Source organism: Polynucleobacter sphagniphilus (assembly GCF_029892205.1).
GTDB classification, from domain to species: domain Bacteria; phylum Pseudomonadota; class Gammaproteobacteria; order Burkholderiales; family Burkholderiaceae; genus Polynucleobacter; species Polynucleobacter sphagniphilus.
Window position 1 is genome coordinate 1 of sequence record NZ_JARXVX010000006.1, and the last position, 57671, is coordinate 57671.

General features: G+C 45.7%; 56 protein-coding genes and 3 tRNA genes (1 of these 59 running past the window's edge). 44 read left to right on the forward strand and 15 right to left on the reverse strand.

Annotated elements, in window-relative coordinates; genetic code table 11:
- The 4 genes from M2125_RS09945 to M2125_RS09960 form a co-directional block, all read left to right on the forward strand.
- A partial coding sequence (locus M2125_RS09945; protein WP_280742910.1) for a beta strand repeat-containing protein occupies positions 1–4001 on the forward strand: 4001 nt, incomplete at its 5' end.
- A gap of 8 nt (positions 4002–4009) precedes the next feature.
- The gene (locus M2125_RS09950) at positions 4010–4828 is read left to right on the forward strand and encodes a peptidylprolyl isomerase (protein WP_280742083.1); all 819 of its coding nucleotides are present in this window, start codon (positions 4010–4012) and stop codon (positions 4826–4828) included.
- Entirely contained in the window at positions 4825–5424 is a 600-nt protein-coding gene (locus tag M2125_RS09955; protein ID WP_280742911.1) for a hypothetical protein, read from the forward strand. The genes M2125_RS09950 and M2125_RS09955 overlap by 4 nt, the downstream gene beginning before the upstream one ends.
- Before the next feature lie 137 nt (positions 5425–5561).
- Positions 5562–5858, forward strand: coding sequence for a hypothetical protein (locus M2125_RS09960; protein WP_280742912.1), 297 nt, complete (start codon positions 5562–5564; stop codon positions 5856–5858).
- Positions 5859–5863: 5 nt separating this feature from the next.
- Here M2125_RS09960 and M2125_RS09965 read toward each other — a convergent pair whose 3' ends face one another.
- The 4 genes from M2125_RS09965 to pgi form a co-directional block, all read right to left on the reverse strand.
- Positions 5864–7249: a phosphomannomutase/phosphoglucomutase gene (locus M2125_RS09965; RefSeq protein WP_280742080.1), complete on the reverse strand. Its 1386-nt coding sequence runs from the start codon at positions 7247–7249 to the stop codon at positions 5864–5866.
- Positions 7250–7269: 20 nt separating this feature from the next.
- A complete protein-coding gene (locus M2125_RS09970) occupies positions 7270–7638 on the reverse strand; it encodes a type II toxin-antitoxin system PemK/MazF family toxin (RefSeq protein ID WP_342394174.1) in 369 nt (122 codons plus the stop codon).
- Entirely contained in the window at positions 7638–7901 is a 264-nt protein-coding gene (locus tag M2125_RS09975; protein WP_155763317.1) for an AbrB/MazE/SpoVT family DNA-binding domain-containing protein, read from the reverse strand. The genes M2125_RS09970 and M2125_RS09975 overlap by 1 nt, the downstream gene beginning before the upstream one ends.
- 86 nt (positions 7902–7987) lie before the next feature.
- Positions 7988–9514, reverse strand: coding sequence for a glucose-6-phosphate isomerase (pgi, locus tag M2125_RS09980; RefSeq protein ID WP_280742913.1), 1527 nt, complete (start codon positions 9512–9514; stop codon positions 7988–7990).
- A gap of 131 nt (positions 9515–9645) precedes the next feature.
- Between pgi and M2125_RS09985 the strand changes: the two genes are divergently transcribed.
- Positions 9646–10779 (forward strand): NAD(P)/FAD-dependent oxidoreductase, encoded by a 1134-nt coding sequence (locus M2125_RS09985; protein ID WP_280742914.1) that lies wholly within the window; start codon positions 9646–9648, stop codon positions 10777–10779.
- A gap of 11 nt (positions 10780–10790) precedes the next feature.
- On the opposite strand, the gene M2125_RS09990 is transcribed toward M2125_RS09985, so the two are convergent.
- Both M2125_RS09990 and M2125_RS09995 read right to left on the reverse strand, forming a co-directional pair.
- The gene (locus M2125_RS09990) at positions 10791–11195 is read right to left on the reverse strand and encodes a type II toxin-antitoxin system VapC family toxin (protein ID WP_280742076.1); all 405 of its coding nucleotides are present in this window, start codon (positions 11193–11195) and stop codon (positions 10791–10793) included.
- 8 nt (positions 11196–11203) lie between these two features.
- Positions 11204–11461, reverse strand: coding sequence for a type II toxin-antitoxin system Phd/YefM family antitoxin (locus M2125_RS09995; RefSeq protein ID WP_072582527.1), 258 nt, complete (start codon positions 11459–11461; stop codon positions 11204–11206).
- A 168-nt stretch (positions 11462–11629) separates the two neighbouring features.
- Between M2125_RS09995 and M2125_RS10000 the strand changes: the two genes are divergently transcribed.
- A tRNA-Ser gene (locus M2125_RS10000) sits at positions 11630–11719 on the forward strand.
- A 17-nt stretch (positions 11720–11736) separates the two neighbouring features.
- Here M2125_RS10000 and M2125_RS10005 read toward each other — a convergent pair.
- Positions 11737–12291, reverse strand: a complete 555-nt coding sequence (locus tag M2125_RS10005; protein ID WP_280742915.1) for a lipid-binding SYLF domain-containing protein — start codon at positions 12289–12291, stop codon at positions 11737–11739.
- Positions 12292–12377: 86 nt separating this feature from the next.
- Between M2125_RS10005 and M2125_RS10010 the strand changes: the two genes are divergently transcribed.
- Positions 12378–14477, forward strand: coding sequence for an alkyl/aryl-sulfatase (locus tag M2125_RS10010; protein WP_280742916.1), 2100 nt, complete (start codon positions 12378–12380; stop codon positions 14475–14477).
- 4 nt (positions 14478–14481) lie between these two features.
- Here the strand turns inward: M2125_RS10010 and hemW are convergent, their stop codons facing one another.
- Genes hemW through rph form a run of 3 tightly spaced genes read right to left on the reverse strand, consistent with a single transcriptional unit; the run spans position 14482 to position 17062 of the window.
- Complete coding sequence (hemW, locus tag M2125_RS10015) at positions 14482–15696, reverse strand: radical SAM family heme chaperone HemW (protein WP_280742917.1); 1215 nt, start codon at positions 15694–15696, stop codon at positions 14482–14484.
- A complete protein-coding gene (gene rdgB / locus M2125_RS10020; RefSeq protein ID WP_076024144.1) occupies positions 15689–16291 on the reverse strand; it encodes an RdgB/HAM1 family non-canonical purine NTP pyrophosphatase in 603 nt (200 codons plus the stop codon). The genes hemW and rdgB overlap by 8 nt, the downstream gene beginning before the upstream one ends.
- Positions 16292–16315: 24 nt before the next feature.
- Positions 16316–17062: a ribonuclease PH gene (gene rph, locus M2125_RS10025; RefSeq protein WP_076024143.1), complete on the reverse strand. Its 747-nt coding sequence runs from the start codon at positions 17060–17062 to the stop codon at positions 16316–16318.
- A gap of 43 nt (positions 17063–17105) precedes the next feature.
- Here rph and M2125_RS10030 point away from each other — a divergent pair, with 43 nt between their 5' ends.
- Genes M2125_RS10030 through M2125_RS10045 form a run of 4 tightly spaced genes read left to right on the forward strand, consistent with a single transcriptional unit; the run spans position 17106 to position 21348 of the window.
- Positions 17106–18035 (forward strand): YicC/YloC family endoribonuclease, encoded by a 930-nt coding sequence (locus M2125_RS10030; protein WP_076024142.1) that lies wholly within the window; start codon positions 17106–17108, stop codon positions 18033–18035.
- A 14-nt stretch (positions 18036–18049) separates the two neighbouring features.
- Complete coding sequence (gmk, locus tag M2125_RS10035) at positions 18050–18688, forward strand: guanylate kinase (protein WP_076024141.1); 639 nt, start codon at positions 18050–18052, stop codon at positions 18686–18688.
- A gap of 44 nt (positions 18689–18732) precedes the next feature.
- The gene (gene rpoZ / locus M2125_RS10040; RefSeq protein WP_011902918.1) at positions 18733–18936 is read left to right on the forward strand and encodes a DNA-directed RNA polymerase subunit omega; all 204 of its coding nucleotides are present in this window, start codon (positions 18733–18735) and stop codon (positions 18934–18936) included.
- A gap of 15 nt (positions 18937–18951) precedes the next feature.
- On the forward strand, positions 18952–21348 hold the full coding sequence (locus M2125_RS10045) for a RelA/SpoT family protein (protein WP_425334205.1): 2397 nt from the start codon (positions 18952–18954) through the stop codon (positions 21346–21348).
- Positions 21349–21355: 7 nt separating this feature from the next.
- Here the strand turns inward: M2125_RS10045 and greB are convergent, their stop codons facing one another.
- Complete coding sequence (gene greB / locus M2125_RS10050) at positions 21356–21856, reverse strand: transcription elongation factor GreB (protein ID WP_076024140.1); 501 nt, start codon at positions 21854–21856, stop codon at positions 21356–21358.
- Between the two features lie 18 nt (positions 21857–21874).
- Here greB and M2125_RS10055 point away from each other — a divergent pair.
- The 6 genes from M2125_RS10055 (at position 21875) to M2125_RS10080 (ending at position 28114) form a co-directional block, all read left to right on the forward strand.
- A tRNA-Arg gene (locus M2125_RS10055) sits at positions 21875–21951 on the forward strand.
- A gap of 88 nt (positions 21952–22039) precedes the next feature.
- Positions 22040–23227 (forward strand): ABC transporter permease, encoded by a 1188-nt coding sequence (locus M2125_RS10060; RefSeq protein ID WP_280741586.1) that lies wholly within the window; start codon positions 22040–22042, stop codon positions 23225–23227.
- Complete coding sequence (locus tag M2125_RS10065; RefSeq protein WP_280742918.1) at positions 23227–24000, forward strand: ABC transporter ATP-binding protein; 774 nt, start codon at positions 23227–23229, stop codon at positions 23998–24000. The genes M2125_RS10060 and M2125_RS10065 overlap by 1 nt, the downstream gene beginning before the upstream one ends.
- Positions 23997–24929: an MlaD family protein gene (locus tag M2125_RS10070; RefSeq protein WP_277541249.1), complete on the forward strand. Its 933-nt coding sequence runs from the start codon at positions 23997–23999 to the stop codon at positions 24927–24929. The genes M2125_RS10065 and M2125_RS10070 overlap by 4 nt, the downstream gene beginning before the upstream one ends.
- Complete coding sequence (locus M2125_RS10075) at positions 24926–25582, forward strand: PqiC family protein (RefSeq protein WP_143742166.1); 657 nt, start codon at positions 24926–24928, stop codon at positions 25580–25582. The genes M2125_RS10070 and M2125_RS10075 overlap by 4 nt, the downstream gene beginning before the upstream one ends.
- 30 nt (positions 25583–25612) lie before the next feature.
- Positions 25613–28114 carry an ABC transporter permease gene (locus M2125_RS10080; RefSeq protein WP_342394175.1) on the forward strand — a complete coding sequence of 834 codons (2502 nt, stop codon included), beginning with the start codon at positions 25613–25615 and terminating at the stop codon, positions 28112–28114.
- Between the two features lie 12 nt (positions 28115–28126).
- Here M2125_RS10080 and M2125_RS10085 read toward each other — a convergent pair whose 3' ends face one another.
- From M2125_RS10085 to M2125_RS10100, 4 genes are read right to left on the reverse strand one after another with little or no spacing between them, the layout of a single operon-like run.
- Positions 28127–28654: an RDD family protein gene (locus tag M2125_RS10085; RefSeq protein WP_280741583.1), complete on the reverse strand. Its 528-nt coding sequence runs from the start codon at positions 28652–28654 to the stop codon at positions 28127–28129.
- Positions 28654–29277: a DUF3106 domain-containing protein gene (locus M2125_RS10090; RefSeq protein WP_076024135.1), complete on the reverse strand. Its 624-nt coding sequence runs from the start codon at positions 29275–29277 to the stop codon at positions 28654–28656. The genes M2125_RS10085 and M2125_RS10090 overlap by 1 nt, the downstream gene beginning before the upstream one ends.
- Before the next feature lie 17 nt (positions 29278–29294).
- Positions 29295–29759: a DUF3619 family protein gene (locus M2125_RS10095; protein ID WP_076024134.1), complete on the reverse strand. Its 465-nt coding sequence runs from the start codon at positions 29757–29759 to the stop codon at positions 29295–29297.
- Positions 29756–30325: an RNA polymerase sigma factor gene (locus tag M2125_RS10100; protein WP_076024133.1), complete on the reverse strand. Its 570-nt coding sequence runs from the start codon at positions 30323–30325 to the stop codon at positions 29756–29758. Before M2125_RS10100 ends, M2125_RS10095 begins: the two co-directional genes overlap by 4 nt.
- A 193-nt stretch (positions 30326–30518) precedes the next feature.
- Here M2125_RS10100 and M2125_RS10105 point away from each other — a divergent pair, with 193 nt between their 5' ends.
- The 27 genes from M2125_RS10105 to M2125_RS10235 form a co-directional block, all read left to right on the forward strand.
- Complete coding sequence (locus M2125_RS10105; protein WP_076024132.1) at positions 30519–32303, forward strand: acetolactate synthase 3 catalytic subunit; 1785 nt, start codon at positions 30519–30521, stop codon at positions 32301–32303.
- Positions 32303–32794, forward strand: a complete 492-nt coding sequence (ilvN, locus tag M2125_RS10110) for an acetolactate synthase small subunit (protein ID WP_076024131.1) — start codon at positions 32303–32305, stop codon at positions 32792–32794. The genes M2125_RS10105 and ilvN overlap by 1 nt, the downstream gene beginning before the upstream one ends.
- 50 nt (positions 32795–32844) lie before the next feature.
- Positions 32845–33861 carry a ketol-acid reductoisomerase gene (ilvC, locus tag M2125_RS10115; RefSeq protein WP_076024130.1) on the forward strand — a complete coding sequence of 339 codons (1017 nt, stop codon included), beginning with the start codon at positions 32845–32847 and terminating at the stop codon, positions 33859–33861.
- A gap of 51 nt (positions 33862–33912) precedes the next feature.
- Positions 33913–34560, forward strand: coding sequence for a phosphatidylserine decarboxylase (locus tag M2125_RS10120; protein WP_277541234.1), 648 nt, complete (start codon positions 33913–33915; stop codon positions 34558–34560).
- Positions 34561–34643: 83 nt separating this feature from the next.
- Positions 34644–35450, forward strand: a complete 807-nt coding sequence (gene pssA, locus M2125_RS10125; RefSeq protein ID WP_420875835.1) for a CDP-diacylglycerol--serine O-phosphatidyltransferase — start codon at positions 34644–34646, stop codon at positions 35448–35450.
- Between the two features lie 231 nt (positions 35451–35681).
- Positions 35682–37229, forward strand: a complete 1548-nt coding sequence (locus tag M2125_RS10130; protein ID WP_280741582.1) for a 2-isopropylmalate synthase — start codon at positions 35682–35684, stop codon at positions 37227–37229.
- A 209-nt stretch (positions 37230–37438) separates the two neighbouring features.
- On the forward strand, positions 37439–37708 hold the full coding sequence (rpsO, locus tag M2125_RS10135; RefSeq protein WP_011902897.1) for a 30S ribosomal protein S15: 270 nt from the start codon (positions 37439–37441) through the stop codon (positions 37706–37708).
- A 271-nt stretch (positions 37709–37979) separates the two neighbouring features.
- Complete coding sequence (pnp, locus tag M2125_RS10140; protein WP_076024127.1) at positions 37980–40148, forward strand: polyribonucleotide nucleotidyltransferase; 2169 nt, start codon at positions 37980–37982, stop codon at positions 40146–40148.
- A 32-nt stretch (positions 40149–40180) separates the two neighbouring features.
- On the forward strand, positions 40181–41179 hold the full coding sequence (locus M2125_RS10145) for an NAD(P)H-quinone oxidoreductase (RefSeq protein WP_076024126.1): 999 nt from the start codon (positions 40181–40183) through the stop codon (positions 41177–41179).
- 9 nt (positions 41180–41188) lie between these two features.
- Positions 41189–41947, forward strand: coding sequence for a triose-phosphate isomerase (gene tpiA, locus M2125_RS10150; protein ID WP_280741580.1), 759 nt, complete (start codon positions 41189–41191; stop codon positions 41945–41947).
- A gap of 23 nt (positions 41948–41970) precedes the next feature.
- Positions 41971–42318, forward strand: a complete 348-nt coding sequence (gene secG / locus M2125_RS10155) for a preprotein translocase subunit SecG (protein WP_076024124.1) — start codon at positions 41971–41973, stop codon at positions 42316–42318.
- Positions 42319–42407: 89 nt separating this feature from the next.
- Positions 42408–42492 (forward strand) — tRNA-Leu (locus tag M2125_RS10160).
- 100 nt (positions 42493–42592) lie between these two features.
- Positions 42593–42952 (forward strand): NADH-quinone oxidoreductase subunit A, encoded by a 360-nt coding sequence (locus tag M2125_RS10165; protein WP_076024123.1) that lies wholly within the window; start codon positions 42593–42595, stop codon positions 42950–42952.
- A 5-nt stretch (positions 42953–42957) separates the two neighbouring features.
- The gene (locus tag M2125_RS10170; RefSeq protein WP_076024122.1) at positions 42958–43440 is read left to right on the forward strand and encodes a NuoB/complex I 20 kDa subunit family protein; all 483 of its coding nucleotides are present in this window, start codon (positions 42958–42960) and stop codon (positions 43438–43440) included.
- A gap of 1 nt (position 43441) precedes the next feature.
- A complete protein-coding gene (locus M2125_RS10175; RefSeq protein WP_076024121.1) occupies positions 43442–44041 on the forward strand; it encodes an NADH-quinone oxidoreductase subunit C in 600 nt (199 codons plus the stop codon).
- Between the two features lie 3 nt (positions 44042–44044).
- Positions 44045–45298, forward strand: coding sequence for an NADH-quinone oxidoreductase subunit D (locus M2125_RS10180; RefSeq protein WP_076024120.1), 1254 nt, complete (start codon positions 44045–44047; stop codon positions 45296–45298).
- Positions 45299–45321: 23 nt separating this feature from the next.
- Positions 45322–45828 carry an NADH-quinone oxidoreductase subunit NuoE gene (gene nuoE, locus M2125_RS10185; protein ID WP_277541219.1) on the forward strand — a complete coding sequence of 169 codons (507 nt, stop codon included), beginning with the start codon at positions 45322–45324 and terminating at the stop codon, positions 45826–45828.
- Complete coding sequence (nuoF, locus tag M2125_RS10190) at positions 45825–47123, forward strand: NADH-quinone oxidoreductase subunit NuoF (protein ID WP_076024118.1); 1299 nt, start codon at positions 45825–45827, stop codon at positions 47121–47123. Before nuoE ends, nuoF begins: the two co-directional genes overlap by 4 nt.
- Positions 47124–47156: 33 nt before the next feature.
- A complete protein-coding gene (gene nuoG / locus M2125_RS10195; RefSeq protein WP_280742920.1) occupies positions 47157–49475 on the forward strand; it encodes an NADH-quinone oxidoreductase subunit NuoG in 2319 nt (772 codons plus the stop codon).
- 8 nt (positions 49476–49483) lie between these two features.
- Positions 49484–50557, forward strand: coding sequence for an NADH-quinone oxidoreductase subunit NuoH (gene nuoH, locus M2125_RS10200; RefSeq protein ID WP_076024116.1), 1074 nt, complete (start codon positions 49484–49486; stop codon positions 50555–50557).
- A gap of 11 nt (positions 50558–50568) precedes the next feature.
- Positions 50569–51060: an NADH-quinone oxidoreductase subunit NuoI gene (gene nuoI / locus M2125_RS10205; protein ID WP_280742921.1), complete on the forward strand. Its 492-nt coding sequence runs from the start codon at positions 50569–50571 to the stop codon at positions 51058–51060.
- 21 nt (positions 51061–51081) lie between these two features.
- Positions 51082–51729: an NADH-quinone oxidoreductase subunit J gene (locus tag M2125_RS10210; RefSeq protein ID WP_076024114.1), complete on the forward strand. Its 648-nt coding sequence runs from the start codon at positions 51082–51084 to the stop codon at positions 51727–51729.
- Positions 51726–52034 carry an NADH-quinone oxidoreductase subunit NuoK gene (gene nuoK / locus M2125_RS10215; protein ID WP_076024113.1) on the forward strand — a complete coding sequence of 103 codons (309 nt, stop codon included), beginning with the start codon at positions 51726–51728 and terminating at the stop codon, positions 52032–52034. The genes M2125_RS10210 and nuoK overlap by 4 nt, the downstream gene beginning before the upstream one ends.
- Positions 52035–52036: 2 nt before the next feature.
- Positions 52037–54094 carry an NADH-quinone oxidoreductase subunit L gene (gene nuoL / locus M2125_RS10220; RefSeq protein WP_280742922.1) on the forward strand — a complete coding sequence of 686 codons (2058 nt, stop codon included), beginning with the start codon at positions 52037–52039 and terminating at the stop codon, positions 54092–54094.
- Positions 54095–54118: 24 nt separating this feature from the next.
- On the forward strand, positions 54119–55585 hold the full coding sequence (locus tag M2125_RS10225; RefSeq protein WP_277541215.1) for an NADH-quinone oxidoreductase subunit M: 1467 nt from the start codon (positions 54119–54121) through the stop codon (positions 55583–55585).
- Positions 55586–55595: 10 nt separating this feature from the next.
- A complete protein-coding gene (gene nuoN / locus M2125_RS10230; RefSeq protein ID WP_280742923.1) occupies positions 55596–57095 on the forward strand; it encodes an NADH-quinone oxidoreductase subunit NuoN in 1500 nt (499 codons plus the stop codon).
- A 107-nt stretch (positions 57096–57202) separates the two neighbouring features.
- Positions 57203–57671, forward strand: partial view of an NUDIX domain-containing protein gene (locus tag M2125_RS10235; RefSeq protein WP_280741572.1) — the 5' portion only. The gene runs 131 nt beyond the window's last position; 469 of the gene's 600 nt are visible here — the first part of the coding sequence; the start codon lies at positions 57203–57205; its stop codon lies beyond the right edge, outside the window.

Below are 57671 nucleotides of genomic sequence, written 5' to 3' on the forward strand. Positions count from 1 at the left end.
ATACCATCGGGCAGGGTAGTATTGTTGCTAGCAGCAATAATTACAACGTGGTGTACACCAGCGCCAACTTCGCTATTACCGCTCGCCCCATCACCATCACCGCCGATAGCAACCAAACCAAGATCTACGGTAACCTGGATCCAACCCTGACTTACACAGTTCAGGCTAATGCCATTAATAGTGGCTTAGTGGGCAGTGACACCTTTGCCGGCACCTTATCTAGAACCGCCGGTGAAAACGTCGGTAACTACGCAATTAACCAAGGTAACTTGGCCAATAGCAACTACAACATTACCTTTGTGCCAAGCAACTTCGCTATTACCGCTCGCCCCATCACCTTAACTGCTAGCGCTGCCACTAAGGTCTATGGTGAAGTAGACCCAAGCTTAGCCGTCACCATTGCTGCTGGCTCTTTAGCAAGCGCTGCGGTAACTGACTCCTTAGCAAACGTAACAGGCACCCTGAGTCGTTCAGTAGGTGAGAACGTTGGTAACTACAACATCTTGCTCGGCACTGGCTCCAGCGCTTCGAACTACGCCATTACTTATAACAGCGCCAATCAGGCGATGGCGATTACCCCAGCCTCACTAACCATTACCGGTACCCAAGTCTATAACGGCACTGTCTCGATTGCCGGCTCGTCTTTAAGTGCCATCGGCGTCAATGGCCAAACCTTCACCCTTGGTGGTGTTGCTGACCTTGCTAGCAAGAATGTTCAAACCAATCAGCAACTGCTTGATGTGAATGGCTTAACGTTAATTCCAAACGGTTTAGCTTTGGCATCAAATTACAACCCAATTAGTGTTACCAGTACCAGTGTCTCAGTAACGCCCCTGGCTGTGACATTAACGGCGCCATCCATTTCTAAAGTCTATGATGGTGGTTATACCTATAACATGACTGCGGCTAATTTGGCTGCGATGTCAACCCAGCTAGTTGGTGGTGATACTGTTTCAGCTGCCTCAGTTGTCTTTACCGGGAACAACCCCAATGTTGGTGCTAATAAGTCGGTTAGTTTAAATAGCGCAACGATTAGCGATGGTAATAGCGGCGCTAACTACAGCGTTAGTTTGGCTAATTCTAATAATAGTCAAATTACGCCGGCATCATTGTCAGTTACGGCTAATAATGCAGCCAAGTTTGTTACTCAAGCAGATACAGCGCTTTATAACGGCGTTGTGTATTCTGGTTTTGTTAATGGCGAGACCGCTTCATCAGCTCTTAGTGGCACCCTTGGTATTAGTAGAGCTAATGCATCTGTCAATACAGCCGGAGCTTATAGCGGGGTATTAGTCCCTTCAGGATTAAGCGCCAACAATGGTAACTACAACATTACTTATGTACCTGGCAACTTTACTATTGTTGCGGCAAATCAATTATTCGTTCAGATCACGCCAGTGACTGCCAGCTATGGATCAACTCCAACATACGCTACTACAGCTCAGTATTTAACTTGCTCTATATCTAGCTGTCCATCTACTGGTTCAGTTAATACCATTCACACTCTGAGTCCAGTGATTTCCGGAACAAGCTTCACTGTCAATGACGGCGCAGGCGGTTTAGCAGCCTTTATCATTACACCCGCTGCTACAACGGTCAGTGGATCTGGCAATATCAATGTTGGTGGATATCAACTTTTGGCCACCAATGTCAATATAGTTAGCAATGACTTTAGTAATAATATTGTGTTGACCGGCGCATTGACTGTTACGCCACTCATGTTGTCAGCCAGTCAGCTTGGTATCTCGGGTATCAGCAAAGTGTATAACGGCACTTCAGCCATTTCAGGATTGACTTTGGCAACCACGCAAGCTAGCTCATCGATTCTGAGTGGCGATCGGGTTTCGATTGCGGGTACTGGTACCTATGCGGATGCTAATGTGGGCACCAATAAAGCGGTCACAATCGCCGTTGGTTTGAGTGGCGCAGATGCTAATAACTACGTTTTATCTGATAACCAGTTGATCGCGAACATCGGTGCGATTACTCAATTGGCTTCTGTTACCTATACTGGTTCTTCCGGCGGCAACTGGTCCAATGCTAGCAACTGGGCAGGCGGGGCCATTCCCACTCTAAGTAACGTTGCTAATGTGATCATTCCGACTGGCATTAGCGTGAACTATGATAGCGCTGCTTTGGTTGGGTTGATCCCAACTAGTACGATCACTAATAATGGTGTGATTGCCTTTGCCGGTTCAAATAACTTTACGTTTAGCAATGCGGTTTCGGGATCTGGTTCGCTAAATCAGTCTGGTGCTGGTGTATTGACCGTGGCCGGTAACAATACGTTTAGCGGCGGCACGAATATTAATTCTTCTAGCTTGGTGATTGCTAGTGTGAATGCCTTAGGTACTGGCGCGGTGACATCCAATGGTGGTACTTTAAGTCTCGCTACTGGCGTGACCATTCCCGTGTTAACAGTGAATGGGGTGATCATCTTGGGTAGCGATATTAATACTGTTGGCAATCAAACTTATAACGGTTCAGTTATATTGGGAAGTGGTAATACAGTAGGCGGCATCATTTCACCAATGTTGCTCAATTCTAGCGCTGGAAATATCGCCTTCAATGGCACCTTATTGGCTGGCGCATCTTCTTACGCTAATCAGCAATCTCTATCTATTGCCGCTCCAAATGGTGAGGTGACTTTTGGTGATACCGTGGGCGCTAGCATCATTAATAGTGGCGGACAATATATTGGCTATAGCAGCGCCTATTTCAATAGTCCCAATATCTACAACTTGAATGTGGCTGCCAATACCATCTTGATCAAAGGTAATATCACCACTTTTGGTACCCAAGACTACACCGGCCATGTCTTGATTGGCGATAACGGCAGCAATGGCATGACCCGCATCTTGTTATCCGAGGACCCAAGCGTTATTTTCCATGGCGCTATTGATGACACGGTAGTCAATACCCACAATCTTATAGTTGAGGCAATCGCTACAGCATCATCTCAATTGCCGGTGATTGCTTTCGATGCTCCTGTTGGGGTGTCTGAGGCCTTAGCTAGCTTGACCGTAAAAACTGGTTTGCAAAATACTGGTGCTGGAGCCGTGATTGCCGATACCTCAATTGATCCGGCTAATTTTTCTGGAAATATCACCATCGCGTCTAGCGTTAGTACGGGTGGTAATCAAAGCTATACAGCTAATACTATTGGGCTCGGCAATAATTTAGCGAATGATACCCAGATCTTATCAACCAATGGTGGAGTGATTACTTTCAATCTTGGTGCCCCAGCTAATGGAGGCAGTATCGCTCCGTATAACGCGACCAACTATGCCCTTAACCTTGTATTAAATGGCGGCTCTGTAGTTGGCTTGGCTAATTCAGGTATTAATTACCAGATGATTGTTCCTCCGCAGATAATTACCCAGCAGGCAATCCCTCAGGCTGTTAGGTATTCAGCGCCACCACCGCTTCAAGCAATTGCGGCTAATAATGCCAATGTCAGTGCTGGCGAATTAATATCCTATTCCTCCAATATTGGAGGTGCTGGCGGTTCTGTTAGTGTTTCAGCGCCTGTAGTTGAGTCAATCAACCCAACTGCAAGCCAGGGTATCGGAAGCGGTATTTTTTCTTCCATTACTTCTAGTTTAGGCAGTGCCTCTAGTGCGGTTACCTCGACTAATGCCGGCAGCTCAACTTATGCCCAAATTCAAATGGGTAACGGAAGCGTTCAAACTATTCAAAGCAGCCCGGTTCAGGGATCTGGATTTGCATTTACTATTCCACAAAGTGTTCTCAATAGCATCGCAACTCCGGCTGAAGCTGCAAGCTCAATTGCAAATAGCTCATCAGACATATCGATTGCGGTAACACTTGCTGATGGTTCACCACTACCCACTTGGCTGAAGTTTGACGCTAATACTATAACTTTCTCCTCAGAAAAGGTTCCTGAGAATGTTTCTTCAGTGAGGGTGAAGTTGCGGGTGAGTGAAGGGGTGGGTAGAGTTGGCGAGAGTGAAATGACAATTATTCTGGCCAATAAATAAGAGGCCCCATGTATTTATTTCTAAAATTAGCTTTTCTATCCTCCTTAACCGTTTTCTCTGTTTGTTGTTTTGCACAAGAGCCTAAGGAGCATTTTGAATTCATTGCCACTGTCAATGGCGTCCCAATTACCAAAGGGCTTGAAGAGCTCAATATTAAGCAGTCTGTTGCTCAGGGCCAGAAAGATACGCCTCAATTAAGACAGGCAATTAAGCAAGAACTCATTAATCGTCAATTGATTTCTCAAGAAGTAGTGAAGCAAGGTCTGGATAAAGAAATTGATATGCAAGACCAGCTGACTCAGTTAAGGCAAAGTCTTTATCTTCAAGTTTTTATCGACAACTACCTCAAAACTAATCCCATTACTAATGAGAAGCTAAAAGAAGAATACGAGAGACAAAAGCAGTACATTGGCAACGGCACTGACTCTGCTATTCAATACAAGATTAGCCAAATTGTTCTTAAAACAGAATCTGAGGCAATTGCAGTAATAGGACGCTTGGATAATGGCGATGCCTTTGCTAAGGTTGCTAAAGAGGTTTCGCAAGATGCCGCGACTAGAGGACAGGGCGGTGATATTGGTTGGGTTTCACCAGGGCAGCTACCGACCCCAATAGGAGATGTAGTCGGAACCTTATCTAAAGGCAGCTTTAGTAAAATCCCCATTAAGCTTTCTGGTGTCTGGGTCATCGTTCGTGTGGATGACACTCGATCTTCAAAGATTCCGAGTTTTGACGCCTCTAAAAATCAACTTCGCCAAGCCATTATTCAGCAATATTTAGCAGAGACCATTAAGCGTCTACGAGAATCTGCTAAGGTGGTGCAATGAAACGGCTCTTCTTTGCCACCCTAATGCTGATATCAAGCCTTGCTTTTGCAGGTGAGAAGGTGGCCTATCAAAACTGGACAGTAGAATCTACCCCTCAATCCCATGAGGCGTACACCATTGCAGATGCTCAGACCTCGTTTGGCACCTTTTGCTCTGGCGATCAATGTTTGTTTTACCTTCACCAAAACCTCAATTGCAGTCCCGGCTCTAAATACTCTGTTTTGATGAATAGCCCCAGCCTGTCTACTGCATTAACTATGGAGTGCACCTTAATTGGGGGTAATTTATTTCAGATACTGACGCCATTTGAGGCGGTATTAAAGGCTAGTCAAGCGGGGGATAGCATTGGATTTGCGGTAGCTCTTCAATCAGGAGCGTTTGCAGTATCCCGTTTTAGCTTAAATGGCGCTAAACAAGCCATTGATCGGGTTTTGACGGAAGCTGCTCAAAGTAAGTCCAGAGCAACAAGACAGGCACCACCCACCGTCGTTATTCCGATGATTCCGATCGCTCCCATCAATCCTCCAGTACAGATCATTCCAAGGCAGGCCCCTAATCAGGTTCCTCAATCGAACTCTAAAGATATTTCCATCTAATTGATCTATGACTATCAAGCAATTTAACGGTTCTTACCTAGCAAATGAAGACCGTGTTCTGTTTCATTTTAATACTCAAGATCAAGCGGAGTATCGTTTTTGATTTACACGTTAAGTACATAATAGTGAGGTTGTATATGGCCGAAGATCAAAGTAACACCCCAAATATTGCGACTCAACCCGAGCAAATTCAGGGACGCAGTATATTTATCGTAGAAACCATTGCTAGTGGCATTCAGGTTAAGACGGGTTTTCTTGCTGAAGACGGTAGGGTATTGGAGTTACCAGGTATATTCCCAACTCAAGAATATGCTTTATCGCAAATAAATGAATTGCGCAAAATTGTGATTCAGCACTTTGCACAAGCCCAGCAAGCAGGTACATTACAAGGGGTTAGCCTTGAAGGCCCATCCCCTGATGATACGATTCAATAGGCTTCTTAAAACGGGAGCTTCGCATCTGGCTTAGCAGCTAAAAGTGCTTCCTTAAATTCTGCCTGAATACGTTTAATCGCTTCCTCACTGTCTGCTTCAAAACGCATTACTACTACTGGGGTTGTATTGGATGGCCGAGCAAGACCAAAACCATCGGCATACTCTACGCGCACACCATCAATTGTATTGATAGACTCTGAGCTTGGAAACTTGGCATTGGCTTTGATGACATCCAGCAATGAAAATGGCTCGCCTTCGGCACAAGCTAACTGGAGTTCTGGGGTGCAGATGGCATTTGGTAATTCATTTAAGGTCTGACTTGGATCTTTCTCTTTAGACAGAATCTCCAATAAACGTGCACCAGTGTAGAGGCCATCATCAAAGCCAAACCAACGGTCTTTGAAGAAAATATGTCCGCTCATTTCACCAGCAAGAGGTGCGCCTGTTTCTTTGAGTTTGGCTTTCACTAATGAGTGACCTGTTTTCCACATTAATGGTTCGCCACCATGTTTTTTCACATAGGTAGCCAGATTGCGAGTGCACTTCACGTCGTAAATGATCTGACCACCCGGATTACGGGTAAGAACATCTTTAGCAAATAACATCATCTGACGGTCGGGGAATATGACTTGACCATCTTTAGTTACAACACCGAGTCGGTCGGCATCACCATCAAAGGCTAGACCTAATTCATTATCGGTAGTCTGCAGATTTTTGATGAGATCTTGTAGGTTCTCAATATGGGCTGGGTCAGGGTGGTGGTTAGGGAATTTTCCATCGACTTCACAGAACAATTCTTGCACTTCACAGCCAAGGGCTCTGAAGAGTTTGCCTGCAAAAGCACCGCCAACGCCATTGCCACAATCGACTGCAATTTTCATGGGTCGAGCAAGCTTCACATCGCCAATGATATATGCCAAATACATCGGGAAAATATCGAAAGTGCTACGTGAACCTTGGCCAGTGAGAAATTGCTTAGCTTCAATACGTTTACGTAGCGCCTGAATCTGATCGCCGTAAATAGCGGCGCCACCCAATACCATTTTGAAGCCGTTGTAATTCGGTGGGTTATGGCTACCGGTAATCATGATGCCTGATTTAGGCTTTTTGCCATCGAGCACTTGGTTAGCAGCAAAGTAGACCATCGGGGTTGCGACCATACCGAGGTCAATCACATTAATGCCAGTAGAAAGCAAGCCCTCAGTTAAGGCTTCAATTAACGCTGGGCCTGATAAACGGCCATCACGACCGATCACGATTTCTGTTTCACCAATCTCACGCATCTCTGTGCCAAAAGCTTGACCAATAAGTTTGGCAATAGATGGATCTAATGTCTGATCAATAATGCCGCGGATGTCATAAGCCTTGAAGATCGATGGGGATAGTTGCACTGTGTATCCTAGAGTTGGTATTAGTGAGTAAGGTTAAGTATGGAGTTCAATCCATCGCATGCCTCTTGAAATAGGGCTGGAGGAAGGGTTTTCCAAGGGTGGGGTCTTGCGTTACGTAAGCGCCAGTCAAATGATTTTGGTTGATGTGTCAATATATAAGCAGGCTCACCTTTTGCAGCTAAAAATTTAATTGCAAAAGGATTTGATTCATTAAAACTTGCATGGGTCATAGGTAAGCCAATGACAATACCGGTTTTTTCATTAAATGGTTTAGGGGAAATAACCAGCATTGGATGCTCGTCTTTCATTTCTTTTCCTGACTGTGGATTAAAGTTAATCCAAATCATATCTCTACGATCCGGAACCCATAGCTTCAATTTTTCTGGCATCAAAGAACTTCTTTACCGATAGGTTGTGGATTCATGATTTCACCACCATGTATTGAAGGGTCATAAATCTTTAGTTTTTGGTTAAGACTCAATTTAGGTTTACCAACAACTCTAAGAAGAATCCCTTCCTTTACGACCTCGACTGAAATTGGTACACCTTGTGATAAGTGGGCTGCTTTAGCAACTGGTGAAGTAATTCTTACTCCAAGACCATTGCCCCATTCCTGGATCGTTTGCTCTACCTTCAATGCTGGAGCCATCATTTACTCCTTATTCATAGTTGTTTAAACAAGTTTAAACAAAAAGGCAATCATTGTCAATGATGCATTAAATCTATTCGGAAATGGAATTAAGAGTTTAAAAAATTAATCCGTGAAGCAGTAATGGCATCAATACCGACATTTGTTTCAATATTATCAGAGCCAGTAGCAAGAGCTTTTTCGATTGGTTTGGCTAGTACCTTGCCAAATTCAACACCGGGCTGATCAAAGCTATTGATGTTCCAGAGTGCGCCTAAAGTTGCAGCACGATTCTCATATAGTGCTAGTAATGCACCAAGATAGAAGGCATTTAGCTCAGGTAGTAGTAGTAGGCTACTTGGACGATTGCCGGGGTAGATATCGTTTGGGTTATTTGCATTCTTGCCATAGGCTAAAGCTTGGGCTTGAGCCAAGCAATTAGAAAGTAGGATACGGTGATGTGCAATCGCTTCAGGGCGATCGCTCATCGGCTTACGCACTGCAATGAAATCAATCGGAATGATTTCAGGGCCTTGGTGGAAAAGCTGGAAGTAGGAATGCTGCGCATTACTGCCAGCACTACCAAACACTACTGGTGAAGAATGCTTTACTGGCTTACCATCGCGGCCAATACTTTTTCCATTGCTTTCCATATCTAATTGCTGCAACCACTTTGGAAACCAATCCAAAGCATCTGCATACGGAATAGCCGCATAGGCCTTAATGCCACATTTTTCTTGTTGGTATAGAAGCGCGAGCGCCATGATGACAGGCAGATTATTTTCTAGTGATGCATTTTTAAAATGCAAATCCATTGCGTGCGCACCCGCTAGGAATTCTTCAAAAGTCTTAAATCCATACTGAAGAGCAATTGGTAGACCGACTGCCGACCATACGGAGTAACGACCACCGACCCAATCCCAGAAAGGGAAAATATGGTCTTCTTCAATCCCAAATTCTTTTGCAGCAGGGATGTTTGCAGTAACAGCAAACAAGGAGTGATTGATTTGACTCTTGGTCAGTCCATTGGCTTTGAGCCAAGCCACTACAGCCTTGGCATTCATCGTGGTTTCTAAAGTTGTAAAGGACTTTGAAACAATAATCACGCGCGTGCTATTAGGTTGAGCACGATCCAGAATGCGAGCTAATTCAGCGGTATCGATATTGGCCAAGAAATGCATGCGCATACCTCGACTCTCAATACCAGGTACATGAGCCAATGCTTCAATGGCTAAGCGTGGACCAAAGTCTGATCCTCCGATGCCAATATGAATCACATCAGTAATGCCAACCCACTTATTGCAAAGTGCTTCAATCCGTCGCCATACATTTGCAACGGCTGGCATGACATCTTGGCCGTGGAGCATGACTGGAGTTTTGGATAGGTTGCGTAAAGCAGAATGTAGGGCGGGGCGATCTTCGCTCTGATTGATATGTTTGCCGGCAAACATATCGGCAATAAATTCAGGTACGCCTGCTGAGCGGGCGTTTGCAAATAGCTTCTTCCAGGATTTCTGGTCAATACCTTGGTATGCAGTATCCAGAACTACATCTACAGCAACGTGGGAGCCATTGGGCAGCGTGCCAAGGTCATTTGTGCTGATTGCTTTGGATTGAGAATCGGTAGTGAAAGACATTTCTAGATTTTATCAATAAGGGGCCTAAAAACCCTTAAAACACTGAAAATGTTAGGATTTCGGTATATTAAGAGTCATAAGAAAGGCCTATTACTGATAGATGGGCTAAGAATAGGATCTGAGGCAGAAAGATGGAGTGCGTAGATTGTGTCGTAATCGGTGCTGGGGTGATCGGTTTAGCTGTTGCCAGAGAAATGGCACTCCAAGGCCGTGAAACTATCCTGCTGGAGCGAGAAAATGCCTTTGGCATCATCAGCAGCGCCCGCAATAGCGAGGTCATTCATGCGGGTATTTATTACCCCAAGGGTTCTTTAAAAGCGAAGCTTTGTGTCGAAGGAAATCACCTTCTCTATGAATACTGCCGCAGCCATCAAGTGGCTACTCAACCCTACGGCAAGCTCATCTTAGCTAGCGATGCATCACAACTAGATGACTTACAAGCGATTTTGTATAAAGCGCAAAACAATGGTGTTCCAGACATCAAAATCATCTCGGGCGAACAAGCTAAAGCTTTAGAGCCACAGTTGCAGTGCGTAGCAGCCATTCTCTCCTCGTCCACTGGCATCGTAGACAGTCATGGATATATGCTTTCCCTACTAGGTAGCTTTGAAGATGCTGGCGGTATGGTGGCCTATCAATCTCCTCTGATTAGTGCTGAGCCAATTGGGGCGAATGCAGAAAATGGTTTTGAGCTCGAGATTGGTGGACCTGACGGTATGCAATTGCAAACCAAGTTGTTAATTAACTGTGCTGGTATGGGTGCACCAGCAGTTGCTCAAAAAATTACCGAATTAGCTAAAGATCAAATACCTAAAGCGTACTTCGCTAAAGGTAACTATTTCTCTTTATCCGGTAAATCTCCATTTACCCATCTCATTTATCCCATTCCAGAGCCTGGCGGGCTCGGCGTCCATCTCACTTTAGATATGGGTGGTCAAGCCAAGTTCGGTCCAGATATAGAGTGGCTTGATATTGAGTCCGAGGAGCAAATTGATTACACGGTTGACCCAAAAAGGGGGGATGGCTTTTATGAAGCCGTGCGGCGTTATTGGCCTGCCCTCAAAGACGGTGCTCTCCAGCCTGATTACTCTGGGGTTAGGGCAAAAATAATCCCACCCAACACCCCCGCAGGAGACTTTTGCTTTAATGGCCCAGCAGATCATGGCTTGCAGGGCTTATTCAATTTATACGGCTTTGAGTCCCCCGGGTTGACCTCCAGCCTTGCTATTGCCAAGCATTTAGAGGTCTTAATTAAGAGGTCTTAACCCGCTTGGGCTCAAAATTCGAATGGGTTCAGTAAATTAATCTTAAAGCGCTTGAAGTCTTTTATATTTCTACTGACCACGATGAGTTTCTGATCAATGGCTGTCGCTGCAATCATGGCATCCTCCCAAACGGTATTGCTTTCTTTATGCATGAGCTTTGCCCACAACCTAAAGGTTGACCCTGTCATCGGTAAGACATGATGTGCATTTGAAACTTGTTGCAACCAACTTTCTAAAGACTCTGCTTTATTTTTATCTTGCTCGCGAGTCAACTCAATGCCCGCTTGAATTTCACCGATCGAGACTGCGGATATATAAAGGTCATTATCTGAAATATTGTCATACCACTCTAATACTGCTCCATGCGGTTTTGGTTTACGTAGTTCTGAAATAATATTGGTGTCTAGTAAGTACATGAGTTGTCTTACAGTTTGATGGATTTGCGAAATGCACCTTGGCCACGCTTTGGCAGTACTAGGTCACCCTTAGCTTGCTCTGAAAGCAAAAGCGATTTAAGAGAAGGTTTAGCTAACTTTTTCAATGTATTCCACTCCTGGATGGTGATTAATACGGCTGCTTCATGCCCCCGCTTAGTAACCACTTGAGGGCCTTCTTCAAGGCAGGCGTTTAGTAACTCGCTAAATTTTGCTTTGGCATCTTGAACTGCCCAGTGCTTATTCATCACCCTTGCTCCTGACTAGTTATCTGACTAGTTTATCAGAGAAAAGGCTATATCGGTTGGTGCACATAGAGTATTTAAGCCAATGGAAGCAATCTTTAGAAGGGTGCTTATTGCATTTTTACGTAGGGGTTCACCGAATTCCTTATAATCTAGGACTCAATTCGCAAAGGAAGAGTGGCAGAGCGGTTGAATGCACCAGTCTTGAAAACTGGCGAGGATGAAAGTCCTCCGTGAGTTCGAATCTCACCTCTTCCGCCAATCGAATCGCAGTTGGCCTATTTGCTAATCTGCGTGATCTTGTTTCCCTGAATCCCTATTCCCGCCATCAACCCTTGTTGGTTGAAAATAAAAGCATAAATATCTTTTTGGTAGTTCATTGAAGTCAGGCTTGTACCTGCGCCTTGGTCTAACACCACTACGCTTGGGCCAGTTCCAACTTCAAAGCCTTGGGTTGAGTAGAGCGCTTCCAGTGCACTTTCTTTCATGAAAAACATGGCGTAACCATATTGCTGTGCTCCAGCCTGAAAGCCAAACGATCCACCGGCATTGTTAAAGTAAGCACTTGGCCTACCCTCCTTAAAAAGCACTCCCTCTCCATATTGGCCTGCGACCATAAAGCCGGCCTTAGTAATGCTAGGGAAAACCAGTACAGCGACTGCCTTTTTGCTTAACTCTCTTGCTTGCTCATTAGTGTCCAATAGCTTCTTCAAAACCTGCTGCGCATTTTGGTTTAACTCCGTTTTGCTATCAGCACGGCAGATAGTGGAGAAAAGGAGTGTTGACAGAACAACTAAGAAGAGGGGGGCTAACTTTTTGGAAAATAATGACATAGTGAATTAATCAGTGGTTAAATAATCGTTATTAATACTAATACAGTTTCGGCCTAATTGAAGTTTTTCTGTTTTATCGGAATCCTATGCACACCAAACTACCCCTTGTTGCACTCACTTTAATTTTTATCCTTGCAAACTCTGCAATCGCTGCAGGTGGCGGTGGGGTAGTTGCGGATCCTGGTGCAATGGAAGGAAAACATTTTGACCCAAAAGGAAACTCTCCTTCGCAATTCACCATTGAACTGCAAAACGGCTTACGCAAAACTCTGCCATTTGAGGATAAGCGTGATTTTGAGGAAGCTCAGCGAGGCTTTATAGCCGCTCCAGCCTATAAACAAATCATGGCTGATGCCGGTAATGTAGCTTGGGATATGGGTAGCTATGAATTTTTATTACAAGGCAAGGACTTTGATAGCATCAACCCTTCATTGCAACGCCAGGCTATTCTGAATATGGCCTATGGTTTATATGAAGTTGTGCCAGGGGAAATCTATCAAGTACGTGGTTTTGATTTGGCCAATATTAGTTTTATTAAAACCAATACCGGTTGGATCGTATTTGATCCCTTAACCTCAAAAGAAACGGCACGTGCCGCCCTTGAACTCGTCAATGAAAAATTAGGCAAGCGTCCTGTTGTGGCGGTAGTGTATTCACATTCGCACGGTGATCACTTTGGTGGTGTACGTGGTGTAGTGGACGAAGCCGATGTGAAGAGTGGTAAGGTAAAAATTATTGCTCCCGCTGGCTTTATGGAGCATGCCATCGCAGAAAATGTTTACGCTGGTAATGCCATGACGCGACGGATGTATTTTCAGTATGGGGTATTGCTACCGCGCAGTCCATTCGGACATGTTGATCAATCCATTGGTAAAAATACCGCGGCTGGTAATTTGGGTTTGATTGAACCCAATGTCTATATCACTGAACCATTTGAAAAAATGACAGTCGATGGCGTTGAAATGGAGTTTCAAAATACCCCTGGTACAGAAGCGCCTGCTGAGATGAATACCTATTTTCCTCAATACAAGGCTTTTTGGGCAGCTGAAAATATTACCGGCACCATTCACAACATCTACACCTTGCGGGGCGCATTAGTGCGCGATCCTTTGGCTTGGTCTAAGAATATTAATAATGCTTTGTATCGTTATGGTAATAATGCGCAGGTGATGTTTGCATCTCATTCATGGCCACGTTGGGGCAATGAGCGCATTCAGGAGGTGATGCGAACCCAGCGTGATGCCTATGCACACTTAAATAACGAAGTACTGCATTTGGCTAATAATGGCGTAACCATTAACGAGATTCAAAACGTATATCAGTTGCCCGATAGTTTAAAGAAGCAGTGGGCAGCCCATAGCTACCACGGGTCTGAAGAGCACAATAGTCGTGCGGTGATCAATCGCTACTTAGGCTATTGGGATGCAAATCCCGCTACCTTGATACCTTTGTCCCCTAAAGATTCTGCGCCTTTATATGTTGAGATGATGGGAGGCTCGTCCAAGATTCTTGCTAAAGGTAGGCAACTTTATAAGCAAGGAAAATATCGCGAAGCAATGGAAATCGTGAATAAGCTGGTCTACGCCCAACCTGACAATACGGCTGCCAAGGATTTGCTTGCCGATATTTTTGAGCAAATAGGCTATCAAAAAGAAAGCCCTAGTGTGCGCAATAGTTTTTTAGGGGCAGCTTACGAATTGCGCCATGGTATGCCTACGGGGGCTTCACCAAAGTCTAATGGCCCCGACATAATTCGGGCGATGACCACTGAGCTTTGGTTGAACTCCTTGGCAATCAGCATGGATAGTAAGAAAGCTGCTGGTATGCATTTTGTAATCAACTTATCAACACCCGATAACGGTGAAAAGTTTGTTGTTGAGATGAGTAATTCTGCTTTAACCAATATCAAGGGTCAGCAAGCTGCTAATCCCACCCTTGCAATCACCATCAATCGTAGTGATTTAGAGCAAGTGATGGGTGGTCAAACTACTTTTGACCAGCTATTAGCTCAAGGCAAGGCTCAGTTTGATGGCGATCGCAAGGCCTTTGACCAACTCAAAAGCACCTTAACGGTATTTAAGCCTGACTTTGAATTAATGCCAGGTACCAAGCCAAAGGTAGACGTGCCAATGAAGCCCCGCGATCAATTTGAGGTGCAGGATTTAGCCGTGACTGGTGGCGAGTAAAGCGCTAGTTTAAAAAAAGTTCTTGCAGATTATTGAGGTAGCGCAGACCCAGTTCGCTCGCTTTCAAGCTTGCCGGATTGGGATCGAGTAAGCCTTTATTGCTGGCCATATCGAGATTTTTTGAAATAGTGCTTAAGGCTAGGCCGGTACGCTCTGAAAAGGTGTTGGTGGCCACCCCGTTGGTTAGGCGCAAGGTATTGAGCATGAACTCAAAAGGCAAATCACTTGTAGGAATCTCTTTAGACTCAATGAGTGCATTGCCTTTGGTCTCGATTGCTTGCATATACGCGTCAGGATGGCGTTCTCGAATCTGACGTGTAATTTTGTCTGGGAAAGAAATCTTCCCATGGGCCCCGGCACCAATGCCAATGTAATCGCCAAAACGCCAGTAGTTCAGGTTATGTTTACATTCCTGATCTTTTTTGGCATACGCTGAAACCTCATACCGTTTGTAGCCGGCTTCGCTAAGGAGTTTGAGGTTCTGCTCAAAGATGGCGTCGATCGTATCCTCATCGGGGAGCTTTGGTGGAAAACTGGCAAAGTAGGTATTGGGCTCTAAAGTCAGGTTGTAAAACGAGAGATGGGGTGTTTTAAACGACAGCGCTGTTTGAACATCCGTTCTAGCATCTTCAAGGCTTTGATTGGGCAAGCCATACATCAAATCAAGGTTCACGGATTTGAAATGCTTTAGGGCAATTTCCACAGCCTGCTTGGCTTCCTCGCCATTGTGAATTCTTCCTAAAATTTTCAGTTTTTCATTATCAAAACTTTGAATGCCTAAGGAAACACGATTAATTCCGGATGTTGCAAAGGCGGCAAATTTATCGGCCTCTACTGATCCCGGATTGGCTTCCATCGTGATTTCAGCATCAGGCTCTAGGTTCACGCGCGCCCGCACTGCGCAAAGCAATTGATCCATACCTTCGGGCGATAGAAGGCTGGGCGTACCACCTCCAATAAAGATGCTATGGACTTGTCGACCCCACACACGAGGTAGCTCTGTTTCTAAATCTGTGATGAGTGCATTAATGTAGCGCTGCTCATCAAAACCATTCGTACCAATAGTTGAGCCATCAAGCAACTTCGGTTTAATCTGATGGGAGTTGAAGTCACAATAGGGGCATTTCTTTTCGCACCAGGGAAAATGGATATACAAAGACAGCGGAGGCAAGGCGGTTAACTGCGGCTTACTGGCAAGTGCGGTAATTGGATTAGACACTTTGATTCGCTTGGCTTTGAAGTTGTGCAATCAGCTCGCGCAAGGCTTGACCTCGGTGACTCACTTGATTTTTATGGGAGGAGTCTAATTGAGCTGCTGTTTGATTTAATTCGGGTAAGTAAAAGTAGGGGTCATAACCAAAACCATTGCTACCCTGGGCTTCTTTCAGTATTTGACCATACCAGCGTGTTTGCACAATGATAGGCTCTGGATCATTTGGGCTTTTGACAAATGCCAAGGCACACACGTAATGTGCCGAACGATTTGGATTTTCACCAAGCTCTAAAATTAGTTTTTGATTATTGGCCGCATCATTACTATGTTCACCAGCATAGCGAGCTGAGTACACTCCAGGCGCACCCGCCAAGGCATCAACACAAATCCCTGAGTCATCCGCTAAAGCTGGTAAGCCAGTGGCCTCGCTAGCATGTCTTGCTTTAGCAAGGGCATTTTCAATAAAGGTATGGTGCGGCTCTTCAGCCGCTGGAATACCAAGCTCACCTTGAGAGATGACCTCAAAATGTAAAGGTGCCAGTAAGGCCTTAAATTCTCGGACCTTACCGACATTATTGGAGGCAAGAACTAGTTTTTGCATCTGCTTAAATGATGGATTGATTGATCAGTGCAGCGTACTGAGCTTGAGTGCATCTATTTGGAGGGCGGTGAGCTCTTGAATACCTTGTTCGGCTAAGTTCAATAAGGAGTTCAGCTCCTCGCGCGAGAAAGCCGCACCTTCGGCGGTGCCTTGTAGTTCGATCATGCCGCCTTTCCCAGTCATCACCACATTCATGTCCGTATCGCATGAAGAGTCTTCGGGGTAATCCAAGTCAAGTACTGGAACTCCTTCATAGATGCCCACTGAAATCGCTGCCACGCTATCTATGATGGGATCTTTGTTTAAGGCGCCACTTTTTAGTAGGCCGTTCACTGCATCGCGCGCTGCAATATAGGCACCAGTAATAGCAGCCGTACGCGTTCCACCATCTGCTTGCAATACATCGCAATCTAAATGAATCGTGCGCTCACCTAATGCGGCTAAGTTAAAGACGCTGCGCAACGCACGCCCAATTAAGCGTTGAATTTCTTGGGTACGTCCTGTTTGTTTGCCACGCGCTGCTTCACGATCGCTGCGGGTATGGGTAGAGCGGGGCAGCATGCCATATTCGGCGGTTACCCAGCCCTCACCAGAGCCTTTTTTATGGGGCGGTACTTTTTCTAAAACACTAGCTGTGCAGAGCACCTTGGTATCCCCGAAAGAGATTAGCACTGAGCCTTCTGCATGCTTGGTAAAGGAGCGGGTAATGCTGACGGGGCGTAATTGATTCGGGCTGCGGCCGCTAGGGCGATTTACGGAGGGGGTGCTCATTGGGTTTATTCCTAAGGGTTGAGTATCAATCTACAATATCCATATGATATCGAGCATGACTGGTTATGGCAGCGCTTCTCGCCAAGTCTCCCTAGGAGGCGGGGTGGTTGCAGATCTGCAGGTGGAGTGTCGGGCGGTCAATAGCCGCTTTTTGGACTTGGGCTTTCGCTTGCCAGATGAGTGCCGCGGTGCTGAGCCAGCCTTGCGCGAGATGGCGAGCCAAAGTCTCTCGCGCGGAAAAGTGGAGTTTCGGGCCGCCTGGCGTGTCAATGCCAACGCTGCTGGCGCTGCCAAAGCCAATCCCCATGCGCTTGGCGCTCTTAATGCAGATCGCCTGGATGCTTTGTATACGCTTCAAGAAAAAGCCCAAGCAGCCTTTCCTAAGGCCGATCCTTTGCGAATTGCAGATATTTTGCGCTGGCCCGGCATTGTTTCTGAACCACGCGGTGAAGAAGAGGGTTGGATTACAGCGACAGTGGAGGCAGGGCGGGCAGCTTTGGCGGCCTTAATGGATAGTCGCCAAGCCGAAGGTAAGGCCTTAGTAGGCGTGTTGACAGCCATTACAAGCAAAATGCGCGACATCGTGGGCGTAATCGAACCCAAGGTTCCAGGTTATGTATCCCAATATCAAGAAAAGCTGACAGAGCGCCTTTCTGAAGCGTTGGCCAGTCAAGAGCAGTCAAGGGGTGGTGCCGAGCTGATGGAGCGTATTCGTCAAGAGGTAGTGCTCTACGCAGTGCGCATCGATATTGCCGAAGAATTTGCACGTCTCAAAACACATCTGCAAGCAGTCGATAAGGCCCTGGCTGGCAATGGCCCTGTCGGTAAGCGCCTGGATTTCTTGATGCAAGAGCTCGGTCGTGAAGCGAACACCTTGGGCTCTAAATCGGTTTCCGAAGAATGCACTCAGGCCGCTTTGGAATTGAAGTTGCTCATTGAGCAACTGCGTGAACAAGTGCAAAATTTAGAGTAATCAGTCACATCTAGATGAATACACCGACTCTCTCCTCTCCATATCAAGGCAGCATGTTCATGATTGTGGCGCCATCTGGTGCTGGTAAGTCATCCTTGGTTAACGCTCTATTACAAGGTGATAAGGGTTTGCGCCTTTCTTTATCAACCACCACCCGTGCGCCCAGACCCGGTGAAGTTGATGGTAAAGATTATCGCTTTACCAGTCCTGAGGAGTTTATTGCTGAACGTGATCAGGGGTTTTTTCTGGAATGGGCGCAAGTGCATGGTCATTTTTATGGAACTTCGCGTGCTTGGATAGAGGCGCAAATGAAGGTTGGGTGCGATGTCATGCTTGAGATCGATTGGCAGGGTGCGCAGCAGATTCGTAAGCTCATTCCTGAAGTGCAGTGGATCTTTATCTTTCCACCTTCAATTGAAGCGCTTGAAGAGCGTTTGCGTAAGCGTGGTCAGGATAGTGAAGAGACAATCGTGCGCCGTTTAGCCGCAGCCCACGACGAATTGGCTCATGCCCATGAAGCTGATTTTATTGTGATCAATGATGATTTTGACCAAGCTCTTGCCGACCTAAGGCATGTTGTAGCAGCAAGTCGCCTGCGTTCAGGCCCCATCATGGCGCGCAATCCAGCGCTTTTAAGGCGTCTTGGGGTCTAATCAGTTATCCTAGAGGTATTAAACCTAAATGAAGTGAGTTCAGCATGGCCCGTATTACTGTAGAAGATTGCCTTAAAACCATCCCAAATCGTTTTGAACTAGTGTTGGCCGCGACTTATCGCGCACGTCAATTGGTTCAAGGTCACTCCCCACGTGTTGAGTCCAGAGATAAAGCAACGGTAGTTGCTTTGCGCGAAGTTGCAGCTGGCGTAACCGACCGTGATATGTTGACCAAGGTACCTCTTTAATTTAGGAGTTCCGGTGTGGAGCTCCCCTTAAGCGCTTCAAGTTCGTCGGATGCTTCAGGAGAGGTCTCGTCTAAAGCGGCCTCTAGTATTAAAAAACCAGCTTCACAAAATGATTTGCTTCATGAGTCGGCATCTGATGCATCGACGAAGCAATCCATCATTGCGACCCTATTGGCGCAATCGAGCCGTCATTTATTTGGCCCAACCTCAGCACCCAGTCTTCCCTTAAAGCATCAGGTCGTATCCATTGAGGCATTAATTTCTAAGCTGAGTTATCTCAAGCCAGAAGAAATTGCCCAAATTAAGAAGGCCTTTCAATTCTCTGATGAGGCGCACTTAGGTCAGTATCGCCATAGTGGCGAGCCCTACATTACTCATCCTGTTGCAGTTGCTGAGTTGTGCGCAACCTGGCGCCTCGATGCACCATCCATCATGGCCGCTTTATTGCATGATGTGATTGAAGACACCGGCTGCACTAAAGCAGATTTAGTTAGTAAATTTGGCCCTAAGGTAGCTGAACTTGTTGAGGGCCTCACTAAGCTTGATAAGCTCGAGTTTCAAAGCCATGCAGAAGCGCAGGCCGAGAGCTTTCGTAAAATGTTTATGGCGATGGCGCGGGATGTGCGCGTTATTTTGGTGAAGCTAGCAGATCGCACGCACAATATGCGGACCTTGGACGCGGTGCCAATGGAAAAGCGTCGTCGAGTCGCTGCTGAGACCATTGAAATTTATGCGCCCATTGCCCATCGCTTGGGCCTGAATATTATTTATCGAGATCTTCAAGACCTCAGTTTCCGCTACTCCATGCCAATGCGATTTAGGGTCATTGAGACTGCGGTGAAGCGTGCACGTGGCAACCGGAAAGAAATGGTTGAGAAGATTTTGCAGTCGACTCGCATGGCTTTTGCAAAAAGCAATCTAGAGGTTGATCTGCAAGGCCGTGAAAAGACCCTTTTTAGTATTTATACAAAGATGCGCTCCAAGCACTTGAGTTTTTCTCAGGTGCTCGATGTTTATGCTTTCCGGGTCACGGTCCATTCGATTGATGATTGCTATCGCGCATTGGGGATCTTGCACTCCTTATTCAAGCCGATGCCAGGAAAGTTTAAAGATTACATTGCTATTCCTAAGCTCAATGGTTATCAATCCCTGCACACGACGCTACTCGGTCCTTCAGGCGTGCCGGTTGAGTTCCAGATTCGTACGAGTGATATGCATGCGGTTGCTGAGGCTGGAGTAGCGGCTCATTGGGCTTATAAGGACGGGACCCCAGATATGAGTGAGGTGCAAAGCCGTGCCCATCAGTGGCTGCAATCATTAATTGATATTCAGGATAGCAGTGGTGATTCTCAAGAATTCTTAGAGCACGTCAAGATTGATCTGTTTCCAGATGCTGTTTACGTTTTTACTCCTAAAGGGCAAATTCGTGCACTTCCAAGAGGTGCAACTGCACTTGATTTTGCTTACTCTATTCATAGTGACCTCGGTAACACCTGTGTTGCGGTGAAGATCAATGGCTTGCAGTTGCCATTGCGTAGCGAGTTAAAAAATGGCGACATCATTGAGGTGGTTACTTCAGTAAATTCGCAACCAAATCCAGGTTGGCTAGCCTTTGTACGAACCGGTAAAGCCCGTGCATCGATTCGTCATTCCTTAAAAACAAAGCACTATGCAGAGTCCTTACAGCTAGGTGAGCGGCTCTTGGCTAGCGCTTTGCGTCAGCAAGGAGTAGATGCCGGCCTGATGACCCCTATGATTTGGGAGAAGCTGCTGCATTGGACTGGTGATAAAACCCGTGAAGAGGCATGCGTCAATATTGCCCTGGGTCGTCGCTCCGCTCAAGAACTAGCGATTCGTTTAAAAATCTTGTTAGACGAGGAGGGCGGGTCCGAACAGATGCGCTTAGGCGCTGCTGACTGGGTCTCTCCTTCACAAGAAAATAGTCATTCCTTACAGCGTCAAGCCATTTTGGTTGATGGGCGCGAGGGCGGGTCGATTAGTTTTCAAACTTGCTGTCACCCCATACCGGGCGATAACATCATTGGCTATCTGGGCAAGGGTGAAGGTCTTCAGGTGCATACGAATGACTGTCCCGTGGCCCTGAGAATGCTTTCAAAAGATGGCGATAAATGGGTTGAGGTTGAGTGGGCCAAAGAGGTCAATCGAGAGTTTGAGGTGGATTTAGCCATCGATACACGCCAAGGCAAGGGCGTGCTGGCGCGTGTTGCTAGCAGTGTTACAGGAGCAGATTCCAATATCTTGAATGTTTCGATGGATGATCGCTATAAGGAAGACTCTGTCACCATTCGCTTTACAATTCAGGTGGCCGATCGTCTCCACTTATCTAAGGTAATGCGTAGCTTGCGTGCTAACCCCGATGTAATGAGGGTGACTAGGACGCGATCGCTTTAACGGACTCTCAGTAGTATTGAACTTCTAGGATTTCAATTTCAGTTGGCCCGGTAGGCGTCTGGATGCGTACACAATCACCCAAACGGGCCTTTATTAAGGCTTTAGCAATGGGCGAGACCCAACTCACGTGACCTTTCTCTAAATCAACCTCATCCACGCCCACAATGGTGATGGTGGTCTCTTGGCCCGCATTCACCCCTTCTAGGTTGCTGTAAGTCACTGTAGCCCCAAAAAAGATCTGCTCAGCGTCAGCTTCACCTGTTTTTCGGGCTAAATTATCGACAACAACTGCACATTCAAGCCGTTTATTGAGGAAGCGTATGCGACGATCGATCTCTCTTAAACGCTTTTTTCCGTAAATATAGTCCCCATTTTCTGAGCGATCGCCATTGGATGCGGCCCAGTGAACTACCCTTACAACCTCCGGTCTATCAAGGTTTAGCAGCTGTAGGAGCTCGCTTTTAATCCGCTCATGTCCAGCAGGTGTGATGTAGTTTTTCTCTTCCATGGCATAATTATGGCTGTTGCGGCTGTAGCTCAGCTGGATAGAGTACTTGGCTACGAACCAAGGGGTCGTGGGTTCAATTCCTGCCAGCCGCACCAAAACTTTTGAGGGCCTAGTTGAAAGACTAGGCCCTTTCCCTTTTTTGGGTTTCACATTCTGTTCTTGTGGATCCCGTATAGTTTGCATATGAGCATTTCTGACGCCTCCCCATCCGTTACCAGGCCAATTAATCTGGCGCCTGTAGCAAGCTGGACGCAAGTCAACAACATGACCGCAAAAGTAGTAATGAGCGGTCATGTCAATGTCTACACTTTGGAGGGTGTTTGGACGCAGATACGGCAAGAGCAAGATGCTTGGCTTGCTACCGGGGTGAGTAGTCAGAATCATTCGCTGACATTAGATGCTAGCCAAGTCACTTCTTTGGATGGCTCGGGCTTTGCTTTTTTAATTGACCTTGAACAAGCTCAACTCAAAGCCGGCGCTCATTTCGCGATCGATGGCTTAGATACCCGCTATCAACCGCTTTTGCGTGAATTTGAGCCAATCGCTAATTTATTCCCAGTGCCAGTAATCAAGCCCAAGCGTAGCTTTGTTGTCAGTACTGGTATGGCTACAGATAACTTTTTAAAAGATGGCGCGGGACTGATTACTTTTACCGGCCACCTTGCATCAGACTTATTTTGGTCAATCCGCAATATCAGGCAAGTGCGATGGAGTGATTTTGTCAATGCCGCTGTAGAAGCCGGTATTAATGCCTTGCCTATCGTTGGATTGGTTGCCTTTTTAATTGGTGTGATTTTGTCTTTCCAGGCTGCCATTGGTATGAAGCAATTTGGTGCTGTTTCCTTTGTGGGGCCATTAGCTGCGCTTGGGATCGTACGTGAAATGGGGCCCTTAATCACGGCAATCCTATTGGCCGGCCGCTCATCTGCAGCCTTTGCTGCTGAAATCGGCACGATGACGGTCAATAGTGAAGTAGATGCCTTGATTACTGGCGGTTTAAGCCCCATGCGTTTTTTAGTCGTACCACGCGTTTTGGCTGGTGTACTGGTTGCGCCAATATTGACACTGTATGCCGACATAGTGAGTATTGGCGCTTCGATGGTAACGATGCTTGCCTACGGCATTCCCTTTTCAAACTTTTACAACGGCATGCTCAATGCGGTCGATTTAGAAGATATTGGCTCTGGCTTAATTAAGGCAACATTATTTGGTATTGTGGTTTCTGCGGTTGGATGTTTGCGCGGAATGCAGACTGGTGATGGTGCAGCAGCGGTGGGCATATCGGCAACGCGTGCAGTGGTAAGCAGTATCGTTTTAATTGTGCTGGTTGACGGCATCTTCGCCTATATCTCTTATAAGACAGGTTTCTAATGAGTGATATCAAGAATAATATTGCGATAGACGTTCAGAATCTGAGCATTGGTTATGAATCCAGAGTGCTACTGCAGAATCTGAATTTCTCAGTAAACAGTGGAGAAATTTTCGTCATTCTGGGTGGTTCTGGTTGCGGCAAATCCAGTTTGCTAAAAAATCTCTTTGGTCTATATCAACCACTAGCGGGTGATGTTTTTATTGAAGGTCAAAATATTACTAAAGCCATTGGGGTTGATCGGCAAAAAATCATGACCAGTTTTGGCGTCATGTACCAAGAAGGCGCCTTATTTGGGTCGATGAATTTGCTGGACAATGTCACTCTCTTTATGGAGGAATACACTAAGCTGACAAAGCAGCAAATGCAATTATTGGCACGCTGCAAATTAGATTTGGTCGGTCTTCTTCCTTACGAAAGTTATATGCCCAGTGAAATCAGTGGCGGCATGCAAAAACGCGCAGCAATTGCAAGGGCAATGGCGCTTGATCCCAAAATCTTATTTTTAGATGAGCCATCTGCCGGCTTGGACCCGATTACTTCGGCTGATTTGGATAGCACTATTTTGGATTTATCCAGAAATTTAGGATTTACCTTTGTGATTGTTTCTCATGAACTCGCAAGTATCTATGCCATAGCGGACAAAGTCATTATGCTGGATAAAGATACCAAGGGCATTATTGCAGAAGGTGATCCTAAGGTATTGCGCGATACCAGTACCAATCCTCAGGTACATCAATTCTTTAATCGCATTATGAGTAAGGAAGCAGCATGAGCAATAACTCCAACCCAAATTATTTCCGACTTGGCCTGTTTGTCCTTGCTGCCATAGGGGTTCTCATAGCCGTGATATTAATTTTTGGTTCCGGCCAATTATTTAAGCGATCATTTACGATAGAAACCTATATTAAGCAATCGGTTACTGGTTTAGATACCGGTGCAGCAGTGCGCTTTCGTGGCGTAGCCATCGGGCAGGTTACCTCTATTGGGCTTTCAGGCGATATTTATGAAAAAGATCTTCCCATAGAAAATCGACGTGAATATGTCGTTGTCAGAATGCAAATATTTGGCGATAAGATTGAAGACTCTGCGCTGGAAACTTTCATCAAGGATAATTTACGTGCTCGGGTCAAATCCATGGGCATTACCGGGGTCAACTACATAGAATTCGATTTTGTAAACAGCGCCTCATTAGTTCCTCCCTTGGCTTATTCATGGAAACCCACTTATCCAGTCATTCCATCCTTGCCAAATCAAACTGATGAAATTATTTCAGGAATACAAAAACTCATTAGCTCTTTAAATGAGATGAATATTGATCAAACTGAAAAGAAGTTTGATGCATTGCTTGGTAATCTCAATGTCTTATTGGCGGGTGATGCCAAAAATAACTCAGGTGTGATTACTGCGGTGAGGGATCTGAATGTATTGCTTGATCGCATTGCTAAGGTTACAGATAAAGGTGAATTAGACGTATTGATGCGTGAGCTAGTTGGTACCATGGTGACATTACGTCAAACATTGGCCAGCGTTCAGGGTGATACTTCTGTAACCATGGAGAACCTGAGGCAAACCAGTGAACAGCTCAATGAATTTAGCCGCATTGCGAGCCAATCCCCATCCTCACTGATTTGGAGCTCACCTCCGCCACGCATTATGCTTCCAATGAATGGCACCGAAGATGCATCAGGAGCTCAAAAATGAGAATCAATTCAAAAATAACCTCTTTTATATTTAGATTGCTTATTTGCGGACTGGCTATAGTTGGTCTAAGTGCTTGCTCATTACCTACTCAGCCAGCTATTCAGGCCACTAGTTGGATGGTGGCCCCTGAGCGGTCAGGTGCCCCCAGAGTCCCACGTACAGACTATTGGCTCAAGATTGGGACTGTTTCAGTGGCGCAACCTTTTGCAGGCCGTTCTTTGGTTTACCGCTTGGGAGATCAGCGTTACGAAAAAGATTTTTATAACATCTATTCTGTAATGCCTTCAGAGATGATTTCATCTTCTGAGCGTCAATGGATTAATAAGGCGGATATCTTCGCTATGGCTGTTGGAGAAAGCAATACTTTTTTTCCTTATTACACCTTACAGGCTAGCGTAGATGAGTTTTATGGTGACTATCGCACCAAACCCGAAGCAGTGGTGACGGTCGAATTTTTCCTGTCTGCTAGCAATGGTGGCAAAACCAATCCCATTATTGGAAATAATCGCTATAGCAAGCGTGTTGGACTAAAAGACAATACTCCGGCTGCTTTGGTTGCCGGCCAGCAGCAAGCGTTGGCAGAGATTTTTAAAGAATATGAAGCTGACCTATATAAATACGCCGGCAATCTTCCAAAGCCATTTGGACAGTAAGTTGGCCTATTTGTTAGAAAAGTTCTTGGTTTGTTTGAGTCGCTAGCGGTTTTTATAAGGGGTTTACGAAGAGATCTTCGGTCTCGTGAGCTCGCTCAGCTATTACTAGCGCTCACTTTATCTATCACTGCGTTAAGTAGTGTCGGTTTTTTAGCAGACCGTTTGCAGCGCTCCTTTCAATCAGATGCAAAGCAGTTATTGGCGGCTGACCTCTTGCTAGTTGCCGATGAGCCGCTACCCCAACGATTTATTGAGTATGCGCATTCTCACAATCTGCAGTTAGCGCAAACGGTAGTGTTTCCTAGTATGGCATCCGCACAGTCAGTAACCAAGCTGGCTTCATTAAAAGCGGTTAGTGCAAACTACCCATTAAGAGGCAATCTCAAGGTATCTCCCTCAGATCAATCTGATGTGAGTGTGCAAGAAAAGGGTATGCCAAAGTCGGGTGTGGTTTGGCTTGAGCCTGGCATGCTGGCTGGTTTGCATAGTCGGGTCGGTGATTTTATCCAGTTAGGAAACCGCCAGTTTGAAATTGGTGGAATCCTATTGCAAGAAACTGATCGTGGCGCTGGATTTATGAATTTTTCACCGCGCATCATGATGTCCTTAGAGGATTTGCCATCAACTGGTTTGCTCGGCTTTGGTAGTCGGGTCACTTATCGTCTTCTATTGGCTGGGTCTGATGACTCCATTGCCGCCTATCAAAAATGGGCTTCTGACGATATTGCATCAGCTCATTTACACGGTGTGCGAATTGAAACCCTGGAAAATGCTCAGCCCACAATGCGTAAGACTTTAGATAGGGCGCAGCGTTTTTTATCCCTGGTTGCACTATTAACTGCCATTGTTGCTAGCGTAGCGATCGCGCTAGCGGCGCGACGTTATGCCCTGAAACAAACCGATGTATGCGCTATTAATAAATGTTTTGGAGCCACACAATCAATCATTTTCATGCAACAGTGCAAAACGCTTGCTGGTATTGCCTTGATTGCTTCCTTTTGTGGGGTTGCTTGTGCAGACCTTACACAAATTATTTTGCTCCATTTTTTAGGAGGCTTGCTCCCCAGTCCATTGCCTGCAAGTAGTCTATTGCCAGCCATTTCAAGTATTTGCTTGGCGTGTTTACTGTTGCTTGGATTTGCTGGGCCCCCCTTGTATGGTTTGGCCAAAGTATCCCCAATTCGGTTAGTGCGTAGCGATGTCAATAGCATAGGGAATGCACAGCTTTGGCTGGCGCTGGGCTGTTTTTCCAGCTGTGCCTTTGTCATACTGTTGGTGGCTGATGATTGGAGGTTGGCTGCTTGGGTTGCGTCTAGTTTTGGAGCTTCATTACTGTTATTTTCAATGTTGGCATATGGAGCACTCCGACTGCTGGCCCATCTCAAGACCTCTTATTTTGTGGTGCGTTTTGCACTGACCATGCACATTCGTCGCCCCGCCTTTGCGGTAATACAAATTACTGCACTTGGGTTGGCTTTAATGGCGCTGCTGATGGTGTTGTTATTGCGCCATGATTTATTACCAAGTTGGCAAAGCGCAATACCCCCCAATGCACCGAATCGTTTCATGATCAATATCATGGAAGACCAAAAGATTGCGATTGCTCAATTGCTAGAGGATGCTGGGTTGGATAGGCCGGCTTTCTATCCCATGGTCAGAGGCCGACTTACTGAGGTGAATGGACAGCCAATTACTGCTGACACTTATCAGGATGAGAATGCACGACGTTTGGTGGATCGTGAATTCAATTTATCCTATACCGATCAATTGCCGCAAGGTAATCGGATAACCAGTGGTCATTGGATTGAGGGGGATGCCCCACAAATTTCCATGGAAGCAGGAATTGCTAAAACGCTCCACTTAAAGATTGGCGATCAACTGAGTTTTGAAGTGGCCGGTGAGCGTGTTGAAGCACCCATTACCTCTTTGCGCAAGCTAGATTGGAGTTCTATGCGAGTTAATTTTTTTGTGATTATGCCGCCTGCCCAATTGAGGGATATGCCCCAATCATGGATTACATCTTATTACCAATCGCCCCAACATGAATCCCTCGACTTTGACTTGACCCAGGCGTACCCAAACTTAACTGTGGTGGATGTTCAAAATACATTGCAGCAGCTCCAGTCTGTTTTGGATCAACTTAGTAATGCTTTGGGCTTTTTGTTTGCCTTTACGATCGCAGCTGCAGTCTTGGTATTGATTTCAGCAATTGCAGCAACTCAAGATGAGCGCTATCGAAGCGCCGCCATACTGAAAGCCTTGGGCGCCTCTCGTCAAGCTTTAGCCAAAATTGCCTTGATTGAGTTGCTAGCGATTGGCAGTATTGCCGGTCTTTTGGCTGGTTTATTTTCAGGAATGGCAGCATGGGCCCTTGGAAGATACGTCTTAGAGATTGAATTTAATGCTTTTGCTCAATCTCTCATGATGGGTCTAGTTTTTGGTATTACAGTTTGCCTGCTGGCCGGTTTGCGATTTATGCAAAGAATACAAAGTGCTAGTGCGATTGAATGTCTGAGAGAAGCGCAGACATAAGTTCTCGATTGATTAAGAGAGCGTAACCATTCCTTTAGGCAATTCTACTAGGCGAGTGCGTGCAAATCGGTCTGGAATGCTTTGGTGATCCATTGGATCAATGAGAGTGCTTAAGGGCCATAAAAACAATGAGACCGTGAAAAGCATCTCAATAATTTGCCAATGGTGAAACTCAAAAATATATTGCAATAATATGCAGGGCAAAAGCCATAAAGAGGCATAAACATAACGCCACCATGCTTGACGCTTGCTTAATTCATAGCCGGCTTGATTGATGAGTCTCACTCGCCAAGTTTGCATCGCCAAGGTTTGACCGGATTTGCACCAATACCAAACAAAGTAAATACCAAGAACTCCATACAGATAAAAAAAGGTTAACCAGCTCGGTAGAGAAATGCCAAAGAGCATTCCCAAAGCTAAATTGGGAACTAAGAAGGTGATTGCAATTACCCCAAGCAGTACCAATTGCTCATAAAGAGAGCAGCACACACGGCGCCAAAAGGAGGGCGGCTGCAGCTGACTTAATTCGGCCGGTGTCATTAATTTGAACTACCGCTAGTCTCGAGAGGATTCGATTCGCTAGCGCTAGGAATTGTCTCTGAAGGTGTCACAGTTACCCTAATGGGCGCTGCGGGTGGCAGGATAGCTTTTGGCGTTAGGGGATGTTGTTGTAGGGTTGGAGCGCTGGCGACACTCGGTGTCTTTTTGACACCCTGAGATTGGGAGAGTTTGAGCTTTTCTTCCTGGCTCAATTTTTGGTAAGCACTCCAAGCTTCGGCTTTTTTATCTGCAGGGAATTTGAGACTGCTTAAATAGTTTTCTCGTGCTAGGCGTCGATCACGTTGCGAGAGATTGGACCAGCTGCCCATTCGGGATTGCAGACGTTGCTGATCCTGCTCGCTCATTTTTGGATAGATGTTGGCTACCTGTATCCAGCGCTTGTGATTATCTGGGGTCATATAGTTCCAGTCATCTTCAAGGGGCTGAAGGATTTTCTGCTGACTGGAATTGAGGCTATCCCAACTACCATCCACCTTTTTTTCGGGAGCGCTGACGGCTTTAGCTTGAGTGTTCGGTGAATTTTGGGCAAAACTCAATCCAGGGCAGTTCAATGCCAGAAACGCTGCAATACTGAGCGATGCGGTCCTGAGGTTTCTGTGCATTCTGTTAAAGGCTTTTGTTATCTGGTTGTGGCTGATTCAAGATGATCGGCTGTGGCAGCGCCATTCTTGAGGAAGGCCATAAAACCGCTATCAGCGTAAGCATCTGGTGGGACGTCGTCTGTTAATAGGGCAGCATCCACTTGAGCCATGTCATTAATGCGTGAGTCATCTTGCCATTGTGCGATACCAATTAAGCCAAAAACCAAGACGACGAGTGGGGCGACCCAGCCGAGGGTTTCCCAAATAGATTTAGAGCCAGAACGCGAGTGACTTGACCAGTTGCCGGTAATTGTTGCCAAAACTTCTTTATGTTGGTGAACTTTCTCCGGTTTTCTGACAGATAAAGCCTTCATACGAGCTGCATGCAGTCGATTATTGATGGCACTAGGCAGGGTAGTAGAGCCATCACGAAGGAGAGCGGCGCTAGCCCTAGCAAAATGGTCTTGCGCTACTGGGTCTAAATGGTCTCGGGCACGGTTCACAGGGTAATTCCTTTTAATTTCAAAGCTTTAGCTAAGGCTTGTGTTGCTCTGGAGCAGTGTGTTTTCACACTTCCCTCGCTACAACTCATGGCCTTTGCTGTATCAGTAATACTGAGCTCATCCCAATAACGCATCAGGAAGGCTTCTCGTTGACGGGCTGGCAATTTTGATATTTCTGCCTCGAGTACCTGCAAAAGCTGGCTTCTCTCTAATTTTTGCGACCCATCTTGATGAATTTCACTATCTTCTGGGGCAGAGATTGACTCTAGGGGGTCAAAATCATCACCTTCCTCAGTTTTCTTGCCCATGCTCGAGAATAGGGAAACCCAGGCATTTCTGACCTTTTGACGCCTAAACCAGTCATGAATGCGGTTTTGGAGAATTCTTGTAAATACCAGAGGGAGCTCAGCAGCGGGTCTGTCCCCATATTTTTCAGCAAGCTTAATCATGGCATCCTGGACAATATCTAGGGCGGCGTCGTCATCCCTTACAGCATAGACAGCCTGCTTAAATGCACGCTGTTCAACACTACTCAGAAAGTCAGATAGTTCTTGCGCGGATGCCATGCAGAGGATTGGGCCTCATTAAGAAAGAATTGAGTCATTTTAGGGTATTGCTATAGAATACTAGGCTTACTACCTAGAATCTCATTCAAGAAGTGGTTTTTTCTGGTAGCAGCGCCGTTCGAACTCAGGCCAAAAGCAAGGGACAGAACAGACCAAACAATTTTTTGCCGAAAATTGCAAAGGACGAAAGAAAATGAATACAAGCAGCGCCGAATTTTTAGCTACTAAAGCTAAAGACACATCAAATACAAACTCCCTGACCGCGCCACCTGAAATGATTGGTGCTGAAATGCTGGTGCATGCTTTGCACGCAGAGGGGGTTGAGTTCGTTTGGGGTTATCCCGGCGGCTCGGTGTTATTTATCTACGACGAAATTTTTAAACAGAATAAGTTTGAACATATACTGGTTCGCCATGAGCAAGCAGCAGTGCATGCTGCTGATGGCTATGCCCGTGCAACTGGCAAGGTAGGTGTCGCCTTAGTTACCTCTGGACCGGGTGTCACTAATGCAGTAACGGGTATTGCAACTGCCTATACCGATTCAATTCCAATGGTCATCATTAGTGGCAACGTGCCTACCTATGCCATTGGTGAGGATGCCTTCCAAGAGGCCGATACGGTTGGTATTACGCGTCCAGTGGTTAAGCATAACTTCCTAGTAAAGGACGTTAAAGATTTACCTTTGGTACTAAAGAAGGCATTTCATATTGCTCAGACAGGACGGCCTGGCCCTGTATTGATAGACATTCCTAAAGACGTTTCTGCAGCGAAGGGTCCTTTTGTTTATCCTGAGACCCTCGAAATGCGCTCTTACAATCCGGTTGTAAAAGGTCACAGCGGGCAGATTCGTAAGGCGGTTTCTTTGTTGCAAGAAGCCGAGCGCCCATATATTTACACCGGTGGCGGCGTGATCTTGGCTGATGCAGCCCCAGAGTTAAAAGAATTTGCTGATTTGCTTGGCTATCCCGTAACCAATACCCTGATGGGTTTAGGTGGCTTTCCTGGTACTAGCCCGCAATTCTTAGGCATGCTTGGTATGCATGGCACCTACGAGGCAAATATGGCCATGCAGCACAGTGATGTGTTGATTGCTATTGGCGCACGTTTTGATGACCGTGTGATTGGTAATACGCAGCACTTTGCTAGCCATCCTCGCAAAATTATTCATATCGATATCGATCCTTCCGTAATCTCTAAGCGTGTAAAGGTGGATGTTCCTATCGTTGGTAACCTCAAAGAGGTTCTGCAAGAGATGACTACTCAGCTCAAAGCTGCTGGGCCACGTAAAAATGATGCGAAATTAGCAGCCTGGTGGGAGCAAATCAACGAATGGCGCAAAAAGGATTGCTTAAAGTACGATGAGCAATCGCAAATTGTGAAGCCGCAGTACGTAGTCCAGAAGTTGTGGGAGCTAACCAAAGGCGATGCAATTATTACCTCAGACGTAGGTCAACATCAAATGTGGGCTGCTCAGTTTTATAAATTTGATAAACCACGTCGCTGGATTAATTCTGGTGGCTTGGGCACGATGGGAGTTGGCTTGCCATATGCCATGGGCATCAAGAAGGCATTTCCTGAAACGGATGTTTTCGCGATTACTGGCGAAGGTTCGATCCAAATGTGCATTCAAGAGCTTTCTACTTGTAAACAGTACAACACGCCGGTCAAGATCGTTTCTCTGAATAATCGTTACCTAGGCATGGTTCGCCAGTGGCAGGAACTGACTTATAACAAACGCTACTCCAGTTCCTACATGGACTCTTTGCCAGATTTTGTAAAGCTGGCAGAAGCTTATGGTCATGTAGGTATGCGCATTGAGAAAAAATCTGACGTTGAAGATGCTTTGAAAGAAGCGATACGCCTCAAAGACCGCACTGTATTTATGGACTTCCAAACTGATCCCGAGGAAAACGTATGGCCAATGGTTCAGGCTGGTAAAGGTATTACTGAAATGCTTTTGGGTAGTGAGGATCTCTAATGAGGCATATTATTTCTGTTTTGATAGAGAACGAGCCGGGCGCTTTATCCCGAGTGGTTGGTCTGTTTTCAGCTCGTGGCTATAACATTGAAACCCTGAGCGTTGCACCTACGGAAGATTCATCTTTGTCACGTATGACCATTGTGACCATTGGTTCAGAGGATGTGATTGAGCAAATTACAAAACACCTTAATCGTCTGGTTGAGGTGGTTAAGGTTTTTGACTTAACCGAGGGACCACACATTGAGCGTGAACTTATGATGATCAAAGTGCGCGCTGTTGGTAAAGAGCGTGAAGAACTCAAGCGTACAACCGATATTTTCCGCGGACGCATCATCGATGTTACGGATAAGAGTTACACCATTGAATTAACCGGCGACGGCACCAAATTGGATGCCTTTATTGACTCGATTGATCGTGGATCGATTCTGGAAACCGTTCGTTCGGGCGGTTCTGGTATCGGGCGCGGCGAGAGAATTCTCAAGGTTTAATTTTTTTATTTATTACTGCATTACAAAATACTTCAACACAAGGAAAGAGCATGAAAGTTTTTTACGATAAAGACGCTGATTTGTCACTCATTAAAGGCAAAAAAGTCACCATCATTGGTTACGGTTCACAGGGCCATGCGCATGCGTTGAACCTCAAAGATTCAGGTGTAAACGTGACTGTTGGTTTGCGTAAGGACGGAGCTTCTTGGAGCAAAGCTGCTAATGCTGGTTTGCTAGTTAAAGAAGTGGCTGAAGCAGTTAAAGATGCAGACGTTGTCATGATGCTTTTGCCAGATGAGCAAATTGCCGATGTGTACAACAAAGAAGTGCATGCCAATATCAAACAAGGTGCGGCTTTGGCTTTTGCACATGGCTTTAATGTCCATTATGGTCAAGTACAACCACGCTCTGATTTGGATGTCATCATGATTGCTCCTAAAGCGCCAGGTCACACAGTACGTGGCACATACGCACAAGGTGGCGGCGTTCCTCATTTGATCGCTGTGTATCAAGATAAAACCGGCTCTGCACGTGATGTAGCTTTGTCATATGCCACAGCCAATGGCGGCGGTCGTGCCGGCATTATTGAAACCAACTTCCGTGAAGAGACTGAAACTGATTTATTCGGTGAGCAGGCAGTGCTTTGTGGTGGTGCCGTAGAGTTGATTAAGGCTGGTTTTGAAACTCTAGTTGAAGCTGGTTATGCCCCCGAAATGGCTTACTTTGAGTGCTTGCATGAGCTCAAGTTGATTGTGGACTTGATCTATGAAGGCGGTATTGCAAATATGAACTACTCCATCTCCAATAATGCAGAGTATGGTGAGTACGTTACTGGCCCACGCGTTGTAACTGAAGATACTAAAAATGCAATGCGTCAGTGCTTGAAGGATATTCAGACTGGTGAGTATGCTAAGAGCTTTATCTTGGAAAACAAGGCAGGAGCACCTACTTTGATCTCACGTCGTCGTTTGAATGCTGAACATGACATCGAGGTTGTTGGTGCTAAATTGCGCGCCATGATGCCTTGGATTGCCAAAAACAAACTAGTTGATCAAACTAAGAACTAAGTCTTGGCTTTAGTAGAAAATAATCCGTAATCACAAAGGCTTAGAACAAAGATGATGTATCCGCACCCCATTATTGCAAAAGAAGGTTGGCCGTATTTGGCACTAGTGGGGGGCGTTGCTTTGCTAGTTCACTATCTCGGTGGCATTGTATGGTCATGGCCGCTGTGGATTATTTTTATCTTTGTTCTGCAATTTTTCCGCGATCCTCAGCGTATCGCAGCTTTGGGTCGTGATTTGGTTTTGTCGCCTGCCGATGGTCGCATTGTTGTAGTAGAAAAGACGATGGATCCATATGCTGAGCGTGAGGCATTAAAGATTAGCGTTTTCATGAACGTGTTCAACGTTCACTCAAACCGAAGTGCCGTAAATGGTTTGATAAAAGAGATTCAGTATTTCCCGGGTAAATTTGTAAATGCTGATTTAGATAAAGCATCTACAGAAAATGAACGCAATGCCGTTGTGATTGACGCTAATGGACAAGTGATCACATTGGTTCAGGTCGCAGGCTTGATAGCGCGCCGGATTCTTTGTTATATCCATGTGGGTGATCGCTTAAAGGCTGGCGAGCGCTATGGTTTTATTCGTTTTGGTTCCCGTGTTGATGTGTATTTGCCACTGAGCGCTGAGCCTTTAGTCAGTGTTGGCGATAAAGTATTTGCAACTAATACCGCCTTGGCCCGTGTGCCGGGGCTGGATTAATCTACATCCCCAGTTAGGACACTCTTTTGAGTACATTTCGTAGTCGTGGCCGCATCCATCGTAGTCGCATAACGAATGCTCGTATAGCACGCTCAAAAAATGATTGGGAAGTAGAGCAGCTTGAGTCGGGCGACTTTGATGTTGAAGGTCATCATGATGAAAAACCTCGGCCACGCAATAAAGGTATCTACCTTTTGCCAAATGCATTCACAACAGCTGCTTTATTTAGCGGTTTTTTCGCCATTGTGAATGCCATGAACCACCAGTTTGAAACGGCTGCGATCGCGGTCTTTGCCTCAATGGTTTTGGATGGGATGGATGGCCGCATTGCTCGCATGACCAATACGCAGAGTGCTTTTGGTGAACAATACGACTCTTTGGCAGATATGGTTTCCTTTGGGGTTGCTCCAGCATTGGTTGCTTATGAGTGGGTTCTAAAAGACTTGGGCAAGTGGGGTTGGTTGGCTGCTTTTACCTATTGTGCAGGCGCCGCTCTGCGTTTAGCCCGCTTTAACGTCAATACGACTGTGGTTGATAAGAAGTTCTTTCAGGGTCTGCCAAGTCCTGCAGCTGGCGCTTTGCTTGCTGGATTTATCTGGTTGGCTGATGACAATAAGATTCCTGTAACAACGCTTGCAATTCCATGGGTTACCTTTTTTATTACTGTTTATGCAGGCCTAACCATGGTCTCTAATGCACGTTTTTATAGTGGCAAAGCATTAGATGTGCGATACCGGGTTCCTTTTGGCGTCATGGTTCTCATGATCCTGACCTTTGTGCTGATCTCATCAAATCCGCCTTTAGCCTTGTTCGGATTGTTTGTGGTGTATTCAATTTCAGGCTATGTGATTTGGGCTTGGGAGCGCTATAGCGGTCGCCGATTTGGCTAATTAGGGATATTTAGGTTATATTTAAACCATGTTGATGAATTTCTCACTTCTAACGAGTCTTCCCCTTGCACTAGGCCTAAAGCTTGGGGCGGGTAAGGCCTGAGTTGATGAGATTAAATTAAATCATTAACAAAGACATACCAGCCCCAGCACATTGCTGGGGTTTTTCTTTTTCAGAATGCAGTAATTAATTGATTTATCAATACAGTAATTAAGAACCGGAGAGTAGTGATGAGTGACAAAGTAATCATTTTTGATACCACTTTACGTGATGGTGAGCAATCGCCTGGTGCTTCAATGACTAAAGATGAGAAGGTTCGCATAGCTCGCCAGTTAGAACGCCTTAAGGTGGATGTGATTGAAGCTGGTTTTGCCGCTAGCTCTGAGGGCGACTTTGCTGCGATCTCGGCGGTAGCTGCTGCAGTTAAGGATTCCATTGTCTGTTCTCTTGCCAGAGCAAATGACAAGGACATTACCCGCGCCGCGGATGCGCTGAAGGCTGCTAATGCAAAACGCATTCATGCATTTTTAGCCACCAGTCCTTTACACATGGCTGTGAAATTGCGTATGTCTCCAGAGGAAGTGTTGGAACAGGCCAAACGCTCGATTCGCTTTGCACGCAATTTAGCGAGTGATATTGAGTTCTCAGCTGAAGATGGTTATCGTTCAGAGCCTGATTTCTTGTGTAGAGTAATTGAAGCGGTGATTAATGAGGGAGCTACCACTATCAATATTCCGGATACCGTAGGTTATGCGATTCCCGCTTTATATGGTGAATTTATAGCAAATCTTCGTGAACGTGTTCCCAATTCCGATAAGGCAATTTGGTCAGTCCATTGCCATAATGATTTAGGTATGGCTGTTGCTAATTCTCTTGCTGGGGTGAAGTATGGAGGAGCGCGTCAAATTGAGTGCACCATCAATGGCTTGGGTGAGCGCGCTGGCAATACTGCATTAGAGGAAATTGTGATGGCCTTACGCACTCGTAAGGACTATTTTGATATGGTCTGTGGAATTGATGCGGCGCAGATTGTGTCGGCCTCTAAATTGGTTTCTCAGATCACTGGCTTTGTAGTGCAACCCAACAAAGCGGTAGTTGGAGCCAATGCATTTGCTCATACCTCCGGTATCCATCAAGATGGTATTTTGAAAAATCGCGATACCTACGAGATTATGCGTGCAGAAGATGTGGGTTGGTCGGCCAATAAGATTGTTTTGGGTAAATTGTCTGGGCGCAATGCATTCAAACAGCGCTTACATGAGTTGGGGATTGCCATTGATGCAGAGGCTGATCTGAATGATGCTTTTGTACGCTTTAAAGCCTTGGCTGATCAAAAATCAGAAATCTTTGACGAGGACATTATTGCCATCATGTCCGATTCCGCAGCCGCTGAAGAGGCGGAGTTTTATCAATTTCTATCCCTTAGCCAGCATTCTGAAACCGGTGAGCGCCCTAAATCTAGGGTGACTTTCCGCATGGGTGACAAAGAGGTGAGCTCCGAAGCTGAGGGTAACGGTCCTGTGGATGCCAGCTTAAACGCAATTGAGGCACTTGCAAAGAGTGGCTCAGAACAGCTGTTGTACTCAGTGAATGCAATCACATCGGGCACACAATCCCAAGGCGAGGTCACGGTTCGGCTCGCAAAGGGTGGTCGGATAGTCAACGGTGTTGGCACCGATCCCGACATCATTGCAGCTTCTGCAAAAGCCTACTTATCTGCTTTGAATAAGTTACATGATCCCAGCCAACTCAAGTTAAATGCACAAATGACGCCATAAACTATTGCATTTAAAGGTAAATTTGTATTTTTATTGCGTTAGCAGATAGGTGCCCCCTTTTATGGCTTTTTAAGCTGCCATTCAATCATTGGCTCATCTGCTACAATTCGAGTGCTTTGATTTTTAAAGCTTTTTTGTTTTATTTTTATTAATAGCACGACACAGATTGGGTGAAAGCTCAGGTGTTCGCAAGTAAGGAGCATTAAAAAATGGCAGTTGCAGATATTAAAACAGCGGAAATCGTTAAAGATAACGCTCGCAGTGCAAACGACACAGGTAGCCCTGAAGTTCAAGTTTCATTGCTCACAGCCCGCATTAACGAATTAACCCCCCATTTCAAGGCTAACGCCAAGGATCATCACAGCCGCCGTGGTTTGTTGAAGATGGTTTCTCGTCGTCGTCGCCTGTTGGATTACCTCAAAGGTAAGGATTTGGATCGTTATCGTGCCTTGATTGAGAAATTAGGTCTGCGTAAGTAATTCTTTTTTGGTTTTATCGATGCCATCTATCTTAGGGTTGTTTCTTAATTGATTCAGTCTTAAGCGGGTGGCATGTTTTTTGAGCGGTTCAAGATTGTTTGCGTAGGGAATCGTGTCATTCCAATGAGTTTCTGATGTAGATTCAGTGCCTCTCTGGAATGGCATCCCTTGTGATCTTTAAGCGCTCCAGTGTTTGTTGTGACACTGCTTTATCCCACAACAAGCGTGTTCTTCATGTGAAGTGCACGTGAACAATTTGGAGAAGATCAGAATGACTATGTTTAAAAAAGCAGTAAAAAGTTTTCAATGGGGTAATCATCAGGTAACAATGGAAACAGGCGAGATTGCTCGTCAAGCTGGTGGTGCCGTGATCGTTAACGTGGACGACACTGTAGTAATGGGTACTGTTGTTGCCTCTAAGTCTGCAAAGCCAGGCCAATCCTTTTTCCCATTAACAGTTGATTATTTAGAAAAAACCTACGCTGCCGGTAAGATTCCTGGCGGCTTTTTCCGCCGCGAAGGTCGCCCATCTGAAGGTGAAACATTGATCTCTCGTTTGATCGATCGTCCACTGCGCCCTTTGTTTCCAGAAGGCTTCTTAAATGAAGTGCAGGTTGTAGTGCATGTGTTGTCTATCAACCCAGATGTACCTGCAGATATTCCTGCTTTAATCGCCGCCTCCGCTGCTTTAGCGGTATCTGGCATTCCTTTTGCCGGCCCTGTTGGCGCAGCCCGTGTTGGTTATGCCAATGGCCAATACCTTTTGAATCCCACTCGTTCAGAGCAGACTACCAGTGAGCTCGATTTAATCGTTGCCGGTACTCAGGCTGCGGTATTAATGGTGGAATCAGAAGCCAATCAATTATCAGAAGAAGTCATGTTGGGCGCAGTTGTATATGGTCACGACCAAATGCAAACAGCCATCAATGCAATCAATGATTTAGTTCGTGAAGCAGGTAAGCCAGAGTGGGATTGGACAGCAGCCCCTAAGGATGAGCCATTTATCGCTAAGGTCACCGCTTTAGCTGAAGCTCCATTGCGTGAGGCGTACCAAATTCGTCAGAAGGGCGCACGCTCAGACAAGTTGAAAGAAATTAACAAAGAAGTCATGGCAAAGCTTGAAGCTGATGGCGATGTTGATGCTGTTGCTGTAAGCGATATCATTTTTGAAATCGAAGCAAAAATTGTTCGTAGCCAAATTTTGAATGGTGAGCCACGTATTGATGGTCGTGACACACGTACTGTTCGCCCAATTGAGATTCGCAATGGCGTATTGCCCCGCACTCACGGCTCAGCATTGTTTACTCGCGGTGAAACGCAGGCTCTCGTTGTTGCCACCCTTGGTACTGCACGTGATGAGCAGATCATTGATGCGCTCGAAGGTGAATACCGTGACCGCTTCATGTTCCACTACAACATGCCTCCGTTTGCTACTGGTGAAACTGGACGTGTTGGCAGCCCAAAGCGTCGTGAAATTGGTCACGGTCGCCTAGCTAAACGTGCTTTGATCCCAGTATTGCCTAGTGCGGAAGACTTTGCTTACAGTATTCGCGTTGTTTCAGAAATTACTGAATCAAATGGCTCATCATCAATGGCTTCTGTTTGTGGCGGTTGCTTGGCAATGATGGATGCTGGTGTCCCTGTTAAGGCGCACGTTGCTGGTGTAGCAATGGGCTTGATTTTGGATGGCAATCGCTTTGCTGTTTTGACCGATATCTTGGGTGATGAAGATCACTTGGGCGATATGGACTTTAAAGTAGCGGGTACAGCAAACGGTATTACCGCTTTACAAATGGATATTAAGGTTCAGGGCATTACCAAAGAAATTATGCAAGTTGCTTTGGCACAAGCCAAAGAAGGCCGTCTGCATATTTTGAGCAAAATGCAAGAAGCAATGGGTTCTGTGCGTACTGAATTGTCGGCACATGCACCGCGTATGGTTTCTTTCAAGATCCATCCAGACAAGATTCGTGAAGTCATCGGTAAGGGCGGCGCAACTATCCAAGCTTTGACCAAAGAAACTGGTTGCAGCATTGATATTAAAGATGATGGCACTGTAACAATAGCCTCAACTAGCGCAGAAGGCATGGCAGAAGCAAAAGCCCGTATTGAGGGCATCACTGCTGAAGCTGAAGTAGGTAAGATCTACGAAGGTCCGGTTGTGAAGTTGCTTGAATTCGGTGCTTTGGTAAATATTCTTCCTGGTAAAGATGGACTCTTGCACATTTCAGAGATCTCTACTGAGCGGGTTAAGGAAGTAAAAGATTACCTGCAAGAAGGTCAAGTGGTACGCGTGAAGCTGTTGGCTGCTGATGAGCGTGGTCGTTTGCGTTTATCACTCAAGGCAGCCATGGCTGATGAGGGTGGAACAATTGAGCCTTTAGCTGCCTCCACCCAAGCAGTTGCTGAAGAAGTAGTTGCTCCTGGCGAATCTGCTTAAGTTTTAGATCGTCCAAAAACGGGAGTTTTCAGATGCGTGTGATGGAAATCAAAGAGTTTGGAGCGCCAGAGATGTTGGTGCCCAATACTCGCCCCGATCCGGTGGCTCCAGCCGCTGGAAGTGGTGAGGTTTTGATCAAAGTAATTGCAGCAGGAATTAATCGTCCTGATGTGTTGCAGCGTAAAGGCCATTATCCAGTTCCAGCTGGTGCATCTGATATTCCTGGTTTGGAGGTTGCTGGTGAAATTATTGGCGGGGATTTAGCCCATGCTGATAATGCCTTTGGCCTAAAACTAGGTGACAAGGTCTGTGCCTTAGTGCAGGGTGGTGGTTATGCAGAATTAGCAACCGCTCCTATTGCCCAATGCCTACCATATCCAACTGGATTTACGGATCAAGAAGCTGCTGCTTTACCGGAAACTTTTTATACAGTATGGAGTAATGTCTTCATGCGCGGGGAGTTGTCTGAAGGCGAAACTTTATTAGTGCAAGGTGGCTCAAGTGGCATCGGCGTAACTGCTATTTTGATTGCCAAGGCTTTGGGTCACCGGGTATTTGTTACCGCTGGTACGGATGAGAAATGTGCTGCATGTTTGGAGTTGGGTGCTGATTTAGCAATTAACTACAAGACGCAAGATTTTGTAGAAGAGATCAAAAAGGTAACCGACGGCAAAGGTGTAAATGTCATACTTGATATGGTGACTGGCGCCTACGTGCAACGTGAAATTGACTGCCTAGCTGATGATGGCCGCATTGTGATTATTGCCATCATGGGTGGCTCCAAAGCCGAAGTGAACACCGGTCAAATTTTGCGTCGTCGTTTAACCATTACTGGCTCAACTTTACGTCCAAGGCCGGTCTCATTCAAAAAGCAGATCACTGCCCAATTGTATGAATATGTTTGGCCCTTACTGAATGCTGGCAAATTAAAGCCGGTGATATATAAAACATTTGCGCTTGAGCAGGCGGCTGATGCACATCGATTGATGGAGTCTTCAGAGCATGTTGGCAAGATAGTATTGACGGTTTAATTTAGATCTATGCGACCGCTAACCATCATTGGCAACTGGAAACTCAACGGCAACTTGGCTAGCAATGAAGTTTGGGTGAAAGCTGTATGCCAGGGCATGGAAAAGGGGATGCCTGCGGGTCGTAAGTATGCTGTTTGCGCTCCCTTTCCGTATCTGTCTCAATGTGATCAGTTGATTAAGCAGTGCTCCTTGGCTTTCTTGAGGTTGGGTGCTCAGGACGTGTCAGCCCATTTGTCTGGGGCCTACACAGGCGAAGTGAGTGCGCAGATGCTCAAGGAGTTGGGTTGTACTTATGTCATAGTTGGCCATTCAGAGCGCCGTCAAATGCACCATGAAACGGATGAGTTGATTGCTGAAAAAGCACTCCAGGCACTAGATCAAGGTATTACGCCAATCATCTGCGTAGGTGAATCAGCTGATGAGCGTAATTCTGGCAGGGAAGTGGAAGTCGTGCGCGGGCAAATCGCAAAGCAAGTTTCTGTTTTACAAGACAGGCTGGCTGATTGTTTGATTGCTTACGAGCCAATTTGGGCTATTGGGACTGGCAAAGTCGCCAGCGCTCAAGTGGCGCAAGATATGCATCGCGCGATTCGTTTGCAACTGGCAGAATTTGATGAAGACGTCGCTTCACATGTTGGCATTTTGTACGGCGGAAGTGTTAAGCCTGATAATGCCGTTGAACTTTTTGCAATGCCTGATATTGATGGTGGATTGATAGGGGGTGCATCACTAAATCCCCAGGATTTTCTAGCCATCTGTCAGGCCTAATTATTTTTAATTGGAGATAAGCCATGGAATGGTTTAAGACTTTGTTGATCGTATTACAAGTAATTTCTGCCTTGGGAGTAATTTTGTTGGTATTGCTCCAACAGGGTAAGGGCGCTGATATGGGTGCAGCTTTTGGTTCTGGCGCATCTGGCAGCTTATTTGGCGCTAGTGGATCTGCTAATTTTCTTTCGCATACAACCGCTATTTTTGCAGCCATCTTCTTTATTTGTACTTTGGGAATTACCTGGATTGGCAATAAAAAGGAAGTTAGCCCAGGAATTTTATCTGGAACAGTTGCCCCATCAGCAACGCCAGCGGCTGCTCCGCCCGCACCAGTTCAGGATCCGAGCAAGCCTGCGGTTCCAAAGTAAGTTATTGAATGATTTAAGAGCAATTTTTTAGTCGCATTTTTGGACTTTTTGCTTGTGCAATGCAGTAGAATTGATACGTTTTATAAGATGCCGACGTGGTGAAATTGGTAGACACGCTATCTTGAGGGGGTAGTGGCTTAGGCTGTGCGAGTTCGAGTCTCGCCGTCGGCACCAATAAAATGCACATATTGCATTTGAAGTTGCATGTAGGATGTAGGAATTGTTGATAATTTGAAGTGTTTAAGATTTACCAGACGAATAACTCAGGGCTATTTTGAATCTCGCTAATTACTTTCCTGTTCTGCTTTTTATCCTCGTAGGTATTGGGGTTGGTTTAGTACCCATGTTCCTCGGAAAAGTGTTGGCTCCTTCGAAGCCAGATGCTGAAAAACTCTCCCCATATGAGTGTGGCTTTGAGGCCTTTGAAGATGCTCGTATGAAATTTGATGTGCGTTACTACTTAATCGCCATCCTCTTTATTTTGTTTGATCTTGAAACCGCATTTCTATTTCCTTGGGGTGTTGCCCTTCGTGATATTGGATGGCTCGGCTACGCCTCTATGGTGATTTTCCTGTTGGAATTCATTGTGGGATTTGTATATATCTGGAAAAAGGGCGCTCTCGACTGGGAGTGATAGATATGGCATTAGAAGGCGTTCTCAAAGAAGGTTTTGTAACAACTACCGCGGATCAGTTGATTAACTGGACCCGTAACGGTTCCCTCTGGCCGATGACCTTTGGGTTGGCCTGTTGTGCCGTTGAGATGATGCACGCAGGCGCATCACGGTACGACCTGGATCGTTTTGGTGTGGTTTTCCGCCCATCTCCACGTCAATCTGACTTAATGATTGTTGCTGGTACCCTCACCAATAAAATGGCTCCTGCATTACGCAAGGTCTACGACCAGATGCCAGAGCCTCGTTGGGTAATCTCCATGGGATCTTGTGCTAACGGTGGTGGTTACTACCATAACTCCTATTCAGTAGTGCGCGGTTGCGACCGGATTGTGCCAGTAGATATTTATGTTCCCGGTTGTCCTCCTACTGCAGAAGCATTGATCTACGGCATTATTCAATTGCAATCAAAGATCGCTCGTACTAGTACTATTGCGCGGAAGGCTTGAGATGTCTGAACGTTTGAATCAACTTGCTGCCAATATCGATAAAGTTCTCGGTAAAAGAGTGCAATCAATCGAAATTGCACTTGATGAAGTGACTGTGATTGTCAACGCCGAAACATACTATGAGTCAGCTCTGCTTTTGCGTGATGACCCATTGTTGGCATTTGAGCAACTCATTGATCTTTGTGGTGTTGATTACCAAGATTTTCGAGAAGGGAAACACACTGGCAAGCGCTTTGGTGTGGTAGCCCATCTATTATCGCTGGCTCACAATTGGCGTTTACGGGTACACGTGTTTGCTCCCGATGATAGCTATCCTGTCGTAGCTTCGATTACGCCAGTATGGAATAGCGCCAACTGGTTCGAGCGTGAAGCATTTGACCTCTATGGCATTTTGTTTGATGGTCATGATGATTTGCGTCGCATACTCACTGACTATGGATTTATCGGCCATCCTTTCCGTAAAGATTTTCCAATTTCCGGCAACGTCGAAATGCGTTATGACCCAGAGTTAAAGCGTGTTGTTTATCAACCCGTCACGATTGAACCGCGTGAGATCACTCCGCGTATCGTTCGGGAAGAGCAGTATGGAGGTTCGGTTTAAGCCATGGCGGAAATTAAGAACTACACACTCAATTTTGGACCTCAACATCCTGCGGCTCACGGCGTTTTACGTCTAGTACTAGAGCTTGATGGTGAAGTGATTCAGCGTGCTGACCCACATATTGGTTTATTGCATCGTGCTACTGAAAAATTAGCCGAGACTCGTACATGGATTCAAAACGTTCCATATATGGATCGTTTGGACTATGTATCCATGATGTCGAACGAGCATGCTTACGTTTTAGCGATTGAAAAATTGCTGCAAGTGGATGTCCCTTTGCGTGCACAGTACATTCGAGTGATGTTTGATGAGTTAACTCGCTTGCTCAATCACTTGTTATGGATTGGCTGTCATGGTCTAGATGTCGGTGCAATGGCTGTTTTCCTCTACGCATTTCGTGACCGCGAAGATATTTTTGATATGTATGAAGCCGTTTCTGGGGCCCGTATGCACGCAGCGTACTATCGTCCTGGCGGTGTGTATCGCGACTTGCCGGAGAAGATGGCTCAGTACTCTAAATCGAAAATTCGCAGCGCATCAGCTATCAAGCGTTTAAATGAAAACCGCAGTGGGTCCTTGCTTGATTTCATTGAAGAATTCTCTAGTCGCTTTGATGCCAATGTGGATGAATATTGCAATCTGTTAACTGATAACCGAATTTGGAAGCAGCGTTTGGTAGGTATTGGCGTTGTCACTCCTGAGCGTGCATTGCAGTTGGGTTTCACTGGGCCAATGCTACGTGGTTCGGGTATTGAATGGGATTTGCGTAAGAAGCAGCCCTATGAGACTTATGACAAATTGGAATTTGATATTCCTGTCGGTGTGAATGGCGACTCCTACGATCGTTATTTGATTCGCATGGAAGAGATGTATCAATCTAACCGGATTATTAAACAGTGCGTTGCTTGGCTAAAAGCAAATCCTGGTCCGGTGATGAGCGATAACCATAAGGTTGCCCCTCCTAAACGGGTTGATATGAAGACCAATATGGAAGAGTTGATTCATCACTTCAAACTCTTTACTGAGGGTTTGCATGTTCCTGATGGTGAAGCCTATTCAGCGGTAGAGCACCCTAAAGGTGAGTTCGGGATTTATCTCATTTCCGATGGTGCTAACAAACCATATCGCATGAAGATTCGCGCACCTGGATTTGTGCATCTCTCCGCAATGGATGAAATGTCTAGAGGGCATATGCTTGCTGACGCTGTAACTATTATTGGTACCCAAGATATTGTTTTCGGGGAGATTGACCGCTAATTTTGCGGGCCAAGGATTATTTAATGACAACAACTCTTCATCTATCCGAAAAGACCTTAGCTGATATTGCGCGTAATATTGCTAAATATCCCCCAGAGCAGAAGCAATCTGCGGTGATGGCTTCATTGATTGCAGCGCAAACTGAAGTGGGTTGGGTCTCGCCCGAGGTGATTGAAACAGTTGCCGACATTCTTGGAATGCCGACGATAGCAGTTGAAGAGGTAGCCACTTTTTACAACATGTATGACACCAAGCCAGTTGGTAAGTACAAGTTAGTTATTTGTACCAATCTACCATGCCAATTAACGCATGGCGAAACCGCCGCTAACCACCTCAAAGAGACCCTTGGTATTGGCTTTAATGAAACCACCCCCTGTGGCACATTCACCCTCAAAGAAGGTGAATGTATGGGAGCTTGCGGCGATTCCCCAGTGATGCTGGTTAATAACAAGCGGATGTGTAGCTTCATGAGTAAAGAAAAGATTGACGCACTCTTAAATGAGTTACGTGCAGAAGGGAAAGCAGTATGACTAGCTTGCACGATCGTCATATCAAGCCATTAATTCTTGCTGGGTTAAATGGCGATAACTGGCGTTTAAAAGATTATGAAAATCGTGGTGGTTATCAGCAATTGCGTCGCATCATTAATGACAAGCTTGCTCCTGATGCAATCATTGCGGAGCTGAAAGCTTCATCATTACGCGGTCGTGGAGGCGCAGGGTTTCCAACTGGACTGAAGTGGAGTTTTATGCCACGCCAGTTTCCTGGCCAAAAATACTTAGTCTGTAATAGTGATGAAGGTGAGCCAGGCACGTTTAAAGATCGTGACATCATGCGTTACAACCCGCATGCTCTGATTGAAGGCATGATTATTGGTGCCTACACCATGGGTATTGGTACGGGTTATAACTATATTCACGGAGAAATCTGGGAAACCTACGCCCGCTTCGAAGAGGCTTTGGAAGAGGCTCGCACAGCTGGTTATTTAGGCGATCAGATCTTGGGAAGTGATTTCAATTTCCAATTACACGCTGCTCCTGGCTGGGGCGCCTATATTTGCGGTGAAGAAACTGCTTTGCTTGAATCCTTAGAAGGTAAAAAAGGTCAGCCTCGCTTCAAACCACCTTTCCCTGCAAGCTTTGGTTTGTACGGCAAACCAACAACCATTAACAACACTGAGACTTTTGCAGCCGTGCCCTTCATCATGGCTATAGGCGGCCAAGCGTACCTCGAATTGGGTAAGCCCAATAACGGTGGCACAAAGATTTTCTCTGTGTCAGGTGATGTTGTTCATCCAGGCAATTACGAGATTCCCTTGGGCACGCCATTTTCCGAGCTATTGAAGCTTGCTGGCGGTATGCGTGATGGCAGAGCTTTAAAGGCTGTTATACCTGGCGGCTCATCCGCTCCTGTTGTTCCTGGTGCACAAATGATGGATTTAACAATGGACTACGACAGCATTGCTAAAGCTGGTTCGATGTTGGGTTCTGGTGCGGTGATCGTGATGAACGATACACGTTGCATGGTACGTGCTTTACTTCGCCTATCTTATTTCTATCATGAAGAGTCCTGTGGACAGTGCACGCCATGTCGTGAGGGTACCGGCTGGTTATGGCGAATTGTTAATCGCATTGAGCATGGCCAGGGTCGTCCAGAGGATTTAGATTTGCTAAATGATGTTGCAGCAAATATCCAGGGCCGTACCATTTGCGCCCTAGGTGATGCTGCTGCAATGCCTGTAAGAGGGATGTTGAAGCATTACATGGATGAATTTGCGTACCACGTAGAACACAAGCGCTGCTTAGATTCTGCGCAACCTTTATAAAAGATATTGAGCACGGGACTTCATAAAGTGAGCATGGTTGAAATCGAATTAGATGGCAAGGCAGTAGAGGTTCCTCAAGGTTCGATGGTGATGCACGCCGCGAACAAAATTGGTACTTACATTCCCCATTTCTGCTACCACAAGAAATTATCAATTGCAGCTAATTGCCGTATGTGCCTTGTTGAGATTGAAAAAGCACCTAAACCATTGCCGGCCTGCGCAACACCTGTTACACAGGGCATGAAAGTGTTTACGCATTCTGCCAAAGCAGTTGAAGCGCAACGCTCTGTAATGGAGTTCTTACTTATTAATCACCCATTAGATTGCCCAATTTGCGATCAAGGTGGCGAATGTCAACTGCAAGATTTGGCTGTTGGTTACGGCAAGTCTAACTCGCGTTACGACGAAGAGAAGCGCGTTGTTTTCCATAAGAATGTAGGGCCCCTAATCTCGATGCAAGAGATGTCACGTTGTATTCATTGCACTCGCTGCGTTCGCTTTGGCCAGGAAGTGGCTGGCGTAATGGAGTTGGGCATGATTAATCGCGGCGAACATTCCGAGATTACAACCTTTGTTGGTCAAACGGTTGACTCAGAGCTTTCTGGAAACATGATCGATATATGCCCAGTCGGCGCTTTGACGAGCAAACCATTCCGTTATGCAGCGCGAACCTGGGAGTTGGCACGTAAGCGCTCAGTAAGTCCTCATGATAGTTTGGGTGCGAACACTACTGTTCAAACTAAAGCAAATAAAGTGATGCGTGTCGTTGCTCTTGAGAATGAAGCTATCAATGAATGCTGGATTAGCGATCGCGATCGTTTCTCATACGAAGGTTTGAATTCTGCTGAACGGGTCACTACACCAATGGTGAAGCAGGGTGGTCAATGGTTGGAGACCGATTGGGAGTCTGCGCTGGACTATGTGGCGCGTTCAATTAAATCCATTTCTGCCGAGAGTGGTCCCGATGCAATTGCTGCCTTGGCTCACCCGATATCCAGCACAGAAGAATTGCATTTATTGCAAAAAATAATTCGTGGACTGGGTTCATCTCAAATCGAAACTCGCTTGCGCCAAACGGATGTTGCTGGTGCACCCAAAGCTCCCTGGCTTGGTTTGCCTGTGAGTAAATTAAGTGAGTTGGATCGCGCCTTGATAATCGGTAGCTTCTTGCGCAAAGATCAACCTGTTTTAGCTGCGCGTATTCGTACTGCAACTAAACGTGGCCTCCTGGTATCCCGCATTGATGCTGGTGGTGATGACTGGCTCATCCCAGCGGTTGAAAGTATCTCTGCGGCGCCAAGCGCCTGGCTCAATGCCTTGAGTGAGGTAGCCTTGGCAGTCGCCAAAGCTAAATCAAGTAGCGTCCCTGCTGGCACATTTAACTTGCCAGTTTCAGCTGCGGCCCAAGCAATTGCGGATAGCTTGATCTCCGGTGCTACTACTGCAGTGCTTTTGGGGTCTGCCGCGCAAGCGCACCCCCATAGCACCGACTTAACCGTCTTGGCTCAATTTATTGCTGAACAAACAGGCGCTACTCTAGGTTTCTTGCCGGTTGGCGGCAATGCCGTTGGTGCTTCCCTAGTTAATGCAAATGGTGCGGGCGTTCAATCCGTTTTATCCGGTGATCGTCGCGCTGTATTGCTAATGAATTTGGATCCTTTAGCTGATTTGCCTAATCCAATTCAGACACGTGCTGCTTTAGCTAACGCAAATACAGTTATTGCTTTGACTGCATATAAGAGTGCTGACATTTTAGAGGCGGCAGATGTGATTTTGCCCATTACAACTTTTACTGAAACTGTCGCAACTTATATTAACGCTGAGGGCAGGGCGCAAACGATTCAACCTGCTGTTAAGCCCCTGGGCGACTCTAGGCCGGCCTGGAAGGTGTTGCGTGTCCTTGGTGGTTTATTGGAGCTTGATGGCTTCTTGCTCAATACACCAGAAGAAATATTAGATGAGGCATTAAGCGAGACTTACTGCAATCTTCTCAGTAACCAAGCTCAGGTCAGTCATTTATCAAACGGTAACTTGGCTCCGTTAAATGGGCTGGAGCGTGTTGCTGATGTCAACATTTATGCTGTCGATCAAATCGTGCGTCGCGCTGGAGCGTTGCAGTCAACCCATGATGCAAAGCGAGGTAACCAAGTTGGTTTGAACCAGTTTCTGTTTAACTCCCTTGGCCTGACAGAAGGTGATCTCGTATCGATTGAGCAAGAGGGTAAAACTGTGATCATGCCTGCAACTTTGGAGGCGGCTTTGGCGCCCAATGCAGTGCGCATCTCTGCTGGCACTTCATTTAGCTCCCAATTGGGACCGATGTTTGGCCCTGTGACGGTAACTAAAGTTTAGGAGGTGGGATGGATAATTTCTTAAACCTCATTAATACAAATGGCGAAGCTATTTTCGGCTCGCTTTGGCCAGCGATTTGGGCTTTAGTGCGCATTGTCATTATTGTATTGCCTATGTTTGGTTGCGTTGCATACCTTACCCTCTGGGAAAGAAAGCTGATTGGCTGGATGCACATTCGTCTTGGACCAAATCGCGTAGGACCTTTGGGTCTTTTGCAGCCGATTGCAGATGCATTAAAGCTCTTGATGAAGGAGATTATTTCTCCAGCTAAAGCAAGTAAGGTTTTGTATTTCATTGCACCAGTCATGGTGATCATGCCGGCTTTTGCAGCATGGGCTGTGATTCCGTTTCAGGCCAAGATGGTATTGGCTGATGTTAACGCTGGCCTGCTTTATGTCATGGCAATTTCATCTATTGGTGTTTATGGTGTGATTTTGGCGGGCTGGTCTTCCAATTCAAAATATCCATTTCTGGGTGCAATGCGCGCATCAGCTCAAATGATTTCTTATGAAATTGCAATGGGTTTTGCTTTGGTCACCGTTCTTCTTACATCCGGTACCTTGAATTTGAGCGCTATTGTGATTTCACAGAATCATGGTTATTTTGCCAATATGGGTCTCAATTTCCTCTCTTGGAATTGGTTGCCCTTGTTGCCAATGTTCCTCATTTACTTTATCTCTGGCGTCGCAGAAACCAACCGTCATCCTTTTGACGTAGTTGAAGGGGAGTCTGAGATTGTTGCTGGTCACATGGTTGAGTATTCAGGCATGTCGTTTGCTATGTTCTTTTTGGCTGAATACGCCAATATGATTTTGATTGCAGCTCTGGCTTCAATCATGTTTTTAGGTGGTTGGTTGCCGATTGTAGATCTCCCAATCTTGCGTGATATTCCAGGATTCTTTTGGCTGTTTGCAAAGACATTCTTCCTCTTATCTTGCGTAATTTGGCTGCGAGCCACTCTTCCTCGCTATCGTTACGACCAAATTATGCGTTTGGGATGGAAGATCTTTATTCCAATTTCTGTATTTTGGGTAGTTGTTATTGGTGCTTGGGTTGTTTCACCATGGAATATTTGGAAATAAGCTGATCAATTATGTATAAAAAAATCCAACAATTCCTCGACAGTTTGATGCTCAAAGATATTTTGACTGGTATGTCTATTACCGGTCGTTATCTCTTTAAGCCAAAGATCACCATTCAATACCCTGAAGAGAAGACTCCTCTCTCACCTCGTTTTCGCGGTTTGCATGCATTACGTCGCTACGAGAGTGGCGAAGAGCGTTGCATTGGTTGCAAGCTATGTGAAGCAGTTTGTCCGGCATATGCGATTACGATTGAAACGGCCGAACGTGATGATGGTACACGTCGCACCAGCCGCTACGATATTGATTTAACAAAATGTATTTTTTGCGGCTTTTGTGAAGAAGCTTGTCCAGTTGATGCTATCGTGGAAACCAATATCTTTGAATATTTTGGCGACAAGCGGGGAGATTTGTATTTCACTAAAGAGATGTTGTTGGCTGTTGGCGATCGCTATGAAAAAGACATTGCTGCAAATCGTGCTGCCGATGCTCCTTACCGTTAATCGAATTGAGCGAACACTGATATGACATTCGATCCATCCACTATTTTTGCTTTCTTCTTTTATGCCTTTGCAGGCCTTTTAGTATTGTCTGCCGTTCGCGTTATTACAGCGCGCAACCCGGTCCATGCAGCACTCTTCTTAGTTTTGGCCTTCTTCTGTGCATCTGGTTTATGGATGCTATTAAAGGCGGAGTTTTTGAGTCTGGCACTCATATTGGTTTATGTTGGCGCCGTCATGGTGCTCTTCTTGTTTGTAGTGATGATGTTGGATTTGGATATCGAGCATCTGCGTCGTGACTTCAAAAAATTCCTTCCCCTGGCCTTTTTAATGGGCGTTGTTATTGTCCTTGAGTTGTCGATTGTTTTGATACGCAGCTTCATAGGCACGAATACGCCGGTTCAAGCTTTACCACCCGAGGTTTCAGCAAACAACACACTTGCATTAGGTAAGCTCATTTTTGTGGACTATGTCTATGCATTTGAAGTTGCTGGCGTCATTTTGCTTGTGGCAATCATTGCTGCTGTGGCCTTGACGCTTCGTAACCGCAAGGACTCCAAATCGCAAAATATCGCGCAACAAGTGAGTGTGAATGCTGCCGATCGTATGCGTATTGTACAAATGGACTCAGATATGGCGGCCAAGCAAGATGTTAGAGGAGAGAGAAAATGAATATCACCCTCGCGCATTACTTAGTGCTCAGCGCAATCTTGTTTGCGACCAGCGTGATTGGTATCTTCTTAAATCGTAAGAATGTAATTGTTCTGTTGATGGCAATCGAACTCATGCTTCTCTCGGTAAATATGAATTTCATAGCCTTTTCTCATTATTTGGGTGACATGGCTGGTCAGGTTTTCGTATTCTTTATTTTGACCGTGGCTGCTGCTGAGGCAGCGATCGGCTTGGCAATTCTGGTTGTCCTATTCCGTAAGGTAGACACCATTAACGCTGATGACCTTGACCACCTAAAAGGCTAGTCATGAATTTGACCTTAACACTCCCCATCCTCTGCGCTATACCGCTGGCCCCTTTATTTGGCTCCGCTATTGCTGGATTTTTTGGAACCAAATTGGGTGGAAATCGCATTGGACATGGTGCCTGTCAGTTTGTAACTATCCTGGGCGTAACAATCGCTTTCGTTCTTTCTTGCAATGTTTTAGTGCAAGTGATGGATGGTTTTTACTTCAATGGCACTGTGTATCGCTGGATGCAATTGGGGGAATTAAATCTCGATATTGGGTTCTTAATTGATCCCTTAACAGCCACGATGATGTGTGTAGTTACCTTTGTATCTTTGATGGTTCACATTTACACCATTGGATATATGCAGGGTGAAGAGGGCTATAACCGCTTTTTCTCCTACATTTCTTTATTTACCTTTGCGATGTTGATGCTGGTAATGAGCAATAATCTATTGCAACTCTTCTTTGGCTGGGAAGCAGTCGGCGTAGTTTCTTATCTCTTAATTGGTTTCTATTTCGAGCGTCAGTCTGCTGTTTTTGCCAATATGAAAGCGTTCTTAGTCAATCGCGTAGGCGATTTTGGCTTCATCCTGGGTATTGGCTTGTTATTGGCGAGTACTGGTTCTATGAACTACGACGTGATCTTTGCGCAAAACAATGCATTGGCAGCACAGTTACTGCCGGGAACAAGTTGGAATTTACTTACAGTTGCTTGTATCTGCTTGTTTATTGGCGCGATGGGTAAATCTGCGCAATTTCCATTACATGTATGGCTGCCCGATTCTATGGAGGGTCCGACTCCTATATCCGCTTTAATTCATGCTGCAACAATGGTTACCGCAGGTATCTTTATGGTGGCTCGTATGTCACCAATTTTCGAGCTTTCAGATACTGCATTAAGTTTTATCTTGGTGATCGGCTCCATTACCGCTCTCTTTATGGGCTTTTTGGGTATTGTCCAAAACGATATCAAGCGCGTGGTTGCATACTCTACCTTGTCACAATTGGGTTATATGACGGTGGCCTTGGGTGTCTCGGCATATCCTGTTGCAATCTTTCATTTAATGACGCACGCCTTCTTTAAGGCACTCCTATTTCTTGCGGCAGGAAGCGTTATTCTAGGTATGCATCACGAGCAAGATATGCGTAAGATGGGTGGCTTGTGGAAATACATGCCTATCACTTGCTTAATGATGTTGCTAGGCAATCTGGCTCTTATCGGCACACCATTTTTCTCGGGCTTCTATTCTAAAGACTCCATCATCGAAGCTGTTGCTGCTAGCCACATTCCAGGATCTGGATTTGCATACTTTGCTGTGATGGCCAGTGTTTATGTGACGGCGCTGTATTCATTCCGTCTGTATTTTTATGTATTTCATGGAAAAGCACGTTGGGGTCATGCCGATGCTCATTCGCACGATCATCATGAGCATGCAGTGCAGGGTGATGACCATGCCCATCATGGATTAGCTCCAGGACAAAAACCACACGAGTCTCCTTTTGTGGTGACTCTACCTTTGGTATTGCTTGCCATTCCATCGGTGATCATTGGTTTTTACGCTATCGAACCGCTATTATTTGGTACTTATTTTGGCGACTCTATATTTGTAGATATCAGCAGACATCCCGCTATGGTTAAGCTTGCCGAGGAGTTTCATGGGCCAGTTGAAATGGCATTGCATGCTTTTACTTCTCCTGTTTTGCTTCTGGTTGTCTTGGGTGTTTTATCTGCTGTAATCGGCTATCTTTGGATGCCAAAATTACCAGGCAAAGTTGCAGAAGCTTTCGCTCCCCTGAAAAAGCTCTTGGATAACAAGTATTACTTAGATGATTTAAACCAAGCAATCTTCGCTAAAGGTCTTTTGTGGATAGGTCGCTTCTTGTGGCATCGTGGCGATCAACAAGTTATCGACGGTTTTGTAGTTAACGGCAGTGCGCATGCAGTAGGGCGCTTTGCTGGTGTGATTCGTCATTTGCAATCCGGTTATCTATATCACTATGCCTTCGCTATGATTGCGGGCTTAGCGTTATTGCTAGCCTGGGTTTTGTACGCTTACCTGCCTTTTGTTCGCTAGGCCTTTGTTACCTAAGTAGCCATCATGATTCTCTCTTACGCCATCTGGATTCCGATTTTCTTTGGACTCATTATTTTGTTTTATGGGTCAGAAAAGCCGTCTGCGGGCGTCCGCTGGTTGGCGCTGTTTGGGGCCATCCTCGGATTTGTTGCGACTTTACCTTTAGTCATTCACTTTGACCTTGCCAATACTGGCATGCAATTTGTTGAAAATGTCCGCTGGATCCCTCGTTATGACATCAATTACCACTTGGGTATCGATGGCATATCAGTCTGGTTCATTGTGCTCACGGCTTTCATTAATATTTTTGTTGTGATAGCCGCTTGGGAAGTGATTGATACCAAGGTATCCCAATACATGGCTTCGTTCATGATCCTTTCCGGTCTGATGATTGGCGTGTTTGCTGCGCTCGATGCATTGTTGTTCTATGTTTTCTTTGAGGCAACCTTGATACCGATGTACATCATTATTGGTGTGTGGGGTGGCCATAATCGCATCTATGCAGCATTTAAATTCTTTTTGTATACGTTGTTGGGTTCCTTGCTGACTTTGGTTGCAATGCTATACCTCTATAACGTGACTAATACTTTTGATATTGCAGCTTGGCAAAATGCACGTCTAGACATTGTTGAACAAGTTTTATTGTTCTTCGCATTCTTCATGGCCTTTGCTGTCAAGGTACCGATGTGGCCTTTGCATACTTGGTTGCCAGATGTCCACGTAGAGGCACCTACTGGCGGCTCCGTAGTATTGGCTGCCATCATGTTAAAACTTGGTGCTTATGGCTTTCTGCGTTTTTCCTTGCCAATTGCCCCTGACGCAAGCCAATACCTTGGACCCTTCGTTATTTTCCTATCTTTAGTGGCAGTCATTTATGTAGGTGCCGTAGCTTTAGTGCAAAAAGATATGAAAAAGCTAGTAGCTTACTCATCTGTAGCGCATATGGGTTTTGTCACTCTTGGGTTCTTCCTCTTTAGTCCTTTGGGCATTGAAGGCGGTATTGTCCAGATGATTTCTCATGGCTTTGTTGCTGGTGCCATGTTCTTATCGATTGGTGTTTTATATGATCGCATGCATACAAGGCAGATTGCCGATTATGGTGGCGTAGTGCATCGTATGCCTGCCTTTACTGCCTTTGCTGTATTAATGGCGATGGCGAACTGCGGATTACCGGCTACATCTGGTTTCGTTGGTGAGTTTATGGTTATCTTGGCCGCAGTTGATTACGACTTTGTGATCGGTATCTTGGCCGCTACAGCTTTAATACTTGGGGCCGCTTACTCTTTATGGATGGTCAAGCGAGTATTTTTTGGTGCTGTGGGCAATCAGCACGTAGAAGAGCTAAAAGATCTCAATGGCCGCGAGTACTTCATGATGGCAGTTCTTACTATTTGCGTAATTGGCATGGGCGTTTATCCCAAGCCATTTACTGACATCATTCATCCGGCTGTAATTAATCTGCTGCAGCATGTTGCTGTTAGCAAACTCTGAGTAAAAGCTAATGCAAGCATTCGACCTATACGCCATCCTGCCTGAACTCGTTTTACTGATCACCACCTGCTTATTGCTGGTTGCCAGTGTATATGTTCGCGAGCGTCAACCTGCCACTCCGGGGGTAGAGCAGGATATCTTTCATACTCCGCGCGGTGTTGGATTTGTTTACTTCTTTGCTCTGCTTTTGTTGGCTTATTTATTTTTTGCATTCTTTGGTCGCCTCGGCGATGTCTCACTACTTGCCATGAATGGCATGTTTCAATCAGATCCCCTCTCAAACCTGCTCAAAGCTTGTTCTTGTGCAGCTGTTTTTGTGACGCTGGTTTATTCAAAGCAGTACTTAAAAGATCGTTCCTTATTTCGCCCCGACTTCATTGTCTTGGCATTGTTGGCCCTATTGGGTCAGTTTGTACTCATTTCAGGCGCTAACTTATTGACTCTCTATCTCGGTTTAGAGTTGATGGCATTGCCTACTTATGCATTGGTTGCAATGCGTCACAGCAGCGAGAAGAGTGTTGAGGCTGGTATCAAGTACTTTATATTAGGTGCTCTGGCTTCTGGTTTCTTGCTTTACGGCATGTCGATGCTCTACGGGATCACTGGATCATTAGATCTCCTGGAGATCTTTAAAACAGTTGCTGACCCACGCGTAAATCATTTAGTAATGGCTTTTGGGTTGGTTTTCATTGTTGCTGGCCTAGCATTTAAATTGGGTGTGGTGCCATTCCATATGTGGGTTCCAGATGTGTATCAGGGCGCACCAACAGCTGTTACTTTGATGATTGCTGGAGCTCCTAAGCTAGCCGCATTTGCTTTGCTGTTCCGTTTATTGGTAAATACACTGCTTCCATTGCTTGGCGACTGGCAGCCAATGTTGGTCTTGCTAGCATTGCTATCGCTAGTCGTTGGAAACGTTACTGCAATAGCTCAAACCAATCTAAAGCGTATGCTGGCGTATTCAGCGATCGCGCAAATGGGATTTGTCATTCTCGGGATGCTTTCTGTATTTGATGATCATGCCTTTAGCGCCTCTTTGTTCTATGTAGTTACTTACGTTATGACTACCCTAGGAAGCTTTGGCTTGCTAATGGTTTTATCTCGCCATGGTTATGACTGTGAAACGCTTGAGGGTCTGAAGGGGCTGAATAAAAAACACCCTTGGTATGCATTTATTGGTCTTGTGATGATGTTCTCCTTGGCGGGTATTCCCCCTACGGTTGGCTTTGCTGCAAAGCTGGGTGTGCTTGAGGCCTTGGTTGATGCCGAGCATACCTTCATTGCTCTTATTGCTGTGATTGCTTCTTTAATAGGCGCTTTTTACTATTTACGGGTCGTGAAGGTAATGTACTTTGATGAGCCAACGCACGAAATTACCGTTACTGGATCTGGTTTTGCAAGAGCACTGCTAGGTCTGAATGCCATTTTGGTGCTTGTCGTTGGGATGTTCCCGGCGACATTGATGACAATGTGCTTAGATGCAATGCGTCGCACTTTGCTTGGCTCTTAAGCCCAATATGCTGTCAAGATTTAAAAGGCTCCGTAAGGGGCCTTTTTTCTTTGTGTCATCTGATTTTTGTAAGATAAACAATCAACTTTTTCTTTTGAGCAAACAAAATGACGGAAAAATTTTTTGAAGAGCTTCCTGATGGCGATTCGCATCTGCGCGAGGTGAAAATCTTGGCTGAGGATCTATGCGATGGTATTTTCCTAAAGATGAAGCGAGATCAAGTGCGGATGCCAGATGGCAAGGTTGCAATCCGCGAATATCTTACCCATCCTGGTGCAGTTGCTATTTTGGCAATACTTGATGATGGTCGGGTTTTATTGGAGCGGCAATTTCGTTACCCTATCGCCAAGACATGTATTGAAATTCCGGCAGGTAAATTGGATCTTAGCGAGGATCCATTGGCCTGTGCCAAGAGGGAGCTATCTGAAGAGACGGGTTATACCGCTACAAAATGGAGTTATATCCGGCGAATACACCCAGTCATATCGTACTCCACAGAATTTATTGATATCTATTTGGCGGAAGGCCTGAGCTCTGGGAAAAGCCATCTTGATGAGGAAGAGTTTTTAGATGTGT

Bases quoted from the DNA above. Each gene is read 5' to 3' on its own strand.
- M2125_RS09950 (WP_280742083.1), top strand. From the start codon at position 4,010: ATGTATTTATTTCTAAAATTAGCTTTTCTATCCTCCTTAACCGTTTTC.
- M2125_RS09955 (WP_280742911.1), top strand. From the start codon at position 4,825: ATGAAACGGCTCTTCTTTGCCACCCTAATGCTGATATCAAGCCTTGCT.
- M2125_RS09960 (WP_280742912.1), top strand. From the start codon at position 5,562: ATGGCCGAAGATCAAAGTAACACCCCAAATATTGCGACTCAACCCGAG.
- M2125_RS09970 (WP_342394174.1), bottom strand. From the start codon at position 7,638: ATGCCAGAAAAATTGAAGCTATGGGTTCCGGATCGTAGAGATATGATT.
- M2125_RS09975 (WP_155763317.1), bottom strand. From the start codon at position 7,901: ATGATGGCTCCAGCATTGAAGGTAGAGCAAACGATCCAGGAATGGGGC.
- pgi (WP_280742913.1), bottom strand. From the start codon at position 9,514: ATGTCTTTCACTACCGATTCTCAATCCAAAGCAATCAGCACAAATGAC.
- M2125_RS09985 (WP_280742914.1), top strand. From the start codon at position 9,646: ATGGAGTGCGTAGATTGTGTCGTAATCGGTGCTGGGGTGATCGGTTTA.
- M2125_RS09990 (WP_280742076.1), bottom strand. From the start codon at position 11,195: ATGTACTTACTAGACACCAATATTATTTCAGAACTACGTAAACCAAAA.
- M2125_RS09995 (WP_072582527.1), bottom strand. From the start codon at position 11,461: ATGAATAAGCACTGGGCAGTTCAAGATGCCAAAGCAAAATTTAGCGAG.
- M2125_RS10005 (WP_280742915.1), bottom strand. From the start codon at position 12,291: ATGTCATTATTTTCCAAAAAGTTAGCCCCCCTCTTCTTAGTTGTTCTG.
- M2125_RS10010 (WP_280742916.1), top strand. From the start codon at position 12,378: ATGCACACCAAACTACCCCTTGTTGCACTCACTTTAATTTTTATCCTT.
- rdgB (WP_076024144.1), bottom strand. From the start codon at position 16,291: ATGCAAAAACTAGTTCTTGCCTCCAATAATGTCGGTAAGGTCCGAGAA.
- rph (WP_076024143.1), bottom strand. From the start codon at position 17,062: ATGAGCACCCCCTCCGTAAATCGCCCTAGCGGCCGCAGCCCGAATCAA.
- M2125_RS10030 (WP_076024142.1), top strand. From the start codon at position 17,106: ATGATATCGAGCATGACTGGTTATGGCAGCGCTTCTCGCCAAGTCTCC.
- gmk (WP_076024141.1), top strand. From the start codon at position 18,050: ATGAATACACCGACTCTCTCCTCTCCATATCAAGGCAGCATGTTCATG.
- rpoZ (WP_011902918.1), top strand. From the start codon at position 18,733: ATGGCCCGTATTACTGTAGAAGATTGCCTTAAAACCATCCCAAATCGT.
- greB (WP_076024140.1), bottom strand. From the start codon at position 21,856: ATGGAAGAGAAAAACTACATCACACCTGCTGGACATGAGCGGATTAAA.
- M2125_RS10060 (WP_280741586.1), top strand. From the start codon at position 22,040: ATGAGCATTTCTGACGCCTCCCCATCCGTTACCAGGCCAATTAATCTG.
- M2125_RS10065 (WP_280742918.1), top strand. From the start codon at position 23,227: ATGAGTGATATCAAGAATAATATTGCGATAGACGTTCAGAATCTGAGC.
- M2125_RS10070 (WP_277541249.1), top strand. From the start codon at position 23,997: ATGAGCAATAACTCCAACCCAAATTATTTCCGACTTGGCCTGTTTGTC.
- M2125_RS10075 (WP_143742166.1), top strand. From the start codon at position 24,926: ATGAGAATCAATTCAAAAATAACCTCTTTTATATTTAGATTGCTTATT.
- M2125_RS10085 (WP_280741583.1), bottom strand. From the start codon at position 28,654: ATGACACCGGCCGAATTAAGTCAGCTGCAGCCGCCCTCCTTTTGGCGC.
- M2125_RS10090 (WP_076024135.1), bottom strand. From the start codon at position 29,277: ATGCACAGAAACCTCAGGACCGCATCGCTCAGTATTGCAGCGTTTCTG.
- M2125_RS10100 (WP_076024133.1), bottom strand. From the start codon at position 30,325: ATGGCATCCGCGCAAGAACTATCTGACTTTCTGAGTAGTGTTGAACAG.
- M2125_RS10105 (WP_076024132.1), top strand. From the start codon at position 30,519: ATGAATACAAGCAGCGCCGAATTTTTAGCTACTAAAGCTAAAGACACA.
- ilvN (WP_076024131.1), top strand. From the start codon at position 32,303: ATGAGGCATATTATTTCTGTTTTGATAGAGAACGAGCCGGGCGCTTTA.
- ilvC (WP_076024130.1), top strand. From the start codon at position 32,845: ATGAAAGTTTTTTACGATAAAGACGCTGATTTGTCACTCATTAAAGGC.
- M2125_RS10120 (WP_277541234.1), top strand. From the start codon at position 33,913: ATGATGTATCCGCACCCCATTATTGCAAAAGAAGGTTGGCCGTATTTG.
- M2125_RS10130 (WP_280741582.1), top strand. From the start codon at position 35,682: ATGAGTGACAAAGTAATCATTTTTGATACCACTTTACGTGATGGTGAG.
- rpsO (WP_011902897.1), top strand. From the start codon at position 37,439: ATGGCAGTTGCAGATATTAAAACAGCGGAAATCGTTAAAGATAACGCT.
- pnp (WP_076024127.1), top strand. From the start codon at position 37,980: ATGACTATGTTTAAAAAAGCAGTAAAAAGTTTTCAATGGGGTAATCAT.
- M2125_RS10145 (WP_076024126.1), top strand. From the start codon at position 40,181: ATGCGTGTGATGGAAATCAAAGAGTTTGGAGCGCCAGAGATGTTGGTG.
- tpiA (WP_280741580.1), top strand. From the start codon at position 41,189: ATGCGACCGCTAACCATCATTGGCAACTGGAAACTCAACGGCAACTTG.
- secG (WP_076024124.1), top strand. From the start codon at position 41,971: ATGGAATGGTTTAAGACTTTGTTGATCGTATTACAAGTAATTTCTGCC.
- M2125_RS10170 (WP_076024122.1), top strand. From the start codon at position 42,958: ATGGCATTAGAAGGCGTTCTCAAAGAAGGTTTTGTAACAACTACCGCG.
- M2125_RS10175 (WP_076024121.1), top strand. From the start codon at position 43,442: ATGTCTGAACGTTTGAATCAACTTGCTGCCAATATCGATAAAGTTCTC.
- M2125_RS10180 (WP_076024120.1), top strand. From the start codon at position 44,045: ATGGCGGAAATTAAGAACTACACACTCAATTTTGGACCTCAACATCCT.
- nuoE (WP_277541219.1), top strand. From the start codon at position 45,322: ATGACAACAACTCTTCATCTATCCGAAAAGACCTTAGCTGATATTGCG.
- nuoF (WP_076024118.1), top strand. From the start codon at position 45,825: ATGACTAGCTTGCACGATCGTCATATCAAGCCATTAATTCTTGCTGGG.
- nuoG (WP_280742920.1), top strand. From the start codon at position 47,157: ATGGTTGAAATCGAATTAGATGGCAAGGCAGTAGAGGTTCCTCAAGGT.
- nuoH (WP_076024116.1), top strand. From the start codon at position 49,484: ATGGATAATTTCTTAAACCTCATTAATACAAATGGCGAAGCTATTTTC.
- nuoI (WP_280742921.1), top strand. From the start codon at position 50,569: ATGTATAAAAAAATCCAACAATTCCTCGACAGTTTGATGCTCAAAGAT.
- M2125_RS10210 (WP_076024114.1), top strand. From the start codon at position 51,082: ATGACATTCGATCCATCCACTATTTTTGCTTTCTTCTTTTATGCCTTT.
- nuoK (WP_076024113.1), top strand. From the start codon at position 51,726: ATGAATATCACCCTCGCGCATTACTTAGTGCTCAGCGCAATCTTGTTT.
- nuoL (WP_280742922.1), top strand. From the start codon at position 52,037: ATGAATTTGACCTTAACACTCCCCATCCTCTGCGCTATACCGCTGGCC.
- M2125_RS10225 (WP_277541215.1), top strand. From the start codon at position 54,119: ATGATTCTCTCTTACGCCATCTGGATTCCGATTTTCTTTGGACTCATT.
- nuoN (WP_280742923.1), top strand. From the start codon at position 55,596: ATGCAAGCATTCGACCTATACGCCATCCTGCCTGAACTCGTTTTACTG.